The organism is Pseudonocardia kongjuensis (assembly GCF_039526905.1).
Taxonomy (GTDB): domain Bacteria; phylum Actinomycetota; class Actinomycetes; order Mycobacteriales; family Pseudonocardiaceae; genus Pseudonocardia; species Pseudonocardia kongjuensis.
Map to the genome: position 1 here is coordinate 115,023 of NZ_BAAAJK010000014.1, position 42,659 is coordinate 157,681.

37 protein-coding genes and 1 tRNA gene (1 of these 38 only partly in view) are annotated in these 42,659 nt (G+C 73.6%); 18 read left to right on the forward strand and 20 right to left on the reverse strand.

The features are described 5' to 3' along the window. Window positions 1-839: the end of an HNH endonuclease signature motif containing protein gene (locus ABD160_RS17340; protein ID WP_344023646.1), read on the forward strand. It extends 901 nt beyond the left edge of the window; the window shows 839 of its 1,740 coding nt (coding positions 902-1,740); the start codon falls outside the window, past its left edge; the stop codon is at window positions 837-839. Between the two features lie 92 nt (window positions 840-931). Here ABD160_RS17340 and ABD160_RS17345 read toward each other — a convergent pair whose 3' ends face one another. From ABD160_RS17345 to ABD160_RS17355, 3 genes are all read right to left on the reverse strand, one after another. Further along, window positions 932-1,312 carry a VOC family protein gene (locus tag ABD160_RS17345; protein ID WP_344023648.1) on the reverse strand — a complete coding sequence of 127 codons (381 nt, stop codon included), beginning with the start codon at window positions 1,310-1,312 and terminating at the stop codon, window positions 932-934. Between the two features lie 46 nt (window positions 1,313-1,358). Further along, window positions 1,359-2,135, reverse strand: coding sequence for an SDR family oxidoreductase (locus tag ABD160_RS17350; RefSeq protein ID WP_344023650.1), 777 nt, complete (start codon window positions 2,133-2,135; stop codon window positions 1,359-1,361). A 537-nt stretch (window positions 2,136-2,672) separates the two neighbouring features. After that, complete coding sequence (locus tag ABD160_RS17355; protein ID WP_344023652.1) at window positions 2,673-4,016, reverse strand: M20/M25/M40 family metallo-hydrolase; 1,344 nt, start codon at window positions 4,014-4,016, stop codon at window positions 2,673-2,675. A gap of 97 nt (window positions 4,017-4,113) precedes the next feature. Here ABD160_RS17355 and ABD160_RS17360 point away from each other — a divergent pair. Further along, window positions 4,114-4,198: transfer RNA gene (locus ABD160_RS17360), tRNA-Leu, on the forward strand. A 519-nt stretch (window positions 4,199-4,717) separates the two neighbouring features. Here the strand turns inward: ABD160_RS17360 and ABD160_RS17365 are convergent. The 7 genes from ABD160_RS17365 to ABD160_RS17395 all read right to left on the reverse strand — a co-directional run bounded on the left by ABD160_RS17365 (window position 4,718) and on the right by ABD160_RS17395 (window position 10,944). Continuing rightward, a complete protein-coding gene (locus tag ABD160_RS17365) occupies window positions 4,718-5,530 on the reverse strand; it encodes an SDR family NAD(P)-dependent oxidoreductase (protein ID WP_344023654.1) in 813 nt (270 codons plus the stop codon). Between the two features lie 5 nt (window positions 5,531-5,535). Next, entirely contained in the window at window positions 5,536-6,390 is an 855-nt protein-coding gene (locus ABD160_RS17370) for an LLM class flavin-dependent oxidoreductase (RefSeq protein WP_344023656.1), read from the reverse strand. A 128-nt stretch (window positions 6,391-6,518) separates the two neighbouring features. Continuing rightward, window positions 6,519-7,385, reverse strand: coding sequence for an SAM-dependent methyltransferase (locus tag ABD160_RS17375; RefSeq protein ID WP_344023658.1), 867 nt, complete (start codon window positions 7,383-7,385; stop codon window positions 6,519-6,521). 58 nt (window positions 7,386-7,443) lie between these two features. Then, window positions 7,444-8,106 carry a hemerythrin domain-containing protein gene (locus ABD160_RS17380; protein ID WP_344023660.1) on the reverse strand — a complete coding sequence of 221 codons (663 nt, stop codon included), beginning with the start codon at window positions 8,104-8,106 and terminating at the stop codon, window positions 7,444-7,446. A 64-nt stretch (window positions 8,107-8,170) separates the two neighbouring features. Next, window positions 8,171-9,031, reverse strand: a complete 861-nt coding sequence (locus tag ABD160_RS17385; protein ID WP_344023662.1) for an SMP-30/gluconolactonase/LRE family protein — start codon at window positions 9,029-9,031, stop codon at window positions 8,171-8,173. Between the two features lie 166 nt (window positions 9,032-9,197). Continuing rightward, window positions 9,198-10,028, reverse strand: a complete 831-nt coding sequence (locus tag ABD160_RS17390; RefSeq protein ID WP_344023664.1) for an alpha/beta fold hydrolase — start codon at window positions 10,026-10,028, stop codon at window positions 9,198-9,200. A gap of 49 nt (window positions 10,029-10,077) precedes the next feature. Then, the gene (locus ABD160_RS17395; protein ID WP_344023666.1) at window positions 10,078-10,944 is read right to left on the reverse strand and encodes an alpha/beta hydrolase; all 867 of its coding nucleotides are present in this window, start codon (window positions 10,942-10,944) and stop codon (window positions 10,078-10,080) included. Window positions 10,945-11,161: 217 nt separating this feature from the next. Here ABD160_RS17395 and ABD160_RS17400 point away from each other — a divergent pair, with 217 nt between their 5' ends. Next, a complete protein-coding gene (locus tag ABD160_RS17400) occupies window positions 11,162-11,662 on the forward strand; it encodes a TetR/AcrR family transcriptional regulator (RefSeq protein ID WP_344023668.1) in 501 nt (166 codons plus the stop codon). 45 nt (window positions 11,663-11,707) lie between these two features. On the opposite strand, the gene ABD160_RS17405 is transcribed toward ABD160_RS17400, so the two are convergent. Genes ABD160_RS17405 through ABD160_RS17415 form a run of 3 tightly spaced genes read right to left on the reverse strand, consistent with a single transcriptional unit; the run spans window position 11,708 to window position 15,353 of the window. Next, a complete protein-coding gene (locus ABD160_RS17405; protein WP_344023670.1) occupies window positions 11,708-13,813 on the reverse strand; it encodes a xanthine dehydrogenase family protein molybdopterin-binding subunit in 2,106 nt (701 codons plus the stop codon). After that, the gene (locus ABD160_RS17410) at window positions 13,810-14,802 is read right to left on the reverse strand and encodes an FAD binding domain-containing protein (RefSeq protein ID WP_344023672.1); all 993 of its coding nucleotides are present in this window, start codon (window positions 14,800-14,802) and stop codon (window positions 13,810-13,812) included. The genes ABD160_RS17405 and ABD160_RS17410 overlap by 4 nt, the downstream gene beginning before the upstream one ends. Then, window positions 14,799-15,353: a 2Fe-2S iron-sulfur cluster-binding protein gene (locus tag ABD160_RS17415; protein WP_344023674.1), complete on the reverse strand. Its 555-nt coding sequence runs from the start codon at window positions 15,351-15,353 to the stop codon at window positions 14,799-14,801. Before ABD160_RS17415 ends, ABD160_RS17410 begins: the two co-directional genes overlap by 4 nt. Window positions 15,354-15,571: 218 nt before the next feature. On the opposite strand from ABD160_RS17415, the gene ABD160_RS17420 reads away from it, so the two are divergent. Continuing rightward, window positions 15,572-16,414 (forward strand): AraC family transcriptional regulator, encoded by an 843-nt coding sequence (locus tag ABD160_RS17420; protein ID WP_344023676.1) that lies wholly within the window; start codon window positions 15,572-15,574, stop codon window positions 16,412-16,414. Window positions 16,415-16,467: 53 nt separating this feature from the next. On the opposite strand, the gene ABD160_RS17425 is transcribed toward ABD160_RS17420, so the two are convergent. Continuing rightward, window positions 16,468-17,814 (reverse strand): MFS transporter, encoded by a 1,347-nt coding sequence (locus ABD160_RS17425; protein WP_344023678.1) that lies wholly within the window; start codon window positions 17,812-17,814, stop codon window positions 16,468-16,470. 59 nt (window positions 17,815-17,873) lie between these two features. Then, window positions 17,874-19,136, reverse strand: a complete 1,263-nt coding sequence (locus ABD160_RS17430; RefSeq protein WP_344023680.1) for an ABC transporter ATP-binding protein — start codon at window positions 19,134-19,136, stop codon at window positions 17,874-17,876. Between the two features lie 244 nt (window positions 19,137-19,380). On the opposite strand from ABD160_RS17430, the gene ABD160_RS17435 reads away from it, so the two are divergent. Next, window positions 19,381-21,000, forward strand: a complete 1,620-nt coding sequence (locus tag ABD160_RS17435; protein ID WP_344023682.1) for a sugar porter family MFS transporter — start codon at window positions 19,381-19,383, stop codon at window positions 20,998-21,000. 28 nt (window positions 21,001-21,028) lie between these two features. After that, window positions 21,029-21,364, forward strand: coding sequence for a universal stress protein (locus tag ABD160_RS17440; protein WP_344023684.1), 336 nt, complete (start codon window positions 21,029-21,031; stop codon window positions 21,362-21,364). Here the strand turns inward: ABD160_RS17440 and ABD160_RS17445 are convergent. Then, window positions 21,351-22,157 carry a TetR/AcrR family transcriptional regulator gene (locus tag ABD160_RS17445; RefSeq protein ID WP_344023686.1) on the reverse strand — a complete coding sequence of 269 codons (807 nt, stop codon included), beginning with the start codon at window positions 22,155-22,157 and terminating at the stop codon, window positions 21,351-21,353. The genes ABD160_RS17440 and ABD160_RS17445 overlap by 14 nt on opposite strands. Before the next feature lie 160 nt (window positions 22,158-22,317). Beyond that, on the reverse strand, window positions 22,318-23,346 hold the full coding sequence (locus ABD160_RS17450) for a helix-turn-helix transcriptional regulator (RefSeq protein WP_344023688.1): 1,029 nt from the start codon (window positions 23,344-23,346) through the stop codon (window positions 22,318-22,320). A 265-nt stretch (window positions 23,347-23,611) separates the two neighbouring features. On the opposite strand from ABD160_RS17450, the gene ABD160_RS17455 reads away from it, so the two are divergent. Together ABD160_RS17455 and ABD160_RS17460 are read left to right on the forward strand one after the other, a co-directional pair. Further along, entirely contained in the window at window positions 23,612-24,769 is a 1,158-nt protein-coding gene (locus ABD160_RS17455; RefSeq protein ID WP_344023690.1) for an aminotransferase, read from the forward strand. 126 nt (window positions 24,770-24,895) lie between these two features. Next, window positions 24,896-26,029: a sensor domain-containing diguanylate cyclase gene (locus ABD160_RS17460; RefSeq protein WP_344023692.1), complete on the forward strand. Its 1,134-nt coding sequence runs from the start codon at window positions 24,896-24,898 to the stop codon at window positions 26,027-26,029. Between the two features lie 9 nt (window positions 26,030-26,038). Here ABD160_RS17460 and ABD160_RS17465 read toward each other — a convergent pair whose 3' ends face one another. Continuing rightward, a complete protein-coding gene (locus ABD160_RS17465) occupies window positions 26,039-27,688 on the reverse strand; it encodes an FAD-dependent oxidoreductase (RefSeq protein WP_344023694.1) in 1,650 nt (549 codons plus the stop codon). Between the two features lie 237 nt (window positions 27,689-27,925). Between ABD160_RS17465 and ABD160_RS17470 the strand changes: the two genes are divergently transcribed. Both ABD160_RS17470 and ABD160_RS17475 read left to right on the forward strand, forming a co-directional pair. Further along, window positions 27,926-29,044: a DegT/DnrJ/EryC1/StrS family aminotransferase gene (locus ABD160_RS17470; protein ID WP_344023696.1), complete on the forward strand. Its 1,119-nt coding sequence runs from the start codon at window positions 27,926-27,928 to the stop codon at window positions 29,042-29,044. A 188-nt stretch (window positions 29,045-29,232) separates the two neighbouring features. Beyond that, window positions 29,233-30,444, forward strand: a complete 1,212-nt coding sequence (locus tag ABD160_RS17475) for a kynureninase (protein WP_344023698.1) — start codon at window positions 29,233-29,235, stop codon at window positions 30,442-30,444. Here ABD160_RS17475 and ABD160_RS17480 read toward each other — a convergent pair. Then, the gene (locus tag ABD160_RS17480) at window positions 30,339-31,112 is read right to left on the reverse strand and encodes a Dph6-related ATP pyrophosphatase (protein ID WP_344023699.1); all 774 of its coding nucleotides are present in this window, start codon (window positions 31,110-31,112) and stop codon (window positions 30,339-30,341) included. The genes ABD160_RS17475 and ABD160_RS17480 overlap by 106 nt on opposite strands. A 148-nt stretch (window positions 31,113-31,260) precedes the next feature. Here ABD160_RS17480 and ABD160_RS17485 point away from each other — a divergent pair, with 148 nt between their 5' ends. The 6 genes from ABD160_RS17485 to ABD160_RS17510 all read left to right on the forward strand — a co-directional run bounded on the left by ABD160_RS17485 (window position 31,261) and on the right by ABD160_RS17510 (window position 36,950). Then, window positions 31,261-31,851: a sigma-70 family RNA polymerase sigma factor gene (locus ABD160_RS17485; protein ID WP_344023703.1), complete on the forward strand. Its 591-nt coding sequence runs from the start codon at window positions 31,261-31,263 to the stop codon at window positions 31,849-31,851. Window positions 31,852-32,090: 239 nt separating this feature from the next. After that, complete coding sequence (locus tag ABD160_RS17490; RefSeq protein ID WP_344023706.1) at window positions 32,091-33,101, forward strand: DUF5134 domain-containing protein; 1,011 nt, start codon at window positions 32,091-32,093, stop codon at window positions 33,099-33,101. Next, a complete protein-coding gene (locus tag ABD160_RS17495) occupies window positions 33,098-34,507 on the forward strand; it encodes a PepSY-associated TM helix domain-containing protein (RefSeq protein WP_344023707.1) in 1,410 nt (469 codons plus the stop codon). Before ABD160_RS17490 ends, ABD160_RS17495 begins: the two co-directional genes overlap by 4 nt. A 34-nt stretch (window positions 34,508-34,541) precedes the next feature. Next, window positions 34,542-35,435 (forward strand): oxidoreductase, encoded by an 894-nt coding sequence (locus tag ABD160_RS17500; protein ID WP_344023708.1) that lies wholly within the window; start codon window positions 34,542-34,544, stop codon window positions 35,433-35,435. A 79-nt stretch (window positions 35,436-35,514) separates the two neighbouring features. Continuing rightward, window positions 35,515-36,639, forward strand: a complete 1,125-nt coding sequence (locus tag ABD160_RS17505) for a WD40/YVTN/BNR-like repeat-containing protein (protein WP_344023709.1) — start codon at window positions 35,515-35,517, stop codon at window positions 36,637-36,639. Then, window positions 36,636-36,950: a MoaD/ThiS family protein gene (locus ABD160_RS17510; RefSeq protein ID WP_344023711.1), complete on the forward strand. Its 315-nt coding sequence runs from the start codon at window positions 36,636-36,638 to the stop codon at window positions 36,948-36,950. The genes ABD160_RS17505 and ABD160_RS17510 overlap by 4 nt, the downstream gene beginning before the upstream one ends. Window positions 36,951-36,962: 12 nt before the next feature. Here the strand turns inward: ABD160_RS17510 and mftD are convergent, their stop codons facing one another. After that, complete coding sequence (mftD, locus tag ABD160_RS17515) at window positions 36,963-38,180, reverse strand: pre-mycofactocin synthase MftD (protein WP_344023713.1); 1,218 nt, start codon at window positions 38,178-38,180, stop codon at window positions 36,963-36,965. 419 nt (window positions 38,181-38,599) lie between these two features. Here mftD and ABD160_RS17520 point away from each other — a divergent pair, with 419 nt between their 5' ends. Beyond that, window positions 38,600-39,676, forward strand: coding sequence for a LytR/AlgR family response regulator transcription factor (locus tag ABD160_RS17520; protein ID WP_344023715.1), 1,077 nt, complete (start codon window positions 38,600-38,602; stop codon window positions 39,674-39,676). A gap of 256 nt (window positions 39,677-39,932) precedes the next feature. Beyond that, entirely contained in the window at window positions 39,933-40,931 is a 999-nt protein-coding gene (locus ABD160_RS17525) for a hypothetical protein (protein ID WP_344023717.1), read from the forward strand. Window positions 40,932-42,659 lie beyond the last annotated feature (1,728 nt).

The window sequence follows — 42,659 nt, forward strand, 5'->3', positions numbered from 1 at the left end:
GTCCGGCCGGCACGCGCGATGTCGCCCCCACCACGGCCGGAATACCCGGCGCCGCACCCAACCCAGCCGGAGTACCCGGCGCCGCACCCAACCCAGCCGGAGTACCCGGCGCCGCACCCAACCCAGCCGGAGTACCCGGCGCCGCACCCAACCCAGCCGGAGTACCCGGCATCGCACCCAACCCGGCCGGGGTACCCGGCGTCTCGCCCACCCCGGCCGGCATCCGGCAGCCGCCGCCCCCCGCGATCTCGGTGCGGATCAACGTGACCGTGCCGCTCGACACCCTGCTCGGTGCCGCCGAGGAGCCCGCCGAGCTCGCCGGTCACGGCCCGATCCCGGCTGCGGATGCCCGCGCGCTGGCCTTCGCGACCGGGAGCGTCTGGTACCGGCTGATCACCGATCCGGTCAGCGGCCGCGTCCTGCACCGCGACACCACCCGGTACCGGCCCGATGCGGCACTGACCGAGCTGGTGCGGGCGCGGCATCCCACGTGCACCCATCCGGGGTGCCGGGTCCCCGCGCACCGCTGCGATCTCGACCACGTCGTCCCGCACGATCCGGACCGCGACGCCGGTCCGACCAGTGCCGACAACCTGCATCCGCTGTGCCGCAGCCACCACCGGCTCAAGCACAGTCCCGGGTGGCAGGTGCGCCTGCTCCCGGACGGCAGCACCCGGTGGACCACCCCGTCCGGGCACGTGCACGTCACCGATCCGTCTCCGGTCGGGCCGGTCGGGCCAACCGGGGCCGCACGGCGCGGACCGGGGGTGCTCGCGCTGTTGCGTGACCCGGGGCTCGCCGACCGGCTCGCCACCGGTACCGCCGAGCCACCGTTCTGATGAGGCGCGACACGAACCCGCCGCCGGCGACGGGCGCCCCGCCCGCTCCGGACGGCGCGGTGGCGCGTACCCGCCGCCACAGGGTCGGGCGGTCAGCCGCCGTAGGGCACCGTCAGGATCTCCATCAGGTGACCCGACGGGTCCTCGAAGTAGACGCCCCGGCCACCGTCGTCGGTGTTGACCTTGCCGGGCCGGGACCGACCCGGATCGGCCCAGTACGCGCCGCCCCGCTCCCGGATCCGAGCGAACGCGGAGTCGAACGCGGCGTCCGAGAGCAGGAACGCGTAGTGCTGCGACGCGATCTCCGCGCCCGCTGCGGCGTCGAGATAGTCGAGGCTCACCCCGTTCGCGGTCTCGACGACCTGGAACGGCCCGAACGGCTGCGGCTCGGCGAGCCCGAGGATCCCGGCCAGGTACGCGGCCCCGGCACGCTTGTCCCGGGAGTGGACGATGGTGTGGTTCAGATCTGCCATGCACACCACGGTGCAACCTCGACCTCGGTCGAGGTCAACCCCGGGCTCAGGATCCGCTGCCGTGCAGCCCGACCTCGGGCGGACGCCCCGCACCGCGCGGGCTCGGCACCCCGCGGAACCCGTAGGGCGCGGGCTCACGGCCCGGCTGCACGAACCAGCACTCCCCCGGCTCACCGCGGTCCAGGATCTGCTCGACGGCCGCGGCGACGTCGTCGGCCGACAGCATCGGGAAGTCCCCGAACTGCTCCCGCACCTCGGCCAGCAACGGAGTGTCGGCGAAGCCGGGACAGACCGCGTTCACCCGGATCCCGTGCGCCACCAGGGGATCCGCGGCCGACCGTACGTACCCGACGACCGCGTGCTTGGTCGCCGCGTACAGCGCGTCACCCGGCAGCGGAACCAGCCCGGCCAGCGACGCGGTCGCCACGATGTTCCCGCCACCGGCGCGGCGCAGCGCCGGGACGGCGGCGGCCAGCCCGAACACGACGTGATCGAGGTTGACGCCGACGATCCGCCGGTACTCCGCCACGTCCAGGTTCTCGACGCCCGACTGACGGGCGGTGATCCCGGCGTTGAGCAGCACCACGTCGAGCCGGCCGAACCGCTCCTCCGCCTCCGCGACCGCCGCGGGCATCGCCCCGGGATCGGTGACGTCGGCCTGCACGGCGAGCCCGCCCGACCTGCCCGCCACGGCGGCGGCGCCGTCCCCGTCGAGATCCACCACCGCGACCTGCGCACCTGCCCGCACCAGCCGGTCCACGGCCGCCGCACCGATGCCCGATGCGCCGCCGGTGACCAGGGCGACCCTGCCCGAGAGATCCATGCCGGTCACCCTGCCCGATCCGGGCGCCGCGAGACAGCCGGACGGGCCGGGAGCGGCTCGCCGGGGCCGGTGCGGCGACCGCGGCCGCCCACGCCGTACGGCCGGCCGTACGAGCCGCGCCGCATGAGCGCTACCGGACACAGGGCCGCCGCACACCGGCGGCCGGGCACGAGGTGCCGGCCCCGGGGTGCCGGAGTGCCGCACACCGGTGCCGGAAACTGCACCACGCCGCACGGCACCGTCCGCGAGAGCACCGCCGGTCCATCACCGCCGGTCCATCACCGCCGGTCCATCACCGCCGGTCCATCACCGCCGGTCCATCACCGCCCGTCGGCAAGCCCGTCCGGCCCAGCCGTCCAGCCCAGCCCGTCCAGCCCAGCCGTCCAGCCCCGCCGTCCAGCCCAGCCGTCCGGCCCAGCCGTCCGGCACTGCCCGTCGACCCAGGCCGTCCGGCCCGTCCGTCCAGCACTGCCCGTCCGTCCAGCACAGTCCGTCCGTCCGTCCGGCACAGCCCGTCCGTCCAGCACAGCCCGCGTGTCACGCTGTCCGGAGGAAGCGGTCCAGCACCCGGGTCCCGAACGTCAACGCGTCCACCGGGACCCGCTCGTCGATGCCGTGGAACAGCGAGGCGAAGTCCAGCTCCGGGGGCAGCCGCAGCGGCGCGAAGCCGTAGCACTTCATCCCGAGCGCCGAGAACGCCTTCGCGTCGGTCCCACCGGACAGCATGTACGGGACGATCTCGGCCGTCGGGTCCTCGGTCCGCAGCGCTGCCTGCATCGCGTCGGTCAGCGCGCCCTCGAACGGCGTCTCCACCGCGGGGAGGTCGGTGACCCACTCCCGCTCGACGTCCGGACCGAGCAGCTCGTCGATCTCGGCGAGGAACGCCTCCTCACGCCCCGGCAACACCCGGCAGTCGACGACCGCCTCGGCCGTCGACGGGATGACGTTCGCCTTGTACCCGGCGCTGAGCATCGTCGGGTTCGCGGTGTCCCGCACGGTCGCGCCGATGATCCGCGAGATCGGGCCGAGCTTCGCCAGCGCGCCCTCGAGATCGTCCTCCGGGTACTCGACGCCGGTCAGCTCGGTCATCCGGTCCAGGAACGCCCGCACCGTGGGCGTCACCACCAGAGGGAACGTGTGGTTCCCCAGCCGCGCGACGGCCTCGGCCAGGATGGTGACGGCGTTGTCGTCGTGCAGGAACGAGCCGTGTCCCGGCTTGCCCTTCGCCCGCAGCCGCATCCAGGCGATGCCCTTCTCGGCGGCCTCGATCAGGTAGGCCCGCTGGTCCTCGCCGAGGGTGAGCGAGAAGCCGCCGACCTCGCCGACCGCCTCGGTGCAGCCCTCGAAGAGGTCCGGCCGGTTCTCCACCAGCCACTGGGCGCCCCACTTGCCGCCGGCCTCCTCGTCGGCGACGAAGGCCCACACGATGTCCCGCGGCGGCACGACGCCCTCACGCTTGAAGCGGCGGGCGACCGCCAGCATCATCGCGTCCATGTCCTTCATGTCGACGGCGCCGCGGCCCCAGACGTAGCCGTCCTGCACCGCCCCGGAGAACGGGTGCACCGACCACTCGCTCGCGTCCGCGGGGACGACGTCGAGATGGCCGTGCATCAGCAACGCACCCCGGGACGGGTCCGCCCCGGCCAGCCGGGCGATCACGTTCATCCGCTTCGGCATGCCGGACTGGACGATCTCGACCTCGTAGCCGACCTCGGTCAGCTTGGCGGCCACGTAGTCCGCGGCCTCCGCCTCGCCGGCCAGGGTGTCCGGGTCGGCGGTGTTGGTCGTGTCGATCCGGATCAGCTCGGAACAGAGCTGGACGACCTCCGCCTCGGCGCTGGCCGCCTCGCTGCTGGATGTGCCGTTCGGGTCGACGCTCATGAGCGTCTTCCTACCACCGGCGCCCCGACCGACCCGGCCGCAACCCCTCCCCGGGGCTCGGTTATGCTTCACCGGCACGCGATCGAGAGATCGTGGCGTCCGAGTGGCGGAATGGCAGACGCGCTAGCTTGAGGTGCTAGTCCCCGTATTAGGGGGTGGGGGTTCAAGTCCCCCCTCGGACACACTCACCACCCACATGGGCAGGTCGTCAGATGGACGGCACGCTCGCCGCTTTAGAAGCGAAGCCCCAGGTCAAGAGCCTTTGACAGCCGTACGAGGCTGACCCGGCTCTCTTCCGCGAGTGCCCTGCCGGCGTCACCGAGTGAGTCGATCATCGCGTACACCTCGGCCCGGTCGAGCTCCGCGCCGGACACGGCACCGTCGATCTCCGCCTGTGCCGACGCGCGCTCGGCTCGAGCCTGGTCGATCGCGTCGACCAGCGCGGACGGCTGCTGGGGTGTGGCCGAGTCGGGCTACTACTACGCCGTGCCGACTCGCTCCTTGTCAGCGGGGCGAGCCCGGTGGAACCGGCCTCGTCCCGGATACCGCGGTCCGGCGCTGCCATCCCGGATCGTCCCGCCGTGATCCTCGGTAGCCGAGGCGACGGTCCGGCGAGCGAGGCCGAGGCGGCTGCACCACGCTTCGGCGCATCCGCCTACTGGCCCCGGCCCATCTGAACCCGGTGCCCTGGCAGTACCGGTTCAGAGGCGCGGCAGCTCGGTCGGTGGTGCAGCGGTGGGCGAGGTGACGAGCATGCCGCCGTCGACGGGCAGCACCGCTCCCTGGATGTAGGCCGCGGCGGGAGTGGTGAGGAACGTGACCACCTCGGCGACCTCGTCGGGGTCACCCGGTCTGCCTGCCGGGATGGCCTCGCCGTAGCTGGTGAGGAGGTCATGGGCCACGGCGTCGGCGCGGGGCGTGCGGATCGCACCGAGTTCGAGGGCGTTGACCCGCACTCCGAAGCGCCCGTACTCGGTCGCCCACGAGCGCGTCATGGACCCGAGCGCGGCCTTGGCGGCGCCGAACAGGCTCAGCCCGGCCACACCGAACTGGGCTGACGTGCCGGTCATGTTGACGACGATGCCGTGCCCACGGCGGGCCATCTCCGGTGCGAGGATGCCGGTGAGCTGGAAGGGCGCCCGCAGGTTGACCGCGATCACGGCGTCGAAGTCCGTGGTCGACGTGTGCTCGGTCGGCCCGTAGTACGGCACTCCTGCGTTGTTGACCAACACGTCGATGCGACCACCTGCGGCTGCGACCGCGGCTGCGGCAAGATCGGTCACCGCGCCCGGGTCGGCAAGATCGGCCACGACGAAGGCTGCCGAGCCGCCGGCGTCGCGGATCTCGGTACAGGTTTGCTCACCCTGATTCTCGGTGCGACCGGTGACCACGACGAAGTGTCCGGCGCGGGCCAACGCGAGGGCGGTGCGTCGACCGATCCCGTCGGTCGAACCTGTCACCAGTGCAGTGCGCTGCGGCCCGTCGGCCGGCCCTGCGGGAGCGTCATCGAGCATGGGAGTCACAGCACCGTGTCCGCGAGTCGTGCGACCTCGTCGAGGTCGGCGATGCCCGAGAGGAGCATCAGTTCGTCGGCGCCGAGCTCCTCGAACTCTGCGACCCGCTCCCTGATCGCCGCTGTTCCACCGGCCAGGCCGCCCGAGACCATCGTGGCGAGCTCGTCGCCGAAGACGCTGTAGTAGTCGTGCACATTCGCGCGGGCCTGCTCGAGGGCTCCGATCCCGACGTAGGAGAGCGCGACCAGGCGTGGGGGCGAGGACCGGCCGGCCCGGTCCCACGCCTCCCTCGCTGCGTCGAAGGAGGGCGCGACCATGCTCGGAGGCAGTGTCGCCCCGATGTAGCCATCACCCTCCCGGGCGGCTCGCCGGAACGCGGCATCGCTCGTGGCGCCGAACAGCAACGGGATCTGACGGGTCCCCGGCGGTACCGCCGAGCGGGAACCGCCACCGACCGGGTCGCCCTTCCAGACCGAGCGGTAGATCTCCAGGTCCGCGTCCAGACGTCGGCCCCGATCTCGCGGACCGTGGCCCTCGACCACGAAGTCGTCGTCCCGGATCCCCGCGCCGATTCCGAGCGTGAGCCGTCCGCCCGAGACGCCGTCGATGCCCGCGACCTCCTTGGCCAACAGGTGCGCCGGCCACGTGGGGGCCAGCAGAACATGGCTGAGCAGGCCGATCCGGCTCGTCGCGCCCGCGCTCGCGGCGAGGGCGACGGTGTCGCTCACCCCCGGATAGGCGAACCGGCCGACAGTGCCCAACGTCGAGAAACCGGCCTCCTCGGCCAGCGCGGCCCAGCGCGGGATGATCCGCGGATCCATGCCGAGCACCTGGTTCGGCAGCGTGATGCCGATCTTCATGGGACTCCTCTTCCTGGTGATCGTGACAACGTCCCGCAGGCACACCGCCGACCGGGACATGACGTCGTCGCCTGTCGTATGGCACGTGGTAGACCGGGTTGTTCCCGAGCAGTTCGACAGCGTCTCCGTCAGACCTTTCGAGAACTGGTGAGAACGAAACTTCCGTTGGTCCGATCCGTGAGCGGGTCCAGGACCCGACCGTAACCGGCGGCCGCGGTACGCAGTCTGCGGGACTCGACGACCCAGCGGTTCGCGAGCAGCCACGATTCCGGATCGGGACGAGATCCGGCTTCGAGGAGGATTCGGAGGTCCACGCCCATGGATTCCGAGGCGGCTCGGGCCTCGGGATCGTTCATCCGGTCGAGGAACGCCGGGTCGTCCTCGGTCGCCCATCGCGACCCGGGCGCCGCCAGCATGTCGACGGTCTCCAGCAGCCCCTGCTGCGCAGCAGGGGTCAGGTAATAGAGCAGCCCCTCCGCTATCCAGACCGACGGACTGCTCCGATCGAAACCGGCGGCATCCAACGCAGCTGCCCAGTCACCTCGCAGATCGTGCCCGACCGGACGATGATCGCATGACGCGGCGGCACCGAGAGTATCGAGCACCTCCATCTTGAAATCCAGAACCGCTGGCTGTTCGATCTCGAAAACCACCGTACCGCTCGGCCATCCGAGGCGTTGTGCGCGAGTGTCCAGCCCGGCCGCAAGAATGACCACCTGCCGGATCCCGTCGTCGACGGCCTGTTCGAGAACGTCGTCGAAGAACCTCCCGCGCGTTCCGAGAAGGTCCGACATGGCGCGCCAGTTGGCGGCATCCGGCGCCGGTCTGGTCGGGATCGGAAAGGGTAGGCGCGCCGCCTCGACCAGCGGCTCGGCGTACGGGTCACTGACGATCGAGTCATCGCGGTGGTGTTCGACGGCCCGGCATGCCGCGGCGACAACCGCAGTCGTACCGATCTGGGAGGCGATGTCCCAGATCTCGGTGGAGTCTGCCATGACGCACGCTTCCTTTCGGGTTCCGGGTCCTGGCGACGACGACGAATTCACCGCGCGATCATCCGACCGGGTCGCGGAGTCCGAGCTTCGCCCGGTAACGGCGGTAGGCGATCGGACCGAGGCGGCTCATCACGAAGAAGACCGGAGTCGGCATCGCATCCTTCAGCAGCTGGCGCTGCTCGTCGGTGGCGTCCGCCAGAAGCATCCCGATCACAACGGGAACCCGGGATCGAGGGAGCGTGCTCAATCCCTGGTTCCCGACGTTCGCCCACTCCGCCGCGGTGAGATGGCGATCGATCATCGGGAGGATCATCTCCTCCTCGGCCGCGAGGTGCTCCTCGAGAACCGGGGGAAGCGCTTCAAGCCGGTCCGCCAGCTGCGCGCGTTCGGATTCCGTCGGATTCCGCCGCCAGACGGCGTTCTGCGCCTGCGTCTCGTTCAGTGCGGAATCCACGGCGTGGTGCTGCGCCTCCATCAGCTCGACCATCCCCACAAGCTCGTCGGGCCTGCGCTCGACGAGTAGTGGCCAGCAGTGCGCGTCCTCGCTCCGGTGATGCGTGTGCAGCAGATCGACGATCAGATCCACGTGATCGGCGACCGTTCGAGCACGGTCCCGATCGGCGGGGCCCACTCCCCGGACCAGATCGGGCAGCGCAGCGAACTCCCGTCTGAACATCGTGTGCACGGCGATCATGTCCCGGCTGTCGGCCCGGTTCGTCATATCCCACTCCTCTCCTCGTCACGCAGACCACGTTCGTGCACGGAGCACAGGCGACGCATCGCCGCTACGGCCGTCCGGCATGCGGGACGTCCACCCGGGTGGTCAGCAGCCGGGATTCGCGGGCCGCCGCTCGGCCGGCGGCGTCGAAGTCGGGCGATGCGCAGAGGAACAGGGTCCGACCGTCGTCGCCTCCCAGCATGCAGGCGAAGACACCACTGTCGACCTGGATCTCGTCGACGATGTCCGCACCCTCCTTCACCCGGATCACCCTGCCTCCCAACGCGTCGGCGATCCACAATGCACCCTCGGCGTCGAGGCAACAGCCGTCCGGTGCGATCGTCAGCTGCCCCAGGACGGAGGCGAGACCGGGCCCGGTCGGCAGGTCGCCGAACCTCGCCCAGACCCGCCGGTTGGTGAGAGCGCCGCTGTCGTCGATGTCGAATGCGGTCACCCGGTTCCCGAACGTCTCGCCGACGATCAGGACGTTGTCGTCGGTGATGACGCTTCCGTTCGGGAAGTGCAGGCCCCGCGCGGCCTCGCCGACGGTCCCGTCCGGCTCGACCCGTGTGATGGTCGTGGTGGCGGGGTCCGCACCGGAGCCCAGGTCGAAGCCGAAGTCACCGACGAAGGCGCGACCGGTCGGGTCCACCACCATGTCGTTGAGGTTGCCGCCGGCGTGCTCGCCCAGGTCGGCGTGGAGGACGACCTGTCCGTCGTGTTCCCGGCGCAGCAGGGTGTGGTCCCGCGCGGAGACCACGATCAGGCGGCCGTCGGGGAGCCAGCCCGACCCGCCCGGCTGGTTCGGCACCTCGAGCTCGGTCGTCAGACAGGAACCGTCCTCGGCCGCGGACAGCACCCGGTTGGTGTAGAAGTCGGAGAACCAGATGCGACCGTCGTGCCACCGGGGGCACTCCGTGAACGACATTCCGGTGACGATCGTGGTCAACGCATGCATGTGTCAGATCCTCGTGCGATTGTCCCTTTTGCCAGATGTTCGGCGACCTCGGTCTCGCTGCACCGCGGCGCACCGGGAACCCACAGGCCCTGCTCCGTCCCGGCGTAGACGGAAGTGGGCAGGGGGTCGCGCCCGTTCAGCGGGCTCCTTTCCACGCCTCGGCGATGACCTCCGCCAGCACGTCGGGCTGCGACAGGAACGGCGAGTGCGAGGAATCGATCCTGACCACGTTCGTCGTCGTCGCGGAGATCCGGTCCATCGCTTCGACGTACTCCTCCTGCATCCGCGGCGGGATCATTCGATCGCGCTCGCAGACGACGTACGTCCGCGGCACGCTGCCGAAGTTCTCCCGAGTGGCGGAGACCGGCTCGAGGGCCGTTCCCACCGGCGCGTCGACGTTGAGCAGCGTGATGGCCGCGTCGGCGATCGGGACGGGGACGTCACCGTAGAGGGCCGCCCGGATGGCTTCGTGGCCACCGCGGTCGCCGGTGTCCATCCGCGAGGCGCCCACGGTCCGCGGATCCGCCCTCAACAGTGCCGTCCCCTGCTCGCCGGTACTGTTCGGGCTGGCCATGTACGCACCGGCGGGAACGCCGTCGACGGGTGCCAGAGCGGCGACGTAGACGATGTGCGAGAACAGGGACGGCTCCAGTTCCGCGGCCAGCGTGGCGACGGCCCCACCCATGCTGTGCGCGACGACGACACACAGCTCGCCGCCCCCGATCGAGCCGAGTTTCGAGATCAGATCACGCGCCGCGGTCGTGGCCGTGATCGACGCGACCGGTGACGACTCCGAGGCGAAGGCATCCTCCTCGAACGGACGTCGCCAGTAGGACTCGGGCGGTACACCGTCAAGACCCTGCCCCTGCAGGTCGACCGCGACCGAGGGGATCCCGCGCCCGGCCAATCCGATGGTCGTGAGGTTCCAGCACCACGTCCCGTGCCAGAATCCCGGGACCAGGACCACTTGCTTCATGCTCACTCCGTACTCGACGTTTCTCTGTCACGTGTCTCTGTCACGTGGGGACTCGCTGAGCCCGGCAGGTCCTGAGGTAGCTGAGGAACGAGGCCTGCAGGCCGGTCACGTGGGTCTCGCGCAGGACCGCGCTGGTGACGGCTGCGCCACCGGCCCTCAGCCGGTGCAGGACGGTGGCCGTGTTCTTCGTCAGGTTCTGGTAGACGGCCAGGTCCCCGAGCAGCTCCCGGTCGTTGACGGTCAGGTGCAGCTCGGTGGCGGGCAGGTCGTCGCCGAGCTTCTCGAGCAGGGCGAAGACCTGGCTGTTCTCATCGAGGACGCCGGGGCTGCCGGCACCGATGCTCTCGAACAGCGTGCTGCCGGTGAGCCAGGCGTAGAGGCTGAAGAGTCCGCCGTAGGAGTAGCCGAAGAGGCCGTGGCCACTCGCGGCCGTGCCGTGGTCGCGTTCGATCCGTGGGTGCAGTTCCGTGGTGAGGAAGCTCAGGAACGCGTCGGCGCGGGGATTGCGCAGCTCGGCGAGGTAGGCGTCGGCCTGCTCGCGTGTCATCGCCCCGGTCCGGAGTCCGATCTCGACGGCATCGACGAACTCGGTGGCAATGGGCTCGCCGGGTGGGACGAGGTCCCTGTTGCGCAGCCGATCCCACTCGTGGGCCTCCGCGCCCGCGTAGCCGACGCTGACCTGGACGTAGGGCCGGAGCTGCTGCATGGGGTCCCGCTGGGTGACGACGAGCGGAGCCGTCATTCCCACGGTCCAGTTGCCGTCGAGCACGTAGACGACCGGCGCCGGCGCTGCGGCGGGGTCGTACCCCGGTGGCCTGGTGACCCAGATGCCGTAGTCGTGTCCCGTGCTCGAACGCATCTCGAAGTAGTCGGTGTCGGCGAGACAGCCCTGCCACATCGTGCTCATCGCAGGACCTCCACGAGCTGTAACCGTCCCACGACGTGATCCCTCCTCGTTGCGAACCGACTGGGACCATGTGCGGAGCAGCAGGCCATCATCGATCTTTTCCAATGGATAATTCCTGGAGGCGATCCTGTCAAGCACAGAGCGCACGGGCGACGCACGCGCACGTCTCCTGGCCCGGCTTCTCGACGTCTTCGACGAGGCACCTCCCGCGCCGGAGGTGTCGCTGCGTGAGATCGCCGCCAGGACCGGGACCAGTCACGCCCTCCTGCGGTACCACTTCGGGTCACTCCCCGGCGTCCTGGCGGCGATACTCGGGGCGCAGCGGGCCCGTGACAACGAGGCTCTCCTCGAGGTCGCCGACCAGGGCACCTTCGACGATCTCGTCCTGGCGATCTGGCGGGCCTACACCCGACCCGAGCAGCGGTCGCGTGTCCGCGCCTTCTTCCACGTCGTCGGACTGGCCGCGTACCGCCCGGAGGAGTTCTGCGACTTCATCGCCTCGCTCGACGACCTGACCGGAACGCTGGCCGCGCTGGCCGTACGCGAGGGCCTCGGCGCCGAGGAAGCCTCGACCCTGGCCACCGTCACCGTGGCCGCGATGCGTGGCCTGCTCCTGCGGGAGATCCTGACCCCGACCACGTACCCGGACGACGCGGTCGCCCTGATCCTGCGCATGAGCAGGGACCGATCCGCCCCACGGACGCACCCCGGGCCCTGAGCCGGCGCGTGCCCTTCGCCGTCTCGTGTGTCCTCCCGGCCGCACCTACAGGCCCGCCTCGATCAACCTGTCCGGGCTGATCGGGAGATCACGGATCCTGATCCCCGTTGCGTGGCACACGGCGTTCGCGACGGCGGCCGCGACACCGACGATCCCGATCTCGCCGATCCCCTTCGTGCCCATCGGGTTGACGAGCGGGTCCTCCTCGGACACCCAGGCGACGTCGATGTCGGGCACGTCGGCGTGGGTCGCGACGTGGTAGCCGGCGAGGTCGCGGTTGATGATCTGGCCGGTCCGGGGGTCGACGATCGCGCCCTCGTGCAGCGCCATCGACAGGCCCATCGTCATTCCCCCGATGAACTGGGATCGAGCGGTACGCGGGTTGACGATTCGGCCGGCTGCGAAGGTGCCGTGCATCTCGGTGACCCGGACCTCGCCGGTGTAGCGGTCGACGCCGACCTCCACGAAGTGCGCACCGTAGGCGAACATCGCGTGGGTGTCGGGGACCGGGGGCGATCCGCCCCGGCCGACCGCGCCGGCGGGCGGGGTCTTGCCGTGTTCGTCCCGCAGGGCGTCGGCTGCCGCGAGCACGGCGGTGCCCCACGAGTTGATCCCGGACGAGCCCCCTGCCACCGTCGCGGGCGGCAGTGTGGTGTCCCCGATCTGCAGCTGCACGCGTTCGAGCGGCACGTCGAGCGCGTCCGCGGCGATCTGGGCCAGCGTCGTCCATGTCCCGGTGCCGAGGTCGACCGCCCCGATCGAGACCCGGTACCGGTCGCCGGCGAGCACCTCCACCAGGGCTTCGGAGCCGGGGAACCGGTAGGTCGGGTACACCGACGACGCCATGCCGGAGCCGATGTAGCTGCGGCCGTGCAGATGCGGACCCGGGCGGCGGTCGCGGTCGTACCAGCCGAACCGCTCGGCACCGGCTCTCAGGCAGTCGACCAGCGCTCTGCTGGAGAACGGTCTCCCGGTCTCCGGGTCGGCGTCGGGCTCGTTGCGGATGCGTAGCTCGACCGGGTCGATCCCCAGCTCGCCCGCGAGTTCGTCGAGTGCCGACTCCGTGGCGAAGAAGCCGGGCGTCTCGCCCGGAGCCCGCATCGTCAGCCCCACGGGCAGGTCGAGCCCGACGAGGCGATGGGTCGTGCGACGGGCGTCGGCGGCGTACATCGACCTGGTGCCGACCGCGGTCTGCTCGGCGAACTCCTTCAACCGGGCGGTCGGCGCGAACACGTCGTGGGTGATGGCGAGCAGCCGACCGTTCGCCTCGGCGGCGAGCTGCACCCGGGAGACCGACGCCGGCCGGTGTCCACCGAGCTCGAAGGTCGACCGGCGGGTCAGCGACAGGACGACCGAGCGTCCGGGAACGGCCCGCGCGGCCAGACATGCCACTGCCAGGTGGGCGTTGAGCCCCTTCGACCCGAACCCACCGCCGATGAACGGAGTCACGATCGTGATCCGGTCCTCGTCGAGGCCGAACAGGCCGGAGAGCGCCTGTCGTTCACCGAACGGCCACTGGGTCGAGTTGTGGACGGTCAGCCGTTCCGTCTGCTGGTCCCAGTGCGCGACGGCGGTGTGCGGCTCGAGGGCGCAGTGCTGCTGCAGCGGGGTCCGATAGGTCGCGTCGAGGGTGTGCGGGGCCGACGCGAGCAGCGCGTCGGGGTCGCCCTGCACGCGATCGGTCTCGTAGAACGGGTTGACCTGCTCGGGCCGGTAGACGTCGCTCCGGCTCTCGTCCATCACGACGTCGGGGGGCCGGGCGTCGTAGGTCAGCTCGATCCGGGCGGCGGCCTCCCGGGCCGCCCGGGACGTGTCGGCGACCACGACGGCGACGATCTCCCCGCGGAAGCTGACATCGGAGCTCTGCAGGACCCACAGCACCTTGTCCTCGTCCGAGGACAGGCGTTCGGTGTTCTCGTGGGTGAGGATCGCGAGCACCCCGGGAACTCCGGCCGCCGCTGCGGTGTCGATGGACGTCACCCGCCCACGTGCGACCGTCGACTGCACGAGATGTGCGTAAGCCGGGTGCTCGGGGCGGTGCTCCGCCGCGTAGGGGGCCAGGCCCCGCACCTTCGCCGCCCCGTCCCGTCTCGGGTGGTCGGCCCCGATCTCGCGGGGCTCGATGAGGCCGCGCCGTTCGAGGATGCTCAACGTGCAACCCTTTCCATGAGATCCCGTACGGTGGCCACGACGCCGTTGCGGACGAGCCCGACCTTGAACGCGTTGTCCGATCGGGTCCGGGCGGCGGCCAGCTCGCGATCAGCGGCTGCCGCGACGACCTCGTCGGAGAGGGCCCGGCCACGCAGCATCGCCTCGGCCCCGCGAGCCCGCCACGGCCCTGGTGCCACCCCGCCCAGCGCGATGCGGACGTCGGTGATCGTCTCGTCGCGGATCTCGAGACACATCGCCACCGAGACCAGGGCGAACGCGTACGACCCGCGGTCACGCACCTTGCGGTACGTCGATCGCATTCCCGGCGGGAGCCCCGGGATCTCCACGGCGACCATCAGCTCTCCGTGCTCGAGTGTCGTGTCGCGCTCGGGCGTGGCACCGGGGAGCCGGTAGAGCTCCGCGAGAGGAATCCTCCGCTCACCATCGGGCCCGAGCACGAGCACCTCGGCGTCGAGCACCGCCAGCGCCACTGCCATGTCGGACGGGTGAGTGGCGAGACAGTGCTCCGAGATGCCGAGAATGCCCAGGTCGCGCGCGTGACCGTCGACCGCCGAGCACCCGGTGTTCGGGGAGCGCTTGTTGCACGCCGAGAACCGGTCCTGGAAGTACGGGCAGCGGGTCCGCTGCAACAGGTTGCCGCCGGTCGTGGCGACGTTGCGGATCTGGCCGGAGGCCCCCGCCAGCACTGCCCGCGACAGCGCGGGGAACCGCTCGCGGACCCGAGGATCCGCGGCGAGGTCGGCGTTGCGCACGCCGGCCCCGATCCGCACCCCACCGTCGGGGAGATCCTCGATCGAATCGAACGGCAAGCGGGTGATGTCGACGAGAAGCGACGGCTCGGCGATCCCGAGCCGGAGATGGTCGACGAGGTTCGTCCCGGCCCCGAGGAACGCGGCGTCGGGGCGCCGGGAGACGGCCACGACGGCGTCCCGGGCGTCGACGGGGGTGTACATCGCGAAGGGTTTCACGACGCCACCTCCCGGATGGCCGCCACGATGTGCGGGTACGCGCCGCAGCGACAGAGGTTCCCGCTCATCCGCTCACGGATCTCCGGATCGCTCAGCCCGGCGGCCTGCGTGACATCGTCGGTGACATGGCTGGGCCACCCGGCCCTGTGCTCGTCCAGCATTCCGACGGCCGAACAGATCTGCCCCGGGGTGCAGTATCCGCACTGGAAACCGTCGTGATCGACGAACGCCTGCTGCACCGGATGGAGATCGTCGCCGTCATTCAGCCCGGCCGCCGTGACGACCGATGATCCGTCGTGCTGCGCCACGAGAGTCAGGCAGGACAGGGAGCGGCGACCGTTCAGCAGCACGGTGCAGGCACCGCACTGCCCGTGGTCGCACCCCTTCTTGGCAGCGGTGTTCCCGATGGTCTCGCGACAGAGATCCAGCAGGGTCGTGCGGGTATCGGCGTCCACCGTATGGGTCTCGCCGTCGACCTCGATCGTGACGGCGACCGTGTGTGTACCGACGTCGTCACCGAAGCGGCCGTGGGCCGCGTCCTCGGTCTGCATCACATCTCCTCAGCGCCGGTCATGGGGGGTGACCGCCACCTGAAACCTATCGGCGCGAACGGCGGCGAAGTGGTCGGATATTGCGGCTATTGTGGTCGATATCCGTACGGATCCGGCCGATCGAGGAGCACGCCCGCCGTGTCTGATGTGTTGCCCCCCGGAACATGAACCCGTCGGCGGTCGACCTCGGCCCGGACCACCGTCGGTACTCACGCGTCGTGTTCGACAGCCGTGAGGTCGGCTGGCGCTCAGCGCACCTGGAGGTGCTCGAGATCTCCGGGCATGCGGAGCACGTCTCCTTGCCGGGCGTCGACGCGCACCTGATCGACCTCCAGCTCGACGGCAGCCGCACCGTCCAGCGGAGGGACGACCGAAGATGGGTCACCGGGGCGATGCGTCCCGGATCGCTGGCGATCAAGCCGTCGCAACGCTCGAGCCTGCTGCGCTGGGACTCTCCGGCCGGTGACACCGTGATCAGACAACTGCGGCTGCTCATCCCCGCGACCACCATGGAGCGGATGGCCGACGATCTCCGTGAGTTCGAACCCGTCTCGGCCCTGTCCTCGAGCCGGCTCGCCTTCGACGACGACATGTTGCGCACGACGCTGCTCCAACTCGAACGCGCCGCCCGGGCCGGTGTCAGCGACCTGTACGCCGCCGCGGCCGCGGAGTTCGTCGCGGTGCACCTGCTGACCGACCACGGCACCGTGCCCGCGCCCCGGCGGAAGCTGTTCGAGGACGCCCGGATCAGCCAGGTCGTCGACATGTTGCATGCACGTCTCGACGTCACACCGGACCTCGGCGAGCTCGCCTCGGTGGCCGGCCTCAGCCGGTTCCACCTACTGCGGTTGTTCCGGCAGAAGACCGGCGAGACACCGAGCGTCTATCACCGCCGCCTGCGACTCGAACAGGCCCAACGACTCCTGTGCCGGACCGACCTGCCCGTCGCCGAGATCGGACGCCGCTGCGGATATCCGGACCCGTCGCACTTCGGTAAGTCGTTCCGGAGTCTGACCGGTACCGCCCCGGCGACCTACCGGCGGGAGCACCGTCGCCGCTGAGCCCGCGCCCCTCCGATCAGCCGGTGCCGGACCGTCGTGCAGGCCACCGAGCCTCACCGCCTGACCATCGGCACCCCCAGGTAGCGCATCGTCTCCCGCCGGGAGACCGCACTCCCCCACGCCGCCCCGACCAGCGCGACCACGATCAGCCCGGCGTAGAGGACCTGGATCCCGGCGGTGGCGGTGCCGTCCTCGCCGACCATCGTCATCGCCGCCAGCGGGACCAGACCGGAGACGAGCGAGCCGGCGAGCTGGTAGCCCAGCGAGATCCCGGTGAACCGCAGCTCGGCCGGGAACAGCGTGGCGAGGAAGCCGGACAGCGTCGCGTAGTACACGGCGTGGCCGACGTAGGACAGCAGGATCCCGACGTAGACCAGGACCGTGTCGCCGGTCCCGACCAGCACGATCAGCGGGATCGGCCCGACCACCAGGTAGACCACGGTGAAGATCAGCTGAGCCTGGCGGGCGGATATCCGGTCCGCTGCCATCGCCGCCAGCGGGGTCAGCACGGTCTGCAGGATCGCACCGATCAGCAAGGCGTTCAGGAAGACCTGCTGCGCCACCCCGCGGGTCTCGGTCGCCCAGTTCAGGGCGAAGACGTTCCGGAAGTAGACCCCGGACACCGCACAGCTGGTCAGGAACACGCAGAGGTTGGTCAGCGGGAAGGTGCGCAGCAGCTCGAAGATCGGGACCCGGCGACGGGGATCGCGGCGCTGTCGCTCGCGGGCGGCGAGGAACTCCTCGTTCTCCTCCAGCTTGAGGCGCAGCACCAGGCCGACGAGCAGCAGCGTCCCGCTGAGCAGGAACGGGATCCGCCAGCCGCCGTCGACCAGGAAGTCACCGGAGGGCAGCAACAGGAAGACCGCGGTGGACAGGATCGACCCGACCGGAGCGCCCACCTGCGCCATCGACGCCGCCAGCACCTTGCGGTGCCGCGGTGCCGCCTCGGACGCGATCAGCACCGCACCGCCCCACTCGCCGCCGACCGACAGCCCCTGCAGCATCCGGAAGACGATCAGCGCGACCGGCGCGAGCAGCCCGATCGACTCGTAGGTGGGGAGCAACCCGATCGCGGTCGTCGAACCGCCCATCAGCACCAGGGTGAGCAACAGCGAGGTCTTCCGGCTGACCCGGTCGCCGATGTAACCGAACAGCACCGCGCCGACCGGGCGCAGCACGAACCCGATGGCGAACGTCGCGAGCGCGGACAGTGTCTGGGCGACCGGGCTGGCCATCGGGAAGAACAGCTTGCCGAGCACGAGCGCGGCGGCCGTCCCGTAGACGTAGAAGCCGTACCACTCGATCGCGGTGCCGACGAACGCACCCCAGGCCGCGCGCCGGGCATTGCGGGCCCGGGCCGGATCGGACATCTGAGGTGGCGCCGGGGCGGTACCGGACATGCGGGATCCCATCGTGATCGGGGTGGGCGGGGAGACGGGTGGTGGTGTGGGGGCGACGGTCAGCGACGGCCCGCGGGCGAGCCCGCCGAACCGGATCCGAGATCGATCCGCAGACCGCGCTCGTCGAACAGGTGGATGTCGCTCAGGGAGAAACCGACCGGGATCGTCCGCCCCGGTACGACACCGCTGCCGGGGGGCAGCCGTACGACGAACACCGCGGCCCTGGCCGGCCGGTCGAGCGGCGGGAGAACGGTGTCGGCGATCGGGGCCGCCGTGCCGCGGCCACCGCCGAGACGACCGAACCAACCGCGCCGGGCGGCCGAGCGGTCGGCCTCGGGCGGCCCGGTGTCGACCGCCCCGGCGCCGATGTCGAGCCGCGCGTACGTCCCGCCCGCCCGCTGCTCGACGTCGAGTACCCGGCCGTGCAGGGCGTTCCCGCCCTGGCCCGGGCGCACGGCCTCCGGCCGGACGCCGAGCACCAGCCGCTCGCCGTGGTAGTGCGCGATGGCCCGGGACCGGATGTCGTGCCAGGGAAGCCGCAGGTAGTGGGCGCCGACGCCGAGCGCGACGAACTCGTCCAACCCGACGTGCACGCTCACCTCGACCAGGTTCATCGGCGGGTCACCGAGCGCGGCCGCGGTGAACACCGTGGCCGGATCGGTCCAGAGCCCGCGCGGGCTGCCGAGGTCGCGGATCCGGCCGTCCCGGAGGATCACGATGCGGTCCACCGCGTCCGGTGCGGCGCCGGAGTCCGCCGCCGTGTAGATCACCGTGGCGCCCAGGTCCCGGATCTGTTCGGAGACGACGGGCCGCAGCCCGTCGAGCGAGCCCGCGTCCGTCCCGGTGAGCGGTTCGTCGAGCAGCAGCAGGCGCGGCCTGCGGATCATCGCCCGGCAGAGCGCGACCCGCCGCAGGTCACCGGCCGACAGCTCGCGCGGCCGCAGTCGGAGCAGCCCGGTGAGACCGAGTCGCTCGGCCATCGCCTCGACACGGACCTCCTGCTGCTCCGCGTCGAGGCCGGAGAGCTTCAGCGGCAGGGCGATGTTCTCGCCGACGTCGAGCCGGGGATAGAGGTCCTGCTGCTGGGAGACCATCGCGAGCGGCCGGTCCTGCGGGAGGACGTCGACGACCGGGCTGCCGTCGAGCAGCACGGCGCCCGCGGACGGCGCCGTCACCCCCGCCGCCAGTTGCAGGAGCGTCGACTTGCCGCTCCCGGCCGGCCCCAGCACGACGACCGTCTCGCCCGATTTCACCTCGAGGTTCACCTCGGTCACCGCGAACGACCCGTCAGCGGCGCGCTTGCTCACGTCCCGGAACTCCACGGCGCTCACCATCGGCCCCCCGCCGTCACCCGACCATCACTGTTTGGCACATCCGATCAGTGGTGTTGCACGTCACAAAGATACACAGCGCAATACGACACTCCGCACGAGGGGGTGACTCGCTGGCGAACCACTCGTTCAGAGCAGAGTCGATATCACCGTCCGTCACGTCCGCCCCCTCGGCCGGACGTGCTCGCCGAAGATTCTTTGACTATATGTCTGCACAAATTATTGACCTGTGTACATGTCGCAACTACCGTTCCCGTCACCGCGCACTCCCAGGCAGGAGAGCCGGGGGGATCCGATCCCGATCCACCGATCCATCGACGCGGTACGGCACCGCCGACCGCCACACCAGCACGAACGCACCGGGCGTCGTACGGTTCGCGGCCACCGCCCGGTGTGCGACACCGCCCAGGATCCGGCCGCCTCAACGGGGAGAACCGTCATGTCACTGCACACCGGTGCGGGGGCCACCGAGCTGCCTCCGGACACCAGAGGGCCGCACTCGCGGCGCCTCGGACTGATCACCGTCATCGCCACCTTCGGCGGCCTGCTGTTCGGCTACGACACCGGCGTCATCAACGGCGCGCTGGAGCCGCTCACCCGGGACCTCGCGCTGACCGCGTTCACCGAGGGCTTCGTCGTCAGCATCCTGATCTTCGGTGCGGCTGCGGGCGCCTTCGTCGGCGGGGCCCTGTCCGACCGCTACGGCCGCCGGCACAACATCCTGCTGCTGGCGATCGTGTTCATGGTCGGCACGCTCGGCTGCGTCGTCGCACCGAACTGGGAGATCCTCTCGGTGTTCCGGTTCGTGCTCGGCCTCGCCGTCGGCGGGGCCTCCGCGACGGTGCCGGTCTACCTCGCCGAGATCTCGCCCGCCGAGCGGCGCGGCGCGCTGGTCACCCGGAACGAGGTCATGATCGTCTCCGGTCAGTTCGCCGCGTTCGTGATCAACGCGATCATCTTCAACCTCTGGGGCGACGTCGACGCGATCTGGCGGGTCATGCTGCTGGTCGCGGTGCTGCCGGCGATCGCGTTGTTCATCGGGATGCTCCGGATGCCGGAGAGTCCGCGCTGGCTGGTCGCGCAGGGCCGGACCGACGAGGCCCTCGCCGTGCTGAGCCAGGTGCGGACCCCGCAACGCGCCGAGGCCGAGATGGCCGAGGTGCACCGGCTGGCCGACGAGGAGCGGCAGAGCCGGACCGGCGGGACGGTCGACCTGGGGGTCCGCTGGATACGCAGGCTGATCGTGATCGGCGCGCTGCTCGGCGTCTTCCAGCAGTTCTCCGGGATCAACTCGGTGATGTACTACGGCACCCAGCTGCTCGGGCAGGCCGGGTTCTCGGCCAACGCCGCGATCATCTTCAACACGCTCAACGGACTGTTCAGCGTGCTCGGCATCACCGTCGGCATCCTGATCATCAACCGGATCGACCGCCGGACGATGCTGCTCGCCGGGTTCGCCCTGACCACGACGATGCACCTGCTGGTCGGGCTGTCGGCGTTCCTGCTGCCGGACGGCCCGGTGAAGGCCTACTTCATCCTGGTGTTCATCGTGCTGTTCGTGTTCTGCATGCAGGGCACGCTCGGGCCGCTGACCTGGCTGATCCTCTCCGAGATCTTCCCGCTGCGGATCCGCAGCATGGCGATCGGGATCAGCGTGCTGGCGCTGTGGCTGGCCAACGCGCTGGTCGCGCTGGTGTTCCCGCCGGTCGTCGAGGGCATCGGGATCGCCTCGACGTTCTTCATCTTCGTGGTGCTGGGGCTCGCGGCGCTCGCCTTCGTCCACACCATGGTCCCGGAGACCCGCGGCCGGTCCCTCGAGCAGCTCGAGGCCGAGTTCCGGGAGCGCTACTCATGATCCACCCGACGATCGGAAGGACGACGACGTGAGCGTTCTGGTGGCGGTTCCGGCCGGTCCCGAGGGGGCGGCCGCCCTGCAGGCGGGCAGCGCCGAGGCGACCCTGCTCGGCACCGAACTGGTCGTGCTGAACCTGACCCTCGACCCGATCGGCGGGGGCCTCCCGGTGATCGAGCGGGACGGACCGGGCGATCGCGACCCGGTCGACGCGGTCCTCGACGAGATCGAGCGGCGCGGCGACGTGCAGCGCCTGGTGATCGGGCTGCGCCGGCGCAGCCCGGTGAGCAAGGCGGTGCTCGGCAGCGTGTCGCAGCGGCTGCTGCTGCGGGCCCCGGTCCCGGTGCTCGCCGTCAAGGCCGGTTGACCGAGGCGACCGCCGCCGCCTCGGCCGCGCCGGACGTGGCGGGGGCGGCGGGAACCGCCGGCACAGCGGCCGCGGCAGGCTCGGCGGGCGCAACAGGCTCGGCCGGCGCGGCGGCCCCGCCCACCGGCTCCGCCTCCCGGGCCAGTACCGCCACGAACGGCGCGACGTAGAGGGCGCGGACCCGGTCCCAGCCCTCGTCGGAGTCGAGATCGAGGGTGGAGACCGGATTGAGGACGAGCGACACGACCAGCCGGACCAGCAGCTCGGCGAGCGGCTGGACGTGCCCGGGCGGGATCTGCAGCCCGGCGGCCGCGACCTCCCGCCGCACGTGACCGGAGATCCACTCGGTCGCCACCGAGATCAGCGGCCCGCCCGCGGTCGTCAGGTGCGGGAGCAGGATCTCCGGCTCGGTCCGCAGCAACCGGGCCAGCACCGGGTGCCGGCGCAGGTGCTCGACGCAGAACCGGACGCCGACGGCGAGCTTGCCGTCGATCGTCGGCTCCGCCTCGACCACCGCGTCGGCCTCGGTGGTGAACCGCCGCAGCTCGGCGGTCAGCAGCGCGCGGACCAGCTCGTCCTTGCGCGGGAAGTGCCGGTAGACGGTCATCCGGGAGACCCGGCCCCGCCGGGCGACCTGGTCCATCGTGAAGCGCCGCAGCCCGAACTCCTCGACCACCCGCCGGGCGGCGGACAGCACCCGGCCCGCGGTGGCGTCGGGCGGCTCCCGGCCGGGATCGAGGACGTCCACCCGGAGCTGCTGGAAGTTCCCGGAAGCGGGGCCACCCCTCGACATCGGCGCTGTGACACCTCCGTGGCGGCCGCCGGGGGCCGGGCGCCGCCGGGGCACCATCCCCCCGCCGCACGGTCCGGCCCGCCCCCGGCGGGACGAGTTTGTCCGGACACCCTAGCCGAAGGTTCACCTGATCGTGTCGTCATGGAACCGGCCGGTGCGGTCACAGCTGTCCTTTCGGGCAGTTCTTCAGGACGTCGGAGGGCAGCTCGCCGAACTCCTCGCGGAACCGGCGGGAGAACCGGCCGAGGTTGCCGAACCCCCAGCGGCTGGCGACGTCGGCCACCGTCACGACGGCCGGGTCGCCGGCCCGCAGCTCGGCGCAGGCCTTCGCCAGCCGGATCCGGATCAGCATCTGCAGCGGGCTGGTGCCGAGCTCGCGCCGGAACGCCTCCTGCATCGACCGGACCGAGGTGCCGCTCGCCCGGGCCACCGCCCGCGCGCTGAACGGCTCGCCGGCGTGCTCGTGCAGGTAGTCGACGGCCCGGGAGGCGGCCGAGCGCGGCACCGCACCGGGGGTGGCCTGCGGGTACCGCGACTCCGTCGGGTGGGTCGCCAGCAGCACGCCGACCAGGTGCCGGTGCAGCTCGGCCCGCCACAGCGGGCCCGCGTCGCGCAGCTCCGCGGAGCGCAGGGAGCGTTCGAGCAGCTGCACGCCCGACTGCCACAGCCGGGCGTCGCGCTCGGAGGCCGGGCAGCGGAGCAGGAACCGGGGCAGCGGCACCGGATCGTCGCCGACGATGTCGGCGACCGCGGCGTCGAACGCGACCCGGTCGATCCGGATCCCGCTGATCGCGGCGTCGTCGTGCCAGTGCATCCGGAACTCGAGCTCGGCGTCGAGCGCCACCGACCGGCCGGGGACGAGCGTCTCCGACGACCGGCCGCCGCTCACCGTGACCGTGCCGCTGATCGGCTGCACCACGCAGTGCACCCGGTCCAGCGGCGCGGTCGCCACGACGTCGCACTCGGTGCCGTAGCGCAGCTCGTCCAGCGCGACCGGCCCGTCGGACAGCGAGGCCTGCACGGCGCGGAACCGGCCGGGATCGCCGCGGACGGTGATGGTGTGCGGCGCGTACGCCCGCCCCACCACCGCGCGGGCCTGCTCCACGTCGGTCGTGTCGAGTTCGACGGTCGTCCCGTGCGGGGCACACGTCCGCAGCCCCACCGCCCGAGAGCTCTCCGGCTCTCCCATGGAAACCCCCTCGGGTTCCGGGTCACCGCGCGGCCCGGGTTCTCGAACCGCCAGTCAATGTTACAACAGACGTACCAATGTAAGGCCGGGCTCCAGGTTGGACAAGCGCACCCGCCGTCCTTTGCGGCATGTTTACGCGATCACCCCGCCGCAATAGCGACATGTAATCGCAATTAGGTTGTGACTGCGCCCGGATCCGCTGACTAGACTGCGCCGGGCTCCGCCGACGGACGCCCGACGACGACCGAGAGGACGGCGGCCAGCGTTGCGACTCGACCCGACGACGACCGGTGGGATCGACTCCCCGATCGGCGCAGCGCAGGCGCTGCTCGCCCTGCACGACGGACGCCGGCCGCTGCTCGACCTCTCCCAGGCCGCCCCGCCCTACCCGCCGGCACCGGAGGTCGTCGAGCGGGTCGTGGAGGTCGCCAGGGACCCGGCCGGCGCGGGCTACGCGCCGGTGCCCGGCCTGCCGGCGCTGCGCCGGGCCGTCGCCGAGGAGCTGAGCCGGGACTACGCCGGCGGGATCGACCCGTCCGACGTGGTGGTCACGGCCGGCTGCAACCAGGCGTTCACCACCGTCGTCTCGGCGCTCGCCGGGCCGGGCGACGAGCTGGTCATGCCGCTGCCGTACTACTTCAACCACGACATGTGGGTCCGGCTGCAGGGCGTGCGGCCGGTCTACCTGGAGCCGGACGCCGATCTGGTGCCCCGGGCCGCCGACGCCGAAACGCTGATCACCCCGCGGACCCGGGCGATCGTGCTGGTCACCCCGGGCAACCCGAGCGGGGTCACGGTCCCGCCCGCCGAGATCGTCGCCTTCGCCGAGCTGGCCCGGCGGCACGACGTCGCACTCGTGCTGGACGAGACCTACCGGTCCTTCCGGGACACCGACGCCCCGGCGCACCCGCTGTTCGCCGATCCGCAGTGGCGCTCCACGGTGGTCAGCCTGCACTCGTTCTCCAAGGACCTGGCGATCCCCGGCTACCGGGTCGGCGCCGTCGTCGGCGCGCCGGAGCTGAACCGCGAGGTGCTCAAGGTGCTCGACTGCATCGCGATCTGCGCGCCGCGGGCCGGGCAGGAGGCGACCCTGACCGGCCTCACCCGGGCCGGTGCCTGGCGGGCCGGGCGGGTGGCCGAGATCGCCCGGCGGCGGCAGTGGCTGGTGGACGCGCTGGCGCCCCGGCCGGGCGGGTTCGAGGTCGTGTCCGCCGGCGGGTTCTTCGCCTGGGTGCGCCATCCGTTCACCGACCGGCCCAGCACCGACGTCGTCCGCGAGCTGCTGCTCGAGCACGACACGCTGGTCATCCCGGGCACCGCCTTCCTGCCCGAGGACCGGCAGATGCTGCGGGTGAGCGTCGGGCGGGTGGACGCCGACGCGGCCGGCACGCTCGCCACCCGGCTCGCCGCGATCGGCGGCTGATCCCGGCCCCGTTCTCCCGGCCCGCCCCGGCCCGGTAACCCGGGTGCACCCCCCGCCGATCGCGGATCGTGCACACTCGGGGGACAATGATCACAGGCGTTACTGCGGGAGTGTGAAGGGAGCCGGGTGCACGATGCCGAGCCAGGATCCGGCACCGCGCCCGACGACGACGCCACCCGATCACGCACCGTCACCAAACCGCTGCTGATCGCTCTGTCCCGGGCGGTGGAGGACTTCGCCCTCGCCCCGGCCCGGGACCGGCCGATGGCCGTCGTCGGCCTCTTCCAGCGGGCCGGCTACCTCACCCCGCAGCTCCCCACGTGGGCCCGGATCGCGCAGGAGTGCGCGGGCGGTGCGGCCGTCGCCGCCGCCGGCGCCGCGCCGCCGGGGATGCCGCCCGGGCTCGGCCACGTCCGGCTCGCCGACTCCGAACCCGCGACCCGCGAGTGGAGCGTCACCGTGCTGACCCCGCGGTCCGGCGCGACCGTCGTGGCGCACGACCTGGAGTCCGTCGACGGCTCGGCCCGGTCGCTCGAACGCGGCAGGCTGTTCGCCGCCCGCTGGTCGTTCCGGCACGCCGACGCGCACGCCGAGCTGCTGCGGCTGCGCCACCAGCTCGGACCGCGGCTCGGCGCCCGGCGCACCGGCGCGCTGGACGAGGTGCTCTCCCGGGTGCTCCCGATCCCGGGCACCGCCACCGACCACCGCTACGACGCCGCCGCCGACCGGCTCGCCCGGTACCTGTCCGAGGAGCGCAGGCGGGCCGACCTGGCCGAGACCCGGCTCGACGAGCTGGAGCCCGGCGCCGAGCGCGACCCGCGCAGCGGACTGCCCACCCGGGCGTTCCTGGACCGCTGGACCGCCGGATCCGCCCCCGGCACGCTGCCGCTGGGCCTGGTGCTGCTGCGGGTGCAGGGGCTCGGCGCCGTCAACCGCAGGCACGGGTTCCGGGCCGAGACCGCCGTGCTGCGCGGGGTCGCCCGGCTGCTCGCCGCGCACTCCGGGGCGTCCGGGCGGGCGGTCCGGGTCGGCCGCGAGGAGTTCCTGCTGATCCTGCCCGGGCTCGACGTCCGGTCGCTCGCCACCGTGGCGCGCAGGCTCTGCGAGACGGTCGCCGGGCTGTCCTCGGCGTTCCCGTTCGTGCCGACGCCGTGCCACGCCGTGATCACCCGGACCCGGCACCGGCCGCTCCCGCTGGACGCCCTGTGGGCCGCCCTGGACGGCGCCACCGGGACCGGGGTCACCCTGCTGCAGAGCTGACCGGGCGGCTCAGGACTCCCGGGCGATCAGCTCCGCGGTCCGGCAGGCCAGCGCGACCAGCGCGAGCGTCGGGCCGACCGCCCCGGCGGACGGGAAGACCGCGCTGGAGGCGATGTGCACGTTCGGCGTCCCGTGCACCCGGCACTGCGCGTCCACGACCCCGGTGCGCGGCGAGTCCGACATCCGCAGCAGCCCCATCTGGTGCGTCCCGTCGGTCATGTCCATGTCGTGCACCCGCTCGACGTCGGACATGTCGACGTAGGCCAGCCCGCTCCGCTCCAGCTCCTTGCCGATCAGGCTCAGCGAGGTCGCGATCGCGTCCCGGTCCGACGCCGACACCCGGTAGTCCACCCGCAGCCGGTGCTGGCCGAGCGCGTCCCGGTCGCGGTCCAGGGTGACCCGGTTCGCCGGGTCGGGGGTCTGCTCGGCGTCGAACCGCAGCCGGCAGTGCCCCGAGTCCAGCGGCATGAACGACGGCAGCCGCCGCTCCCCGGTGATCCGTGGCCGGGCCCAGCCACGGGCGAACCGGGCGACCCGCAGCGGATCGGCGGCCACGTTCCGGACGTGCCGGCCGATCCCGGTGGTCCGCGCGTACTGGGCGTGCGTGCCGGCCGCCTTGAACCCGGCCCGCAGCTTGCCCATCCCCCAGTAGGTCAGCGCGAACGTCGACAGCAGCGCGTCGCCGTGGTCGGGGTCCTTCGGGTCGGCGAACCACAGCGCCGCCTTGAGGTTGCCGAGCCGGTGGTCGGCCTGTGCCCGGCCGGACAGCGAGAGCATCCGGCGGGCGTACACGCCGTCGTCGGTGGGCAGGTAGCCCAGGCCGAGCTCGCGGCCGGCCCGGGTCAGCCGCAGCCGGCCCACCTCGCCGACCGGGTGCGTCATGTAATGGGTGCCGACCTGGCCGTGCTCGTCGCCGATCCCGGCGCCCAGGCCGGTGCCGCCGTACCCGTCGGAGGCCAGCAGGATCCGGGTGGACTCCAGCCCGCCCGCCGCGACGACGAACTGCTTCGCCCGGACCCGCACCTCCAGCCCCGGCCGCGGGACGACGACCGCCTCGGTCGCCGCGCCGGACACCGGATCGCGCTCCAGGCGGGCCACCGTGGCGTGCAGGAACAGCCGGATCCGGCCGGACTTCGCCATCGCCTCCACCCGCGGCGCGAACGACGTGGGCGGGCTCCACCGCCACAGGTCGTCCCAGCGCAGCGACTCCGACGACACCCCCGGCGGGGTCAGCGGGAAGCCCGACCCGGCCGCCGAGTACTCGCAGGCGCCGGCGTCGAGATGCCGCTGCGCGACCGGGTACCAGGTGCGGAGCTCGTCGTGGGTGATCGGCCAGGTGGTGCCGGGCAGCCACTCGCGCTCGGTGAAGTCGACGTCGTCGAGCGGGGCGCAGCGCCCGCCCCAGACGATCGAGGTGCCGCCGAGCCGCTTCTGGCGGACGGCGTCGACCGGGTCGTGCGCGCCGCGCCCGGTGATCCCGCGGTAGGTGTCCCGGGCGGTGCGGCCCATCCCGGGACCGCCCCCCTCCAGGACGACCACGCGCAGTCCGCGGTCGGCCAGCTCGGCGGCCGCCGCGGCGCCCGCCGGGCCGCTCCCGATCACGCAGACCTCGGCCTCGAACCAGGATCCGGGGAGCGCTCGCCTGGTGTCGATGAGCATGCGGCGCGGGTCCTCTCAGGTCGTGTCGGCGGAACCGGCCGGCCCCCGTCGCCCGGTGTCACCGGGGGCGGGCGCCGCGGCACCGGCGCAACGGTGGGTACCGTCGTGTCCGGTTCCGCCGTAATGCGCGGGACAGTGGTCGGTGTGATGAACGACCGGGACGCCGGGTTCGTCCGGCACCACCGGTCCAGGAGGACAAGTATGGGACTCGCCGCGATGGCGACGAGCGCGCGGGGTATGGCTGCGACCGTCCGCGTGCTGGGACGGGGTGAGCTCGGCCGGTTCACCGGCGGGGACCGCTCGGAGGTCGGCCGGTTCGAGCGCGAGCTCGCGGACCTGGTCGGGACGCGACACGCGCTGGCCGTGAACAGCGGTACCAGCGCGCTGGTGGCCGCGCTCGTCGGTGCCGGGATCGGCCCCGGTGACGAGGTGCTGGTGCCCGCCTACACCTGGGTGTCCACGGCGGCGGCGGCGCTCGCCGTCGGCGCGGTGCCGGTGCTGGTGGAGGTCGACGGGTCGCTCACCATGGACCCGATCGACCTGAAGGACCGGATCACCCCGCGCAGCCGCGCCGTGCTGCCGGTGCACATGATCAACCACGTCGCCGACATGGACGCGATCATGGAGGTGGCCGCCGCGCACGACCTGCTGGTCGTCGAGGACGCCTGCCAGGCGATCGGCGTCACCTACCGGGGGCGCCGGGCCGGCTCGATCGGGCACGCCGGCTGCTTCAGCTTCAACCAGCACAAGAACATCCGCTCCGGCGAGGGCGGCGCGCTGGTCACCAACGACCCGCGGCTGTTCGAGCGGGCGTCGATGTACCACGACGTCGGCAGCTACGAGCGGGCCGGCTTCGCCGGTTCCGACGCCGACCTCATCGTCGGGGTGAACCTGCGGATGCCCGAGCTGTCCGCCGCCGTGCTGCGCCCGCAGCTCGCCGGGCTGGACGCGCAGCTGGCCCGGCGCCGCAAGCACCGCGGCATCGTGCTCGAGTCGCTCGCGTCGCGGGTCGGCCGGGACCTGCGCCCGGTGCCGCACCACGATCCGGCCCGCGCCGCCGGGCTCGCGCTGGAGTTCGGCACGCCGGACGCGGCCGTGGAGTTCGGCGCGAACCGCGGCGTGCACCGGCTGATCGACACCGGCCGGCACGTCTACACGAACTGGCGCTCGCTGCAGGCCCGCAACCCGCTGCACCCGGCGCTGGACCCGTACGCGGCGGTCGACGCCGAGATCGACCACGGCCCGGACGCCTGTCCGCGGACCCTGGAGATCCTGGCCCGCACCTGCGCCGTCGACCTGGCGCCGGAGCTCCCGACGCCGGCCTTCCGGCTGCTGGCCCGGCGGCTGGCCGGCTGAGCAGGTCCCCTGCGGCGGCGGGCCTCCTGCGGCGGCCCTGCTGTGGCGGGCCTGCTGTGGCGGGCCTGCTGTGGCGGGCCTGCTGTAGCGGGGCTGCTGTGGCGGGGCTGCTGTGGCGGGGCTGCTGTCCGGGGGTCGCCGGGGGCCGCGGCCGGGCCGTCGGGCGCCGGCCGGGTGAGACTGGCCGGGTGCCCGATCCGCTCGATCCCGCCCCGCACGACGCCGCCGATCCGCTCGCGTCGTTCCGGGAGCGGTTCACCCCCGCCCCGGGCGTCGTCGCCTACCTGGACGGCAACTCGCTCGGCCGCCCGCCCGCGGCCGCCGCCGACCGGCTGGCCGGGTTCGTCCGCGACGACTGGGGCACCCGGCTGATCCGCGGCTGGGACGAGGGCTGGTGGACCCTGCCGGAACGGCTCGGCGACCGGATCGGCGGGCTGGCGCTCGGCGCGGCACCCGGGCAGACCGTCGTCGCCGACTCGACGACGGTGCTGCTGCACAAGCTGGCGACCGCCGCGGTCGCGCTGCGCCCGGGCCGCGACGAGATCGTCACCGACACCGGCAACTTCCCCACCGACCGCGACGTGCTCGACGGCATCGCCGACGCGCGCGGCCTGACCGTCCGCCGGATCCGGACCGACCCGGCGGCCGGGATCACCCCGGAGCAGGTCGCCGCCGCCGTGTCCGGGCGGACCGCGCTGGTCAGCTTCAGCCACGTCGGGTACCGGTCCGGCTGGATCGCCGACGCGCCCGCGATCACCCGGATCGCGCACGACGCGGGCGCGCTCGTGCTGTGGGACCTGTCGCACTCCGCCGGATCGGTCCCGGTCGAGCTGGACGCCTGGGGCGCCGACCTGGCGGCCGGCTGCACCTACAAGTACCTCAACGGCGGGCCGGGCTCCCCGGCGTTCGGCTACGTCCGCGCCGATCTGCTCGCCGACGTCGAGAACCCGGTGCGCGGCTGGGTCGGCCGGGCCGACCCGTTCGGCATGACCGACGGCTTCGCGCCCGCCGACGGGGTGCGCCGGATGCTGTCCGGGACACCGCCGGTGCTGGCGACGGTGCCGCTGCAGGTGTCGCTGGAGATGCTCGCCGAGGCCGGGATCGGCGCGGTCCGGGAGAAGTCGCGGCGGCTCACCCGCTACGCCCTGGAGCTGGCCGACGCCTGGCTGGTGCCGCACGGCGTCGCCGTCGCGTCGCCGCGCGACCCGGACCGCCTCGGCGGCCACGTGACGCTGACCCGGCCGGGGTTCGCCGGGCTGCTCGGGCCGCTGCACGCCGCCGGGGTGATCCCGGACTACCGCGGCCCGGACGGCCTGCGGATCGGCCCGGCGCCGCTGTCGACGTCGTTCGCGGAGCTGCACGCCGGGCTGTCGGTGCTGCGCTCGCTGGTCGCCGGCTGACCCGCCGGGACCAGCACGGCCTGCACGTGGCCGTCCCGCTCGACGGTGCCCGCGACGTCGACCGGGACGTCGTGGCCGAACCCGGGACCGCCGGTGACGAAGGTGTGGAACTCGCCGTTCTCGCCGCACGGATCGGTCCCGGCGGGCAGGTCGCCGAGGAAGGCGGCGTCGAACGCCCGCCCGGCGAGCCCGGCGGGCAGCCGGGCCGGATCGACGGCGACGACGACCGCGCGCAGGCCGTCGCCGATCATCCGCCGGGCGAGCTCCGCGGTGCCGGTGCCCCACAGCGGGAACTCCCCGGCGACGCCGGTGCCCGCGAGGACCGCCTCGCGGAACGCGCGGACGTCGGCCAGCGCCAGGTCGCCGCAGACCAGCCGGGACACCCCGGCCGCGCGGGCGGCGGCGAGCGCAGTGCGGATCCGCGCGGTGTACTCGCCGTCCGGGCACGGCGACGGCAGCTCGACCGTGTGCAGGGGCAGCCCCAGCGCCGCCGCCTGGGCCTCGAGCAGTGGCAGCCCGACGCCGTGCACCGGGATCTCGGCCGTCGCCCCGGCCGGGCGCGCGGTCGTGCTGAGCAGCCCGGTCACCCGCAGCCCGGACGCGCGCGCCGCGGCGAGCGCGGTCGCCGCGTCCTTCCCACCGGACCAGCTCACCCAGACGTCGCTCACGGCTGCGACGGTAGTCGCAATCCGCTGCGCGGAACGGCGGACCGCCGCTGTCCGGACAGTGATGATTCGTCACGCAACGTGTTCCCGGCCTGCGGAACAGCAGGTGGGGGGACGTTGCGCCGGCCGCTGCGCGTACTACCGTGGCGGGGTGCCCGAACGCCACGACGATGCCACCGTGACGGCGTGGTCGCTGGCCGCCGGGGCCGGTGACCAGGCCGCGCTGACGGCGTTCGTCCAGGCCACCCAGGCCGACGTGTACCGGTTCCTGGTGCACCTGAACGGCCCCGCCGACGCGGAGGACCTCACCCAGGAGACCTACCTGCGGGCGCTGCGGACGCTGTCCACCTTCGAGGGCCGGTCCAGCGCGCGCACCTGGCTGCTGTCGGTCGCCCGCCGGGTCGCCGTCGACGCGGTCCGCACCGCGGTGCGCCGGCCGCGGACCCGCGATCTCGGTGACGACGCGCTGGAGACGATGGAGCGAATGGTTCCGCGCAGCGGGGCGCAGGAGGCGGTCGTGCTGCGGGCGCTGATCGACGACCTGCCGGCGGACCGCCGCGAGGCGTTCGTGCTCACCCAGATCCTGGATCTCGGCTACGCCGAGGCCGCGCAGGTCTGCTGCTGCCCGGTCGGCACCATCCGGTCCCGGGTGGCGCGGGCCCGGGAGGACCTGGTGCGCGCGCTGGAGGCGGACACCGCCGCCCCCGGTTCGCGGCGGGCGCTCCGGTCCGCACCGCGCTGACGCAGCGCTGGTGCAGCGCTGACGCAGTGCTGACGCAGTGCTGACGCAGTGCTGACGCAGTGCTGACGCAGTGCTGACGCGGTTGCTGGTGTTGCGCTGGTCCAGCGCTGACACAGCGCGCGTGCACGGCCGCGCCGCGCCGACCGGGTGACGCCCGTCGCACCGGGAACCGGGCGGGTGACGGCGACGACCAACCGGTACGTGCCCCCGTCGGACCCGCCGCTCCCCCAGGAGGTCCCGTGATCGCGTCCCTGCCCGTGGCGCTCACCCTGACCGCGCTGTTCGTGCTGACCGGCGGCTATGCGCTGCTGCGCTGGTCGGGTGCCGTCGCCGAGGCCGCGCCGCCCGGGCGGCGCACCTCGGAGCTGGCGCACCTGCTGATGAGCGCGGCGATGGTCGTGATGACCTGGACCTGGTACGGAACCACCGGCCTGTGGTTCCAGATCCTGCTCTTCGGCGGGTTCGCGGTGTTCTTCGCGGCCGACGCGGTCCGCCGCAGGCGGCACCGGCTGCACGGCTGCACCGGCGGCTCGGCGCATGCACTGATGGCGGCCGCGATGGTGTGGATGCTCGCCGCGATGCCGCTGATCATGCCCGCCCCGGTGACCGCCCCGGCGGGCGGCGGCGGGCACACCGGCCACGTCGGGCACGACGCCGGCGCCGACCACGCGGCACATGCGGCCGGTCAGGCCGGCTGGGCGGTCGGCGTGACCGTGGCGCTGTGCGCGGCGCTGCTGGCCGTCGCCGGGTTCTGGGCCGTCCGGGCGCTCGCCGCCGACGGCCACGGGCACGCCGCCGACGAGGACTTCCCCGGCGTCCCGCTGGATCCGGCGGGCGTCGGCAGCGACAGCACGGCCGCCACCGCCACCGGCACCGGCACCGGCACCGGAACAGGCACGGCCACCTCCACCCGCACGGCCACCCCCACCCGCACAGCCACGGCCGGCACCTCGGCGGGCCCCGGCGACATCCGCACGAACAACCCGGCCGGACCCCCCACCGCGGTCCCCGCCGGAACCGCCACCGGGGTCCCCGCCGGAACCGCCACCGGATCCCCCGCCGCGACCGGCCCGGGGACCACCTCGACCGCCGTCGCCGAACACCCGGACGAAGCGGGCGCACCGGACGCACCGTGCACACCGGACACACCGCGGCGCCCGCTGTTCGGCCCGCGCACGGACGCCGGCTGCCACGCCCTCATGAGCATCGGCATGGTCCTGATGCTCGCGGCGATGGTGGCGGGCTGGTGACCGCCGCACCCGAGGCCCGGCCCGGTCCCCCCGCCCCGGCCCGCCCGGGCGGCCCGTTCCGCGGGCTCCGGCCGCTGGTCACCCGCATCCACTTCTACGCGGGCCTGATCGTCGGCCCGTTCCTGCTGGTCGCCGCGATCACCGGGCTGCTCTACACGCTGACCCCGCAGATCGAGCGCTGGGCACACGCCGACGCGCTGTACGCCCCGGTCAGCGGGCCCGAGCTGCCGATCGCCGAGCAGGTCGCCGCCGCCGTCGCCACCCAGCCAGGGCTGCCGGTCACCGAGGTGCGGCCGTCACCCGAGCCGGGCGTCACCACCCGGGTGTCCTTCGACGCCGATCTCGCCCCCAGCTACAACCGGACCGTCTTCGTCGATCCCTACACCGCCGACGTGCGGGCCACCCTGGACACCTACGCCGAGTGGCTCCCGGTCCGCGCGGTGATCGACAACCTGCACCGGTCGCTGCTGCTCGGCCCGCCCGGCCAGGTGTACTCCGAGCTGGCCGCGTCCTGGCTGGCGGTGCTGACCGTCTCCGGGCTGGTCGTGCAGCTGACCCGGCGGGTGCGCGCCCGCCGCGAACGGGTGCTGCCCCGGACCGGCGGCTCCCCGCGTTCCCGGCTCATGTCCTGGCACGGGGCGGTCGGCATCTGGGCGTCGGTCGGGTTCCTGTTCCTGGCCGCGACCGGCCTGACCTGGTCGCAGTTCGCCGGCTCGAACGTGTCCTCGCTGCGCACCGCCCTGGACTGGACCACCCCGACGGTCAGCGGCACCCCGCTCACCGGATCGGCGGGCGCCCCGGCCGTCGGGGACACCGTCGGCGCCGACACCGCACTCGTCCTGGACGCCGCCCGCGCGGACGGGCTGACCGGCCCGGTCGAGGTGCTGCCGGGCGACCCGGGCGAGGCGTGGTCGGTGATCGGGACGGTGCGCAGCTGGCCCACCCGGATGGACTCGGTCGCCGTCGACCCGGCGAGCGGCGCGATCGTCGACCGGCTCGCCTTCGACGACTGGCCGGTCGCGGCGAAGCTGGCCCGCTGGGGCGTCGACGCGCACATGGGGCTGCTGTTCGGCGTCGCCAACCAGATCGCACTGGCCGCGCTGGCGGCGGCACTGATCGTGCTGGTCGTGTGGGGGTACCGGATGTGGTGGCTGCGCAGACCCACGCTGCCCGGCGGCCGCCGGTACGCGGGCCCGCCGGGATCGCGGGAACGCCCGGCACCGGCGTCGGTGGCGCTGGTCGCGGGGCTGGCACTGCTGATCGGGCTGGCCATGCCGGTGCTCGGCATCTCGCTGGTCGCCTTCCTGCTGCTGGACGCCGCGCTGGCCGCCCGCCGGGCGTCCACCGGGGTGGACCCGACGCCCGCGGCCGTGTCGCAGCGGATGACGCGGCCACCGAACGGGTAGACCCGGGGCACGCCCACCCCGTAAGGAGCCGCCCGTGTTCTGGTCCTCACCCGCTCCCTGGACGACCGGCGAGATCCCGCCCCAGCACGGGCGCACCGTCGTCGTCACCGGCGCGAACAGCGGGCTCGGCCTGGAGACGGCGCGCGCGCTGGTCCGGGCGGGCGCCCGGGTGGTGCTCGCGGTGCGCGACACCGACCGGGGCGACGCCGTCGCCGGCGAGCTCGGCGGTGCCGCAAGCGTGCGGCGGCTGGACCTGGCCGACCTGACGTCGGTCCGCGAGTGCGCGGCCGGCATCGAGGGCCCGGTGGACGTGCTGGTGAACAACGCCGGGCTGATGGCGGTCCCGCAGGGCCGCACCGCCGACGGGTTCGAGATGCAGCTCGGCGTGAACTTCCTCGGCCACTTCGCGCTGACCGGCCTGCTCGCCGACCGGATCACCGACCGGGTCGTCACGCTGTCCAGCCAGATGCACCGGCTGGGCCGGATCGACCTCGACGATCTCAACGTCGAACGCCGCCGCTACGAGCGCTGGACCGCCTACTGCCAGTCGAAGCTGGCCTGCCTGATGTTCGCCTACGAGCTGGAGCACCGCTTCGTCGCCGCCGGTTCCCGGCTGCGGTCGACGGCCGCCCATCCCGGCTTCGCGGCGACGAACCTGCAGGGGCGCACCGAGTCGTTCCAGGACACCCTGGTCGGCCTCGCCACCCGGGTCGTCGCCCAGTCCGCGGCGGCCGGCGCGCTGCCCGCCCTGTTCGCGGCGACCGTCCCGGACCTGCCCGGCGGCGCCTACATCGGGCCGGACGGCATCGGCGAGGGGCGCGGCAACCCGCGTCCGGTCGGCTCGTCGGCCGCGTCGCACGACCGCCGGGTGCAGCGCGCGCTGTGGGAGCGGGCCGAGGAGCTGACGAAGGTCGGCTTCCCGGTGTGACGCCGGGCCGGTGCGTCCGGCACCGATGAGTTCACCCGCCCCGGCCGGTCGGTACCCGTACACGGCGTGAGGAGGCCGCATGAGCGGGGTACGGGTACTGGTCGGCACGCGCAAGGGCGTGTTCGTGCTGACGGCGGACGGGACACGACGGGACTGGACGGTCACCGGCCCGCTGTTCGGCGGCTGGGAGGCCTACCACGTCACCGGGTCGCCGTCGGACCCCGACCGGCTGTGGGCGGCGCTGTCGATGGGCTGGTTCGGCCAGCAGCTGCAGCGCTCCGACGACGGCGGCCGCAGCTGGGCGCCGGCCGGCAACGACTTCAGCTACGCCGGCGTCCCCGGCACCCACCAGAGTTTCGACGGCACGCCGCACCCCTGGGAGTTCACCCGGGTCTGGAAGCTGGCGCCGTCGCCGTCCGACCCGGACACCCTGCTGGCCGGCGTGCAGGACGCGGCACTGTTCCGCTCCGTCGACGGCGGCGACAGCTGGACCGAGGTCCGCGGGCTGCGCGAGCACGGCTCCGGGCCGCACTGGCAGCCCGGCGCGGGCGGGATGTGCCTGCACACGATCTGTCCGGACCCGCGCGACGACGCCGCGCTGCTGGTCGCGATCTCGGCCGCCGGCGTCTTCCGCACCGACGACGGCGGCGCCAGCTGGCGGGCCGCCAACCGCGGCCTGGTCAGCGACGGCATCCCCGACCCGGACGCCGAGGTCGGGCACTGCGTGCACAAGCTCGCCCGGCACCCGGACCGGCCGGACACCGTCTACATGCAGAAGCACTGGGACGTCATGCGGTCCGACGACGGCGGCGACTCCTGGTACGACATCGGCGACGGCCTGCCCAGCGACTTCGGCTTCGTCGTCGACGTGCACGCGCACGAGCCGGACACCGTCTACGTCGTCCCGATCACCAGCGACGCCGAGCACTACCCGCCGGACGGGCGGCTGCGCGTCTACCGCAGCCGCACCGGCGGCGGCGGGTGGGAGCCGCTGACCAGCGGCCTGCCGCAGGAACACTGCTACGTCGACGTGCTGCGCGACGCGATGGCCGTCGACCGGCTCGACGAGTGCGGGATCTACGTCGGCACCACCGGCGGCCAGGTGTACGCCTCGCCGGACGCCGGGGACAGCTGGGCGCCGATCGTCCGGGACCTGCCCGCCGTGCTGTCGGTGGAGGTGCAGACGCTGGGGGCCGCGTCGTGACCGCGACCTGCACGGTCCGCGTGCTGCTGCCCGCCCAGCTGCGCCGGCTGGCCCGGGTCGACGGCGAGCTCACCGTCCCGGTCGCCGGGCCGCCGGTCTCGCTCGGGGCGGTGCTCGACGCCGTCGAACGGCGGCATCCGGAGCTGTGCGGGACGATCCGCGATCGCGGGTCCGGGCGGCGCAGGCCCTACCTGCGCTACTTCGCCTGCGAGGAGGACCTCTCGCACTCCCCGGCCGGGGCCGCGCTGCCGCCCGCCGTCGCCCGGGGTGACGAGCCGTTGCTGGTCGTCGGGGCGATGGCGGGCGGCTGAGCCGGGCCCAGCTCAGTGCTTCGCGGAGCGGGTGAAGCCCTCCGGGACGATCAGGTCGTCGCGGGTCAGCTCGTGGATCGACTTCTTCCCGAGCCCCAGCAGCGCCTCGTCGATGCCCTTGTAGAGGATCGACAGCACGTTCGTGACCCCGCGCTCGCCCTGCGCGGCCATCCCCCACAGGTAGGCGCGGCCGATCAGGCAGGCCCGGGCGCCGAGGGCGAGCGCCTTGACCACGTCGGAGCCGCGGCGGACGCCGCCGTCCATCAGCACCTCGATCTCGTCCCCGACGGCGTCGACGACCGCCGGCAGCGCCCGGATCGCGGCCGGGGTGCCGTCCAGGTTGTTCCCGCCGTGGTTGGACACCGAGATCGCGGTGGCGCCGGCGTCGACGGCCCGGCGGGCGTCGTCCGGGTGCATGATGCCCTTGATCATGAACGGCCCGCCCCACTGCTCGCGCAGCCAGGCGATGTCGTCCCAGGTCGGCAGCGGGGTGGTCCACCAGACGCCGTACGCGCCGAAGAAGGTGGGCGCGTCGCCGCCGCCGGGGGGCGCCATGTTCGGCGCCTTGAGGTCCGGGATCCGGCCGCTCTTCGCCCAGTCCAGCAGGTAGCGCGGCTTGGTGATCATCTCCGGCGCGAACTGCAGCGCGGCCTTCAGGTCGACCTTCTCCGGGATGGGCGGGCTGCCCCAGTCCCGGCGGGTGGCGAAGGTCCAGTCCAGGGTCACGATCAGCGCCTTCGCGCCGGCCGCCCTGGCCCGCTCGGCCCGGGCCAGGATGTCCTCCTTGGAACCGGCCCAGTAGACCTGGAAGAACACCTTGTCGTTGACCGCGCAGACGTCCTCCACCGAGCGCGACGCGAACGACGACAGGCCCATCGCGGTCGACACGGTCTGCTCGGGGTTCAGCGGGTTCTGGATGTTGGAGCTGGCGGCGGCGCGGGCGACCGCGACCTCGCCCTCCGGGTCGACCGCCTGCACGCCGGTCGGCGAGATGACCACCGGCAGGTCGATCTCCTGCCCCAGCACGGTGGTCCGCTGGTCGCGCTGCGGCGGCAGGCCGGCGATGTGCGGGCGGAAGCCCAGCTCGTCGAACGCGGCGACGTTGTCGGACAGCGTGATGCCCTGTTCCGCCCCGGCCACCAGCGCGTAGTAGACGGATCTCGGGAGCCGGCGGCGCGCCCGGCGCTGCGCCTCCGCGACCGTCTCGAACCAGTCCTTGGTGCTCGCCATCGCTGCCCCTTCGCAGTGTCCCGGTGTCGCCGCGCGGTGCGCGTGCCCAGCACGGTCCGCATGCGGCGCGTCACCGACGGTCGTGCCGGTACGCACGGTCACGGGTGTCGGACCGCACCGCACCGTATCGTTTCGGCACCGAGTGCCACAATATGGCGGGCCGTCACCCCGTCCGATCGGCGAGGCCCGGACCATCCGCCCGACCAGCGACGACACCGCCGGGCCGGGCCGGTGGCCGCGGGGTACCCCGGTCTGCCGCGGTCCCGGGTCACGCCACGCGAACAGCACCCCCCGGACGGCCTACACCGGATCGTGGCGACGCGCGCGGAGGACCGGCCGTCGGTAACTCTCCGCAGCCTCGATACGGTGTGCCCGCAGTCACCGGTCAGCGGGCGGCAGGCCCGCGGCAAGGAGGAGCCGTGTACAGCCACGCGCGGGGTGGGCACGCTTCCGGTGCGACGCCGGTCGTCTCCGGCTCGGCCGGGTACGGCATGCCGTCCGGCTACGGGGCGCCGCCCGGATACGGGGCGAGCAACCACCGGCCGATCGGCCTGCCCGGGCAGGCGCGGGCCCCCGAGCCGCCGCCGCAGCAGCCGTCGCCGGGTGGTGCGCTGCTGACCGTCCTGGCGGTGGACGACGAGGAGCCGGCCCTGCTGGAGCTCGCCCACCTGCTCGGCGAGGACCCGCGGGTGGACACGGTGCTCACCGCGCCGGACGCGACCGAGGCGCTGCGGATCCTGCACGGCTCCCAGGCCGACGCCTCCAAGCCCGGCGTCGACGTGGTGTTCCTCGACATCCGGATGCCCGGCCTGGACGGCCTGGAGCTCGCCAGGGTGCTCAACGCGATGGCCGATCCGCCGCCGGTCGTGTTCGTCACCGCGCACGACGACCGCGCCGTCGACGCCTACGAGGTCGGCGCCGTCGACTACCTGCTCAAGCCGCTGCGCAGCGAGCGCCTCGCCGGGTCGCTGGACCGGACCGTCGCACTGCACGCCGCCCGCCGCGCCGAGGCCGCACCGCCCGGCCCGGCCGGGCACCCCGCCCAGCCGGGCGGCCAGCAGGTGCCCCCCGGCCGCCGGGGCGCCCCCGCCGCCACCTCCGACGACGAGGTGGTCCCGGTCGAGCTGGCCGGCACCACCAAGCTCGTGCCGCGGTCGTCGATCCGGTTCGTGGAGGCGCAGGGCGACTACGCCCGGTTGCACACCAACGAGGGCAGCCACCTCGTCCGGATCCCGGTCTCGGTGCTGGAGGACCGGTGGGGCGAGGCCGGCTTCGTCCGGATCCACCGCGCGTACCTGGTGGCGCTGGCGCTGATCACCGAGCTGCGGATGTCCGGCTCCGGCTACGTCGTGCGGCTCGGCAACGGCCCGGGTGCGGTCGAGCTGCCGGTCAGCCGGCGGCACACCGCCGGGCTGAAGCGGATCCTGCGCGGTCGACCGCCGCGGCCGCAGCGCGGGCCCGACGACGGCCCGGACGGCCCGATCCTCCCCCGCTGACACCCCGCTGGCACCCGGCTGGCGCCCGGCTGACACCCCGCTCACACCCGGCTGGCAGCCCACTGACAGCCCCCCGGCGCCCGGGCTGACACCCCGCCGGCGCCCGGCTGACAGCCCACTGACACCCCGTCGGCGGCCCGGCTGACAGCCCACTGACACCCGCCGGCGGCCCGGCTGGCAGCCCGCCGGCGCCCGGCGACACGCCGCACACGCTCCGCGCTGCCCCGGCGGCCCCGCTCACCTAGCCTGGCGACCGGTGTCCACCTCGCGGGTAACTCAGCCGACCACCGTCCGTCACCGACCGGGGCGGTCGATCCGCCCGCTCACCCTGATCGGCGCGCTGCTCGCGCTCTGCGCGCTGCTCGCCGGCTGCACGAACGATCCCGCGGCGGACGCGGAACCCGCGCCGCCGCCCACCCCCGAGGCCGCGCCGACCAGCGCCGAGCCGCCGGTGCCCGAGCTGCCCGGCGGCGGCACCGAGCTGTTCCCGCAGCGCCGGATGGTGGCGCTCTACGGCCATCCCGGGACGCCCGCGATGGGGGTGCTCGGCGAGCAGGACATCGCCGCCTCGATCGCGCGGGCCCAGGACCTGGCGGCCGACTTCCAGCCGCTCGTCGACGAGCCGGTGGTGCCCGCCTTCGAGATCATCGCGACGGTCGCCGACACCGCACCCGGGCCGGACGGCGACTACTCGGCCGAGATGAGCGTCGAGGAGCTGCGGCCCTGGGTGGAGCAGGCCGGGCAGGCCGGCGTCTACGTGGTGCTGGACCTGCAGCCGGGCCGGGCCGACTTCCGCACCCAGGCGCAGCGCTACACCGAGCTGCTCGCGCAGCCGCACGTCGGGCTCGCGCTCGATCCGGAGTGGCGGCTGGCGGACGGGCAGCGGCACGGCGCCCAGGTCGGCTCGGTGAGCGCGGCGGAGGTCAACGCGACCTCGGAGTGGCTGGCCGGGCTGGTCCGGGAGCGGAACCTGCCGCAGAAGGTCTTCCTGCTGCACCAGTTCCAGGTGCCGATGATCTCCGACCGGGCCGACGTGGTGACCTCGCACCCGGAGCTCGCCACCGTGCTGCACGCGGACGGCTTCGGCACCCCGCAGGAGAAGATCGAGACCTGGAACACGCTGCACTCCGCGCCCGGGCCGGAGGGGCTCTGGTGGGGCTGGAAGAACTTCCTCGACGAGGACTCGCCCACCTTCACCCCGCGCCAGACCTACGACGTCCGGCCCGAGTCCCCGGTGTTCGTCTCGTACCAGTGACGGGTATGTCCGGAGCCTCCCGTGACCTCCCCCGGAACACCCACAGGGGTGGGTGGCCGGGCACCGAGATCGTGATCACGGCAAGTACTCTCGGGTGACCCGAGCGCCGGAGCCGCCGCCGGTGCAGACACCCGTGCCCGGGTCGCGACGCCCGGCACGGCGGGCCCGACCGTGCCGATCAGTGAAGGGGGTGCCCGGGTGGCGGAACCACCGCGCGAGGACCCCCATGGCCACGACCCGGCCCGGTCCGGCCCGCCGCGGGACGGCAGGCGTTCCGGGCGGCGCGACGACCGCCCGCACCTGCGGCCCGACGGCCGCCGCGAGCATCCGGCACCGGACGGCGGCGACCCGCGTGATCCCGGCAGGCAGCAGGCCGACCCTCAGCCCGGCCCGGCCGGCGGGCGGCACTCCGGTCCGCAGCCGGCCGGCCGGCCCGGGGCGGTGAACCCGCCGGGCGGTCGCGGTGGCGGGCAGCAGCGTCCGGGGGGCGGGGCGGGGGTGCCCGGTGGATCCGGTCCGGGTGGTCCCGGTCCCGGGGGGCCCGGCGGCTCCGGCGGCCCGGGCGGACCCGGCGGCCCCGGCGCCGGTGGGCCCGGCCCCTCCGGTGGCGGCCCCGGTGGCTCCGGTCCCGGCCCGAACGGCCGTGGCGCCGAGCGGCCGCCGACCGGTGCCCACGGCCGGCCCCCCGCGGGCACCGGACCCGAGCAGCGTCCGGGCGGCCCGCCACCGGGCGGGCACGGACGACCCGGCCGGGCCCCGGGCCCGCCGGGACCCGACGACCGGGGCGAGACCCCCGGCGACCCGGACGGACCGTGGTTGCGCCGCCGCGAGCGCGAGGCCGCCGCCGCGGCCGAACGGTCCGCCGCCTGGCGCGCACGCGCCTCGCGACCCGATCCGGCGGCCGGCCGGAGCGGGCACAGCGACAGCAGGCCGACCGACATCCGATCGATCCGGGCGACCCGGCGCGGGATCGGCGAGACCGTCAGCGCGACGGCCGTACCGGGCCGCCCGGACACCGCCGCCGAGCGCCGCCGGTACCGCGCCGCCGAACCGGACGCGCCCCCCGCGGAGCGCGACCGCGCCGCCCGGCTCAGCGGGGAGCTGCCGGTCGTGCCGCGCCGCGGTCCGGGTTCCCGGCCCGAGCCCACCGGTGACGGCGGACCGGCCGCACCCGGACGGCCCGGGCCGCCCCCCGGACCGCAGGCCCCGCCCCAGGACCGCGCTGCCCCGCCCGCCGGCGGCCCGGCAGGAAGTGGCCCGGCAGCAGGTGGGCCGGCAGCGGGTGGCCCGGCAGGTGGCCCGCCCCCCGGTGCACCTCCGGCGCGCCCGGACGGCGCTCCGGGCCGGGGCCGCCCCGACGGCGCGCCGGCCCGGTCCGGTGCCCCGGGGCCGCGCCGTCCCGGCTCGCCGCCCGATGCGGACCCGGGATCCGACCAGGCCGGCCCCGGCCGGCCCGGCACCCGGCCAACGGCCCGGCCGCCGCGTGCGCCGGGTCCGCCCGCCGACGTCCCGGCCGCCGGTGCCGCCGGGGCCGGAGCGGGAGCCGGAGCCGACGGCGCCGCCCGTGCCGGTGCAGCAGGTGCCGGTGCCCGAGGCACCGCCGCCGGTGCCGGCGCCGCAACACCCGGTGCCGCAGCAGCCGGCGCCGCTGCAGCCGGTGCCGCAGGCGCCTGGGGCCACCGCGGCCCGGCCCGCCCGGGCAGCGCCCCGCGCGGCGGTGCCCACCCG

Bases quoted from the DNA above. Each gene is read 5' to 3' on its own strand.
- ABD160_RS17365 (WP_344023654.1), bottom strand. From the start codon at position 5,530: ATGCTCGATGACGCTCCCGCAGGGCCGGCCGACGGGCCGCAGCGCACT.
- ABD160_RS17345 (WP_344023648.1), bottom strand. From the start codon at position 1,312: ATGGCAGATCTGAACCACACCATCGTCCACTCCCGGGACAAGCGTGCC.
- ABD160_RS17395 (WP_344023666.1), bottom strand. From the start codon at position 10,944: ATGAGCACGATGTGGCAGGGCTGTCTCGCCGACACCGACTACTTCGAG.
- ABD160_RS17425 (WP_344023678.1), bottom strand. From the start codon at position 17,814: ATGTCCGGTACCGCCCCGGCGCCACCTCAGATGTCCGATCCGGCCCGG.
- ABD160_RS17370 (WP_344023656.1), bottom strand. From the start codon at position 6,390: ATGAAGATCGGCATCACGCTGCCGAACCAGGTGCTCGGCATGGATCCG.
- ABD160_RS17375 (WP_344023658.1), bottom strand. From the start codon at position 7,385: ATGGCAGACTCCACCGAGATCTGGGACATCGCCTCCCAGATCGGTACG.
- ABD160_RS17350 (WP_344023650.1), bottom strand. From the start codon at position 2,135: ATGGATCTCTCGGGCAGGGTCGCCCTGGTCACCGGCGGCGCATCGGGC.
- ABD160_RS17380 (WP_344023660.1), bottom strand. From the start codon at position 8,106: ATGACGAACCGGGCCGACAGCCGGGACATGATCGCCGTGCACACGATG.
- ABD160_RS17415 (WP_344023674.1), bottom strand. From the start codon at position 15,353: ATGCAGACCGAGGACGCGGCCCACGGCCGCTTCGGTGACGACGTCGGT.
- mftD (WP_344023713.1), bottom strand. From the start codon at position 38,180: ATGGCGAGCACCAAGGACTGGTTCGAGACGGTCGCGGAGGCGCAGCGC.
- ABD160_RS17465 (WP_344023694.1), bottom strand. From the start codon at position 27,688: ATGCTCATCGACACCAGGCGAGCGCTCCCCGGATCCTGGTTCGAGGCC.
- ABD160_RS17355 (WP_344023652.1), bottom strand. From the start codon at position 4,016: ATGAGCGTCGACCCGAACGGCACATCCAGCAGCGAGGCGGCCAGCGCC.
- ABD160_RS17435 (WP_344023682.1), top strand. From the start codon at position 19,381: ATGTCGCAACTACCGTTCCCGTCACCGCGCACTCCCAGGCAGGAGAGC.
- ABD160_RS17505 (WP_344023709.1), top strand. From the start codon at position 35,515: ATGAGCGGGGTACGGGTACTGGTCGGCACGCGCAAGGGCGTGTTCGTG.
- ABD160_RS17385 (WP_344023662.1), bottom strand. From the start codon at position 9,031: ATGTCGTTCACGGAGTGCCCCCGGTGGCACGACGGTCGCATCTGGTTC.
- ABD160_RS17445 (WP_344023686.1), bottom strand. From the start codon at position 22,157: ATGTCGAGGGGTGGCCCCGCTTCCGGGAACTTCCAGCAGCTCCGGGTG.
- ABD160_RS17470 (WP_344023696.1), top strand. From the start codon at position 27,926: ATGGCTGCGACCGTCCGCGTGCTGGGACGGGGTGAGCTCGGCCGGTTC.
- ABD160_RS17450 (WP_344023688.1), bottom strand. From the start codon at position 23,346: ATGGGAGAGCCGGAGAGCTCTCGGGCGGTGGGGCTGCGGACGTGTGCC.